A 57,671-nucleotide genomic window follows, 5' to 3' on the forward strand; every position below is an offset into this window, starting at 1 on the left:
GAATTTGAATTAAAAATTGAAAATCCGATTAATAATTTAAATCGGATTGAAATCAGTGGTATTTTTGGTGCTGGTAACTATGATTTAATTTTAATAACTGATAAACAAGAAATAAATTTAAAAAATATTAATTTATTTGATAAATATAATGAAAATATTTCTTATATTAACTTAGAGATATAAATTATTTATTAAAATATTCATTAGGATACTTACCATTTCATACTATATCTGTACTGTAGTATCAATTTTGAAAAGATATATCAAATTTTCTTCTTAATGGTTCATCTGCAAAATATAACTCAAATTTATAATCTTTTTTTAAAGTATCATTAGGATTAGTTGTCCAAATAGTTTGAACACCCATTATAGGTTCTTTATATGAATTTAAATAATATTTAAGTCCACTAAGATTATGGGTAAGCACCCCCCATGATTAATCCTATTGTTCCGGTTGTAGCACCAGTTAGTGCTAATGCTAATGTTATTTTACTTAAATTTGTTTTTATTCATGTTTTCATATTAAATTACTCCTTTTTTTCTTGATTTTACTTATAAATTGTACTATTTTTGATTATTTTTACAAGTATGCTTTTAAATGCAAAATAACGCCTAAATTAAAGGCGTTTATTTTGTGAGACCTATAACTATTAATTATATTGAACTTGTTTATTATATTTTAAATATGAAAGTATTTTTTTAAATAATTTTGATTTTAGTCAAAATTACACTTATATATGTTTATAATATTAAAGTAAATTATTTTTTTAAATATATTTACAATAAATTTAGATTTTTTTTAAAATAGTTAGGAGAAGTAAATGTGAATTTTAATTACAAATGAACTTATAAAGAACAATATCCTAAAATTGATAATTTAATTTTAGAACATATAACAAAGAAATGAGAAAAATGAGATTGAAGAATAAAAAATACAAGAGATAAAAAGAAATATAAAATTGTTGATTATGAATATCGAACAAGAAAAACAATGTATGGATTAGTAACTTATAAAAGAAGAATTTATGAATATTTTGATGAAAAATTACAAAAATTAGTTCGTGTTTGTTTAGTTGATGAAAAAATGGAACTTCCAAAATATAAAAGAATTGGTGAAGATATCGAAGATACTATTATCGAAAATTTTGCTGATGGAAAAAGATATCATGATATTTGTGCGATTTGTAAAAAAGCAGGTATTAGTGTTAGTAGTATTCATAGAGTTTTTAAAAATTTTGAAATAGTTGAAGCAAATCCAGTAAAAGTAAAATTAGAAAAAAATAAACCTATTTTTGTTGCAATTGATGATGGTCATCGAAAATTTTGAAATTTTAAACGTAAAGGTATAAAACATTCTATGAGATTAATAGTAACATATACAGATAATATTAATCACAAAGTACAAAATAAAAGAGTAAAAGCAATTATTAGACCAACAAAAACAAAAATTGGAGTTAAAAAGACTGCTGAATTTGTTAAAGAGCATTGTCAAAAATTTTATGAAAATATTGAACAAGCAAGAATTATTATTTGTGGTGATAGTGCAGGATGAATTAAAGAAGTGGCAGATTATTTAGGTGCACAGTTTGTTTTAGATAAATTTCATTTAATTAGAACATTATATCTTGGAATAATGGCTGGAAATAAAGAAAAATATTTAAATGAATATAATCACTGTAAAAATTTAATTAATAATGGTCAATATGAACAATTAATTGATTATTTGGACATATTCCGTAATTAAATTTAATTAATTGTCAATAAAATTGTTTTAAAACTATTTAGTGTTATTGAATATAGAAATAAATATTTTTTGAAAAAATAGTTTAAAAAATGAGTTTACATTTTAAACAAAAAATTGTTAATAATATTTTTATATTAACTCGATAAAAATTTAAATTTTAAAAAAATATTTTTAATATTTTTTTTATTTTAATGGTTTTATTTTATTAAAAATTTCACAAAGTAAGTTAAATCTTAAGTACATAAGTCTAAATTTAGATTTTCTACATTTATTTACTAAAATTTTGAATCTTTTCAATCAAGCAAAGACATGTTCAACTTTAATTCTAATTTTAGATACAATCTTATTGTATTTTCTTTCTTGTTTAGTTAATTTTTTATTTTTAGTTCTTTTAATTGGTATTATTGTATTTTTATAAATATTTTGTATACCTTGATATCCTAAATCACCAATAATTATTGTTTTTTCTGAAAATTCAAGATTTGAATTTTTTAATATTTGAAAATCATGCACTTTACCATTATCAGCAAAAATATCAACAATTTTTTTATTAAAAAAATCATATACAATTTGAAATTTTATAGAATACATTCAACTTTTACCAAAAAAATATTCTAACTGTAGTTTTTTTTAGTTGGTCTTTCAATTTCAATCTCAGTTGAATCAATTAAATAAAATTGAAATTCATTTGAATTTTCTTGTTTTTTATCAATTTTTAATTTATATCTTTCTTTTAAAAATTGGTAATCTTTGTGGTTACTAAGTTTATTTTCTACTCAAGTAATATTTCGAAAACAACTTGATGGGCTCATTTTAGATTTAATACTCATTTGAAAAAAAGTATAATATTCTTTTCAGTATAATAAAGTCATCATTAATCTTTCTTCTACTGAAAGTTTATTTTTTCGACCTTTATTTTTTTCTAATTTTTCTATTTCAATTAATTTTTCTAACATTTCATTAAAATGAAAACGTTTTATACCAAAATATCTGTAAAATTCTTCATTTTTTAATTTTTTTAAATTTTCAAAAATCATTTTTATCAACACTTTTCTAAATTTATTGTTAATAACAAAATTATAAAATAAATTTTAAAATTATTAATTGACTTTTAAAAAATTTAATTACGGAATATGTCTTTTATATAAAGAATTGGATAATCATAAAAAATTAAAGAAACAATATTTTAAAAATAATAAACAAGGTATTGAAAATCAAGGTGCAAAGTGGAATATAGGTTGTTTTACTGAAACTAATATTTGACATGTTTTAAAAGAAATGCTTGGTAATAGAACATATAATATTTTAATTTATATTAAAATGGTTATTTTTAAATGTAATAAGATAAATTTAGAAACATAATTTTAATGAATGTAATAATTATTGATTATTTCACAATTTGCAATAGCATCTCAAAAATTATTATTTTTTAATTTTGTTTTGAAACCAATAATAAAAAAAGTTAATGATATAGTTATAAAAAATAATATTGGAAGTAAAAATAAAAGCAAAAAAATTCCACTTCGTAATTCAGTTCATTCATAATAATTTTCTTTAATATGATGAGTTCCAAGATTATAAAAATATTTTGCAGAATGCTCTATGATAAAACTTAATCGAAAGTGTTTTAACATATCAAATCCATCAATACAATTTAAATTTTTGTTTAAATAAAAAAAATTAAAATGACTAAAATCTATTAATATTAATCCTATAATTAAAGTTAAAATAGTTAAAATAAATAATGATACAGTTAATAACTGTAATTTTTTAAGTGTTTTAATTTTCATTTTTAAATTCTCCTTAACTTTATTCCATAAGTTTAGCACTTACTAAACTTAATTATAAGTATTTTAGTTGAAATATCTTTTAAAAAATAGTAAGATGAATGTACAATTTCATAAAAATCCTAATTATTTCTTGTCTAACATAATAATAAGACTATATGAATTAATTTATTCCAGATTTTTGACAATCTCCCAGATATTACATATATCAATTATGTTATACTATTTTTATAAGTTATTTTGTGGAGAATGTTAAGAGGTGATGTTCTTATGATTAAAAATGGCATCAAAATATCAAAATCTCAATCTCGTGGTGATGAAGTTGGATTACTTTTTTTCTTATTAGTAATCTTCTTTTTCCTAATAGTTAGTTTAACTAGATTTTCAATAATTGGTAAAGTACTTGATGATTTTCTTTTTTCTTTTTTATTTGGGTGAATAAAATATGCTGTTTATTTCTTTCTTTTTTTAATGATTATTCCTTTAGCTTTTGGTTATCGCATGCAATTTAAATTGAAGTATATTTTTGTTTATTTTTTATTTTTAGTGATTATTTGTTGGACAACGCAAACTTTAACTTTAATAATTTTAGGAAAGAGTAATTTATGAACTAGTTATTATAATTTAAACCTATTAAATATTAGTGAAATATACGTTAAAACATGATGAAATACAAATGGTATAAATAATTATCTAGGTTTTTTTGCTTCACCAATTTCTTTTAAAGATTTTAGTGTTGAAACCTTTTTTCCAGCATATGCTACTGGTGGCATTATTAGTAATGTTTTAATAGGTATTTTTAATTATGGTTTTTTTGTTACTAATTTAATTGCAAACTTTATTAGTATTTTTTCTTTAACTTGTTTATTTATTTTTAATAAACCTTTTATTTTCTTTAGCAAAATGAAACAAATTATTAAACAAATTATTATTAATAATAAAAATAAAAAGCAAAAAAATAAAATAAATGCTAATTTAAAACAAAAACATATTGAGTTAAAACAAGAAAAATTATTAATTGATAAACAAGTTAAAAAATCTTTTAGAAAAGAAAATAGTTTTAATAAGGAATCAAAGAAGGAACCGCCTATATCACCAGTAAAAAAAGCAGAAATAAAACAAAATGAAATAAAACAAAATGATAATAGTGACATTATCAATAAACCTTCTTCGCCTATTGTTTATTTTAATGAAAATAGTTATTTAACTCCTTTTGGTAAAATTGACCCTGAAAAACAAAAAGATGTAATGAGTAATAGCAAAGGTACTCTGGTAGTTAAAAAAAGTTTAGAAGATAGTATTTTAAATCGTGAAATTCTTAATGATAACGAAACTATTATTAATAACGAATCATAAGTAATTAATAATGAATAAAATTAAGAATTTACTTTAGGATAAAACATTATATTAATGTTAAAATCAAAGTATCTTTTAATTTGTTAATAAATTTAGGTGAACTAATGGCAGAAAAATCTTTACTACAAATGAAAATTAAACTTTTACCTAATATTGCTGGATGTTATTTATTTAAAGATATACATAATAATTTAATTTATGTTGGTAAAGCTAATTCATTAAAAAAACGAGTAACTTCATATTTAAATAAAGCCAGTAATTTTAAAACAATGTTATTAGTTAATGATATTCATGATGTTGAATACATTACGACATCTAATGAAAAAGAGGCTTTAATTTTAGAACAAACATTGATTAAAAAACATCATCCTAAATATAATATTTTGTTAGCAGATGATAAAAAATATCCTTATATTCAAATTACTACTAATAATCGTGATCCACAATATCGTTATGTACGTAGTGCTACTAAAAAAGAGGGACATTATTATGGACCATTTCCCGATGGTACTGGTGCGCGTGAAATTTTAAAGTTATTGGAACGAATTTTTCCATTACGAAAATGTGCTGGTAATCTTGGTAAACCTTGTTTATATTATCATTTACAGCAATGTTCTGGTGCTTGTTTTAAATCAGTACCTATTACTTATTATGAAGATATGATTAGTAAAATTGATCAATTTTTCAAAGGGAATGTTACTGCTGTTAAAAAAATATTAATTAATAATATGAATATTAGTGTTGAAAACTTACAATTTGAAAATGCTAATCGTATTAAAATTTTGTTATCAAAAATAGATTTATTTTTATCACAACAAGTTGTTGAGTTTCAAGATTATGGAAATCGCGATTTTATTAATTTTTTAATTGAAGATGAAATGGTTGTTTTAATTACTTTATTTTATCGTAATGGTAAATTGCAAGCTAAAGATGAACAAATAGTTCAAAATAATTACTTAGAAATTCAAGATTTAATTCGTAATTATTGTCAACAACTATATAGTAAAAATACATTGCCAAATGAAATATATTTACCATCAAATATTGATTTAAAACAATTAAAATTATTATTTCCACAAATAAAATTTATTAATCCAATTAAAGGAACAAAAGAACATATTTTAACATTGGCAAAAACCAATGCCATTTACGCATGAAATAATTATTTACAAACTAATCAATTTAATGCACCGTTAAATATGATGAAAGTATTATCACAATGATTAAAAATTCCTAATTTAAATCATTTAGAGGTTTTTGATGTTTCTAATCTTCAACAAAGTGCTAGTGTTGGCGGTATGATTGTTTATAAGAATGGTAATCCTAGTTTTAATGATTATCGTAAATTTTTATTAGATCCAAAAATTATTGACGATTATCATCGTTTTTGTGAAATGATTTATCGTAGATATCATCACTTAGTTATTAATAAATTGCCACTTCCTGATTTAATTATTGTTGATGGTGGAAAACCACAAATTAGTGCTACATTAGAACAACTAACATTATTAAACTTAACAATTCCTATTATTGGATTAGTTAAAAATAAAAAACATCAAACTGATAAAATTATAAATGAAAAAATGCAAATTATTAATATTCCTAAAACTGATGCTTGTTTTTTATTTTTGAGTAAATTACAAGATCAAGTTCATAATTATGCAATTAAATATCATAAAACAAAACGAAGTCAATCAATGATAAGTAGTGTTTTATCATCAGTACCAGGAATTGGTTTACAATTACAAAATAAAATATTACAGCAATTTCCAACTTGACAATTATTGCAAAATGCTACAAAAACAGAACTTTCATCATTAGTTAAATCAAAAGTAATTTTAGAAAAACTATGAAAAGAATTACATAGTTTTGAATAATATATTATTAAGAAATAAATAATAACGTAAATAAGATATTTATCTAAGTTACTAATGTAAAAATATCAAAAATTAGATAAAAAATATCTTAATGTTTTAAGATATTGAAAATTTTAAGGTATTGCTTTCGTTTGTGAAAGAATTTTGCATTTGTAAATCGATATTACTAATATGTTCTCAACTTTCAATACTATTTTTATCTTTTGGCATATAATAGTTAATAATTTTTTTCTATTTTCACTGGCATTTTTATTAATTTCTTTTTTTTCAATTGGATTTCAATTTGGAGATGAAGGAATTAATTGTTTTATAAATACTTTATTTTTATAAGTTAATTGATGTTCTTTTTTAATAGTCAAAGTATTTTTTGATTGTAATAACATACAAGCATGATTTCATGCCGAATTTCCTGAATTATCTTTATAATCAATATCAACTGGTCATTCATTTATTAAATAAGTTACTAATTTTTGTCAATCATTTAATACTGCTATATGTAATAATGAAGAATTTTCTTTTCCAAACTTGATAATATTAATAAAATCTTTTTTTTAGAGAATAGACATATTCCGTAATTAAATTTTTTAAAAGTCAATTGATAATTTTAAAATTTATTTTATAATTTTGTTATTAACAATAAATTTAGAAAAGTGTTGATAAAAATGATTTTTGAAAATTTAAAAAAATTAAAAAATGAAGAATTTTACAGATATTTTGGTATAAAACGTTTTCATTTTAATGAAATGTTAGAAAAATTAATTGAAATAGAAAAATTAGAAAAAAATAAAGGTCGAAAAAATAAACTTTCAGTAGAAGAAAGATTAATGATGACTTTATTATACTGAAAAGAATATTATACGTTTTTTCAAATGAGTATTAAATCTAAAATGAGCCCATCAAGTTGTTTTCGAAATATTACTTGAGTAGAAAATAAACTTAGTAACCACAAAGATTACCAATTTTTAAAAGAAAGATATAAATTAAAAATTGATAAAAAACAAGAAAATTCAAATGAATTTCAATTTTATTTAATTGATTCAACTGAGATTGAAATTGAAAGACCAACTAAAAAAAACTACAGTTAGAATATTTTTCTGGTAAAAGTTGAATGTATTCTATAAAATTTCAAATTGTATATGATTTTTTTAATAAAAAAATTGTTGATATTTTTGCTGATAATGGTAAAGTGCATGATTTTCAAATATTAAAAAATTCAAATCTTGAATTTTCAGAAAAAACAATAATTATTGGTGATTTAGGATATCAAGGTATACAAAATATTTATAAAAATACAATAATACCAATTAAAAGAACTAAAAATAAAAAATTAACTAAACAAGAAAGAAAATACAATAAGATTGTATCTAAAATTAGAATTAAAGTTGAACATGTCTTTGCTTGATTGAAAAGATTCAAAATTTTAGTAAATAAATGTAGAAAATCTAAATTTAGACTTATGTACTTAAGATTTAACTTACTTTGTGAAATTTTTAATAAAATAAAACCATTAAAATAAAAAAAATATTAAAAATATTTTTTTAAAATTTAAATTTTTATCGAGTTAATATAAAAATATTATTAACAATTTTTTGTTTAAAATGTAAACTCATTTTTTAAACTATTTTTTCAAAAAATATTTATTTCTATATTCAATAACACTAAATAGTTTTAAAACAATTTTATTGACAATTAATTAAATTTAATTACGGAATATGTCCTATTTGTCATATTGATATTTTCGTTTTGTTCATTATTATCTCCACCACTTTTAAATATGTAGTTTTTAGTAACCAATGTTCTTACTGCTTCTTCTAATGTTGATTGAACATTACCATAAGTTTGATTAAAAATAAATTTAGGTGAATTTAAAATGGTATCTAAAACAATTTGTTCATAAATAACATCTAATCCTTTAATTTTATCCATTACTTTATCACAATCTGCTAACTCATTTGCTTTATTTCGCATAATTGATATTGGTATATAATTAATATTTAGTGTTTGTTCTTGTAATAGATTAGGATTATTAATAAATGATTTAAAATCTAATGGAAATTGTTTTTTTATTATCACTAATACTATAAATTGCACGATTAATAGTTACTTGTTCATTATTTAATGTATAAATTTCAAATAATCTTACCATTTGTGCATTTTGTTCATAACTATCATAAAAAATAGTACATTGAATTAATTTACCAGTAATATCATAAACTCTTTGTTGTATATCTACTACTTGAAAATATAAATTATCATTTGCAATATAAATTAAATAACCACTAATTCCTAATTTACTTAATTTAAAAATAGAATTTCAATTTTTTCTATAAAATTCTTGTTGAATTAAATATTGTTTAATAGTTTCATTATTTATTTCCAATGGAGCATTATATAAATTAGCATTATTTTCTGCTACAAAATCAGTAAAATAAGTTTCATGATTAAAATCATTAAAACCAAAATAATTTAAAATTGAAGCATGAGTACTTTTATTTTTATTAGTTAAAATTTTACTTTTTCATTTTGATTATCACTAATATTACTTTTATCTTTTCTAAAAAATCTACCTAACATAATATTCACCACCTTTCTAAAATATTTGATTAATTTTTAATATTATTTTTACAATAATAAATATAATTAAACCCGCTATTGCTGATGATAAAATTACTCCAATTAAACCTAAAATAATCTTTATAATTTTAAAAAACATAATATTATTCCTGTAATTCTTCTAATTTTTTAAAAATATAATCTCTACCCATACCCCACATTATTCTATTGTTATAAATATTAATTTCAGTTTGTTGGTTATTGTTATTATTCGCTATTCATAAACTACTTTTTACAACGCTTGTATCTAATTGATAATAAAAATTAATTATTTGTCAACTATAATTTTTATTATTTTCTTTACTTGTATAATCACCATAACTTATATATATTCTATAATGTGTTTTATCTTTAAATATATATTTTATAAAATTTTGATTATTATTTTTTTTATCTGTTATAACTTCTCCTACTTCTTTTCATTGTGAAATATTTGGAGTTGGTGTTGGAGTATTTGGTAATTCAATATTAATCTCATTATTTTTTAATTCATTTATTTTTAAAGTATGACTTGTAATTTTTATAGGTTGAATAATATCTACTTTAACTGTATTTTGTAATTCTTCTAATGAAAAAATATTTGCATATTTTTCATTTCCACCTTCTAAAATTAATTGTCATTTATTAATATCTAATAATTGTAAATATAAAATACCTTCTTCATTATTAATTAAACCTTTTGTAAGAAATATTTTACTTCCATGTATTCCACCTAAATAATTACCTGTTTTAAATTCTACTGTTATTCTTGTATTTACTTGATGAAATGGTGGAGATTCCCATGTAATAATTACTCTATAAAGAGTATTAAAAGCAAGATTAAAATCACCATATTTACGATTATTTATACTTTTACCTATTACTTTTCAATTTTCTTTAACTTGTTTTTTATTTATTTCATTAACAGCACTAGCGACAGTTTTATTATTAGTTTCTAAATTAGGAATTTCTTGACTTAGAGCATTTATTTGAAATGCAATCGGAAATTGTGCTTTTGTATCTTCTAATTTTTTATCTACTTCTTCTTTTTTATAATAATCAGATAAATCTACTTTACCACCAGTAGCACTAATTTTATTATTTTCATCAATAGTTATATTAGTACCAGCAATTAATTTGTTTTGTTTTTTATCTAATAAATTATTAGTTTCTATTTTTGTATAATAATCACGTTCAGTACTATCTTCTGCTATAAATTCAGTTGGTGCACCTTTTCCTATATATTGATATATTTCTTCTACTAATCCACTAAAAAATATTTTCCTTTTTGGTTGGGGTATTCTTGACCACTAATAATAAATTTTTTAGTTTCGGTATTATAAACAAGTCCCGCTATATATAATACAGATTCATTTGTTGAAATATATTCCATGAAAGAAATTGAATCAAAAGAGGGAAAATTTATATCATTTGTTTTTAAATAAAACTTAACTTGTTTATTAAAATTTGTATATTTATCACTTGGTTGTTTTTTCAAACTAATCGAATATTTAACTTTAACACTATATCAAGTTAATAATGAAATATTTTCATTATTAATTTTTTTTCATAAAGGACTAGTTTCAATATTAAATCAATTATTTTTAATATCAAGGATATCATCTCTATTTTTAAATATATAATTTGAAATTTGATTTATAGTATTTTCATTTGTAGTAATTCGTTTTTGTTGTTTAGCAGAAAAATCACAAGTTGGTGCATGCGTATAATCACCAATTTGTGGATTATTTTGTAATGCTTCGGGGGGTAATGTACCAATTTCATCAGGTCAATCTAAAATCATTGTTTCAGTTTCTTTATCATAATCAGTTGCAACATAACCTTTATTAATAAATTTACTAACAGGACCTCTATATATTTCATTTTCATTATCATCAACTAAATCATCATATAATTTAATTTGTTTTGATAATGTAAATTCTTTTTGTTGTTCAATTAATTCATCAACTTGATTTCTAGTATAAAATGCTTTTAAGTCAATTTTTTCAACATCTATTTCATCATCATTATAACTTGAAAATATTTGTTTTAATTCTGTTAATCTTGCTCATATTTTCATTCAACTAGGTGCTAAATCTCAAACATTAATTGTAGGAGTACTATTTGCACTAAATTGAGTACCATTATTAAATTGAATAGTAGCATCAACATTAAATTCAATTGGTGTACGATTAAATACTCAATGTTCAACCATAACATAAACCATATCTCTTAATGTTTCTTTAATTAATTCATCTTTAAAACTATCAAAAGGAAATTTAGATAAAATAAAATCAAGATAAGCATTAATATCATTTTGCGCGCGAATATCAAAAGTTTTAAATCAATCATTAACATTAGGTCATGTTTGTATATACTGCTGTGGTGTTTCTGTAATTGTTCCAGTTAATGGATATCAGTTATTATAATTTTCAAGACGGTGGTTGGCCCTTAATTACTGGACCATTTTTGATATAAAATTCTAAATTTTAATTTGTAAAATTGGTGGTTTTAGAAATTTAGAATGTATTCTTTCATAATTATAAAACATAACATATTGATTTACATCATTTATAGCTTCATTGATGGATAAATATTGATTTGATCCTTTAGGTAGTCATTCTTGAGATAAATGAGAAAATCAGTTTTCAGATAATACATTACCACCAATATCATAAGGTTGTTTTTTGCTTAAAATTATTTGTTTATCCTCTGCTCATTTTGTGATATCCTGACAATAAAATTCGTTGGCGTTATCTGAATGTAAAATAACATTTTTTACTTGATTTCAAGAAAATTGTTTGTTGATTTTTTCAAGAGCAGGAAGAATTAAATCCTGATATGATTTATTAGGAGCAATATTATAACTAACAACATTATTTGAATAAAAATCAATAATTACAAAAAGATATAATCATCCTTCTTTAGTATTTATTTGTTTAGTGTCCATTGATCAAATTTGATTTGAAGAGGTTGTACTTTTATAATCTTTGTTTACTTTATCCATTGTAGGTATTCACTTATTTGGATTTTTTTTGTTTTTAGGATAGTTATTTTTAGTTTGTTTTAATCCTTGAATATTGTGTTCTTTCATAATTTTTCGCATTTGTTTTATTGATAATTCTATATTTAAAATGATATTTTTTTCTTGTTTTAATCACTCTTTAAAAGCTGAAAAAATTCTTAAATATCCATAAATTCTGCCTTTTCTTGTAGAATGAAATTCGATTAAAAGTTGGCATATTTTTTGATATTTATGATTGCATTTAATAATATGATTTTCTTCTTTTTTAATAGGTTTTTGTTTATTTTTTAAAAAGTAATATGTTGATCTGTTTAATTGAAGATATTGACATAGGTTTCTAATTGAATATTGATTTTTACAATCATCAATAATTTTAATTTTTTCTTTGATATTTAATTTGTTAATTACTAATGCTATTTGTTTAATTTTATCCATTAATAAAAATCCTTTCAGGTTAAAATTAGTGTTAATTATATAACACAATTGTTTTTAGAATACATTCAGGTTTTTTAAATTAATGGTCTAGTAAAAAGGGCTAAGTGGCAAGTGGCAAGTGGCGTTTGAACTTAAAAAGAAATTTTCTACAATAACTAATATTTTTTTATCAATAAATTTTTCTTTAATTAATTGCATTTTTTCTTTATACATATTTTTAGTTCATAAAACAGTTAATGTATTAAATGTTTCATTAAAAACAATATTATTAGTTTCACTTGAATATATAACCATTCCATTATTACCAATTCCAGCAGGGTCAATCCCAATAATTAAGTCATATTGCATTATTAATCAAATATTCCTTGTTCAATTTTAATTATTATATTTTTTAAACATATTTTTTCTCATATATAAAATTCTATTTGTTTAAAATGTTTAACATTAGATATTTCATTTGTAAGTCACGTTATTCGTTCATCTAAATCTTCTCTTAATTTTTCTTTATATTCATTAATAACTTCTTTTTTAAAATCTTCTCTTAATTTTTCTATATTATTTAAATGTTCTTCTGTTATTTCTTGATTACGTTTTTTATTATATTCATTAATAATTTCTTGGTCTTTATAAGAAAATAGTTTTTGTTTATTCATATTTATGTTCTAGCTACTATTTTTAACAACTGTGTTGTAGTTCACTTTTTTAGTTCCCTAACACGTGTTGATAATAGCGTTAAAGAGGTTTATTAAAAATTTTAAAATTTTACAATTACAAAAAAAGACAAGATTATTTCTTGTCTTTTTCCTTGATAATAATTTTAATTTAACTTACAAAATGTATCTTTTATTTTTTTTAAAATACGTCGAATATAAATTTAAATTTAAGGGTTAAAGAGAGTAATTTTGTCTAATTTTCATTATTTTTCAAATAATTCATTTTTGGAAATAAGTTACTAATATGATAATAAATTATTTCGTAAATTTGACAACCACCCGAAAAATTAAAAGAAGATCGAGTTAAAGAATTAAGAGAACGCGCCAGAGCAGCTGAAGAAGATGAAAGACAAAAAAGAGAACGTGCAGAAGCAGAAAATGCAGCAAAAATAAAAGGTAAAGGACATTATAATCCATGAAATTTTTAAATTTTAAATTTTTCTATTAATTTATATAATGTAGTTTACAAAGTTATTAGATTTTTAATTAATAAAATAAAAAATTTCTTCAACCAAAACTAATATACCAGTTGAAGAAATTTTTTTATTACTTTCAAATTCTCCAGCAATAATTTTCATGTTTTTTTACTAAATGCACTATAAATTATTTTAAATTGATTTTCAATAGTTTTTAGTAATTTTCTAAACTAGTTCTAATTTACTAAACATTATATAAATTTTAAAATTAGTTTAAATATGAAAAATTATATAAGTTAAGGTTAATGATAATATCATTAACCTTAAATTTCATTAACAACTGTTAAAATCATAGGTAACTTACCAGTTTCTTTTTTAATATAATCTTGTAAGTCATTTTTCATTTTAGTCTTAACTTCACTAAGACTAAAAGCATTATTAGTTTTATATTTTTCAATAACATTAATAATAATGTTTTGCAATTTTTTCAACATTTCTTCATTATTAGTTAAATAAACAACACCACGCATTTGTGCATCAATTAAAGAAACAATTTCTTTAGTTTTACGATTTATTGTCACTCCTGTAATTAAAATACCATCACGTTGTAATTGTTTTCTTTCACTAATAACAATGGAACCAATATCACCAACACCAATACCATCTACATATACATCACCAGTTTTTATTAAGTTATTTGTTGTTTTATTAGTAGCATTTTTATCATTAAAACGAGAAGGACGTGCAACATACTGTTTAACAAAATTATCAATTAATTTACCATTTTCAAAAGTAATAACTTCACCATTATCATGAATTAAAGCATTGTTATGTAATACACCAGCATCAATGGCTGCTGCTTGTGCTGCTACAAAATCTTTATATAAACCTTTAACTGGTAAAAAATATTTTGGTTCAATAATATTAACCATTAACTTAATATCTTCATAAGAAGCATTTAAACTTCAAGCTTGTTTTTCTGATATATTAATAACTTTAACATCAGTACGTGCTAAGTCATCTAATAAGGCTGCATGAGCCAATTCATTTCCTGGAATTGGTGGAGTTGCTAAAATTATTGTATCTTGGGATTCAAGTTTTAAATAATCATCATTACCAATAGCAATTTTATTCATTCTAGTAAATAAACGCTCACCACTACCAGTAACAATAATTACTGTATCTTTAGTACCAATTGTTTGTGCTAAATTAATAATTTGTGATTTATCAATATTGAAAGCATTTAAATCATTAACTTTTAATAAAATATCATATAAAGTTGCACCATAAACTGCAATTTTACTTTTAGAGTCAGTTTCTTTAATAGCATTAAGAATTTCACTAACACGATATAAATCTTGATCATAACATGCAAGAATAACCCTTCCTGGTGCTTCTTTTAATACTGGCTCAATAATAGTTTGAATTTTATGCTTAGGAGCTGTAAAAGCTTTTCTATTGGCGCATGTTGCTTCACTAATTAATAATAAAACATCATTTTTAGAAACACTAGCTAAATGTTGAATATCAGTAGTAAAATCACTACGATGTTCACCATCAAAAATATAATCACCCGTATAAACAATTGTTTCATTTAATTTAATATTTTCACCATTATTTACAGTTAGAACAAAACCTAAACTACCTGGAATTGAAGTAGTTGTTTTAAATGTTTTAACAACAACATTACCAAATGATACTTTTTGTTCAGGCTCAATAGTTTTAATTATAATTTCATTTTGATTAATAAAACGAAAACGTTCTAATTTCTGCTTAATCATAAAATCAGTTAGTTTACTAGTAAAGATTGGAACTTTATACTCGGGTTTTATTTTATTAAAATCTTTTAAAATATAAGGTAGTGCTCCAAAAGCATCATCAGATGGTTTTGAAATAAATATACCTTGAATACGATGTTTATTTTCTTTTAAATATGTATAATCTGGAATAATAATATCAATTCCTAAAATTTCTCTTTCTGGGAGTCTAATGCCGGCATCAAATACAAATATCTTATCATTTACTTCAACAACATATAAGTTTTTACCACGTTCATCTAATCCACCCAGAGCAAATACTTTTATCTTTGCCATGTTTTCACCAGTTTTCTACTTTCTTTATTTTTATTTTATAAAATTTAATATCTTAGAAGAACATAAAAATTAAAACTTTAACTTAAATTCCCAAGATGCTGCTATATTATATTATTAGTATTTTAACACTAATTTAATAATAAAACTGTAATTAATTTTCATTAAAAATAGTTTCAAATTATTTATCAATAATTTCTAAGCTAAGCTTACTATTATCTTCAACTTTAATTACTCGAACTTTAATTATATCATTGATTTTAACGACATTATTTAAATTATCAATACGTTTATTAAATTTTTTTGAAAATTCTGAAATATGAATTAAACCATCAATCTTATCTTGTAAATTAACAAAAACACCAAAATTAACAATTTTTACAACTTTACTATCAAATTCAGAACCGATTTTAATTTGAACAGGATTAACAATACTTTCAATAATTTGTCAAGCTTTATCAATGGCTGATTGTTCATTATGATAAATCATCAATCGTCCATCATCTTCAATATCAATTTTAACATTATCACAGTCGGTAATAATTTTATTAATAACTTTCCCACCAACACCAATAATATCACGAATTTTATCAATTGGAATTAACTTTTGAATAATTTTTGGAGCATTAGGTGCCAATGTAGTTCTAGGTTTTTTAATTACTTCATTCATGTTTGCTAATACTTGTAATCTCGCAATTCTGGCTTTTTCTAAAGCTTGTGTAATAATATTAAAATCAATACCAGTAATTTTAATATCCATTTGTAAAGCACAAATACCATTAGCTGTTCCTGCCACTTTAAAATCCATATCACCTAAGTGATCTTCTAATCCTTGAATGTCAGTTAAAATTGTAAAATCTTTTTCTTCTTTAATTAAACCCATGGCAATACCAGCAATTGCAGCTCTAATTGGTACACCACCAGCCATTAATGCCATTGATGAAGCACAAATTGCTGCTTGTGAAGTTGAACCATTTGATGCTAATACTTCTGATACTAATCTAATTGTATAAGGAAAATCTTTTTCAAGAGGAATAATTTGTAATAATGCTTTTTCACCAAGGGCGCCATGACCAATCTCACGTCGTGAAGGAACACCCATTCTTCCGGTTTCACCAACAGAAAATGGAGGAAAATTATAATGATGAATAAAACGTTTATACTCTTCTTTACCTAATCCATCAATAATTTGATGTTCCGCAAGTGCACCCAAAGTTAAAACTGATAAAACTTGTGTTTCACCACGAGTAAACATTGCACTACCATGAACAATAGGTAAAACATCAATCATACTTGTTAATTTTCTAATATCATCTGCTTTTCGTCCATCAACTCGTACATTATTTTTTAAAATCATAGTACGCATTGCTTTTTGTAATAATTGATCAATACTTTTGCGTAAATTATGAATAGTTGTTTCTTCACCAACATTTAAAACTTCTTGATTAAATTTATTTTTAAAACTTTGAAATGTTTCTTCAACTAAATTTTTAATCAAGTTGCTTCGACTTTTTTTATCAACAGTAGTACTAATTTTACTAATTTGTGATTGACAATTTGTTTCTACAAATTGTTCAATATTAACAGGAATTAATGCTAACTGTGGTTTAAATTTATTTGGTTTTAATTTTTCAATGATACTTTCTTGAAAAATTATTAATTTAATAATATGTTCATGTGCAAATTTTAATGCTTTAATCATATCTTTTTCTAAAATATCATGACATCCAGCTTCAACCATATTGATGGCATCTTTTGTTCCACCAACAATCAATTCCATTTTTGAATTTAATAATTGCTCTTGTGTTGGATTAAGGACAAGTTCATCATTTATTTTACCAACAACAACAGTAGCACTAGGACCCTGAAATGGCAAACTACTTAATCCTAAAGCAAGTGAAGTACCAAAAGCTGCATTTACTCTAACATCACAAGCATCATCTAACGCAAAAACATTATTTACAACTTGCACTTCATTAACAAAACCTTTTGGAAATAATGGACGGATTGAACGATCAATTAATCTAGCACATAGTGTTGCATATTCACTAGGTCGACCTTCACGCTTTAAAAAACCACCTGGAATCTTACCAACTGAATATAACTTTTCTTGAAAAACTATTTGTAATGGAAAAAAATCTTGATTATTAATAACTTCATTATATGATACAGTTGTTAATACAACTGTATTTCCATAAGTAATTTTTACTGATTTTTCTGCTAAATTAGCCATTGTACCTAATTCAACAATTAATTCATATTTTCCTTCTTTAAAAAGGAATTTTTCTTTTAACATTATTTACTCCTTAGCTTCCATTTTTTATCGCAACTATGAGCATTATAGCATAATAAAATGTTAAAATAAGTTATAGAACAATTTTATTTTAGGAGGTCATAACTTATGTTTAAACATAAAATACAAAATGAAATTTCAATTTCAAATAAAGACTTTGATAAAATTAAAAATAAAGCTTTAATTATTGATGTTCGTGATGTTGCTGAATATCAAATTTTAAAAAAAATAACAAATGATAATGGTGAACTTAATATTGTTAATATTCCTTACTATGATTTGATTAAAAATCCTAGTAAATATATTGAAAACAAAAATCAAGTGATTATAACTATTTGTAATGCAGGAAATCGTTCAACTGCTGCTGCACTAACACTCAGAGAATTGGGCTATACTAACACTTATGTTTTAATTAATGGTATTTATGGATATTACAAAAAATAACTTATTTCTCATTATTTAATTTAATAAGATCATTAATAGCAATACTTAAATTATTACAATAAGTTCCTAAGACTAAACTAACACTATCGTCTTGGTCTAAAATACCACGATTTTTAATTTTTTTAAGATTATTAAAATTAATTTTTGAATGATCAATAATCTCTACCTTAATTTTATTTGCTGTTGCTGTTGTCTCTTTAATATTATCAATTCCCCCTAAATCAACAATAAAATTTTGTAATTTAAATGGGAATTTTTGTGGTTTATTAATAGGTTTTGAACTACTTTCTTGTTGATTGCGTAATTTTTTAGCTGTACTAACATTTCATATTCAAATCCCAATACTAGCCACAGCAAATAACAATGCAATAACTAATAATACTATTTGTCAAATTGGCATGATTACCTTCCTTAATTAATATATTTTTAAATATTTTCTTAATCTTCTTGAATAAAAGCTTTTTTTACTTTAGCAAGTAAAGAATAATGATTAAGTCGATATTCTAAAACTTGTAACGTTAATTCTGATAATTTAATTGTTACCTTATCATTTAGTTTATCATTAAAATCAAAAGTATCAACAATTAATTTTCCAAAATCGCTCAATTTACTATCTTTTTGAATATTTTTCAAAGTAATTTCATGATTTTCATCCAAAATTAGTGGTGAATTTAAACTGCGATAACTATTATTAGCTACTGGAGCAATTTCATGAAATTGCATTAAGTTATGATTTGAAATTAAAACAGCACCACCAAGTGATTTCATTAAACCCGTCGAACCAGTTCTTGTTGCAATAACTAAACCAGAACCACGAAAGTTTTCAAATAATTGATTATTAATTAACACTTGACATGAAAGAGTTGTTGTTAAATTAACAAATTTAACTTCATTAATAGCATATAAAATCTTATTATTAATATTTACTTCTAATAATGAAAATTTATTTACTATTAAATTATTATCATTTTTATCAATTCACATTAATACTTTGTCAACTTCTGTGTTTAAAAAATTTTCATAAAAACCAAGATTACCACATTTAAAACTAACAAACTTAACAGTATTGAGCATATTATTATAATCATGAACAGCTTTTAAAAATGTTCCATCACCGCCAATAATAAAAACAATATCTGGAAAAGAAGTATCTTCAAGTGCTTTAAGGGCCAATAACTTGGCCCTTAATTCCTTAGCTAATGATTGAGAATTCTCATATTTATTAGCAATAATTGTAAATTTATAATTTTTCATCATGTATTCCAATCATATTTCAATTAAAATATTTCACAAGAATCTTCAAATTCGTTTTCAATAGAACCACGTAAAAATAATTCAATCTCGTCTTCATTATAACCAATTTGAATACGTTGTTTATTTTCTTGAACAATAATTGGACGTTTTAAAACAGTTGGTGAAGTTTTAATTAAATCAAAAACTTGTAACATTGTTAACTTTTCAATATTAATAGCATGTGTTTTAATAAACTTTGCTCTTGTTGAAATAATATCACCAACACCATTTGGTACAAATCTTAATAATAATTTAATTTCAGTATCGGTCAATGGATTATGGATAATATTACGTTTAATATATGGAATTTTATGTTTATCAAAAAATTGAATAACTTTTTTTGAAGACAAACAACTTGGCGAAACATATATTTTAATCATGACAATACCCCTCTTTGCTTTTAGACTACATTTGATTTAAATACTCTTTTTTAAAATTAATATTTTTTTATCTTTAAAAAATAAAAGTTAATAAACTCTACATTACTATAATAATATATATTTCCACACTATCTTTGAACAAACTTAGAAAATAAGTACATGAAAGACCTTTTCCGCTATATCCTTCACCCACATATTATATCATATTATTTTTTGAAAAATAGATACTTTTATTCCTTAAATTTTTTTATAAAAAAATTTAACATATATTTTACTATCAAATTTTATTAATAATTTGAATTATAATATAATGAAATTATAAAATTAAATTTTCTTTATTTTAAAGTAAATAATTAAAAATAAATAATTTTTATGCGTAAAAAAACAAGGAGTTAACTAAACATGCCTATTCAAAATAATAACAGTAAATATTTTAAAGAATTCATAATTGGAACTATAATTAGTTCCACCGGAATATTATTAACTGGTCTTAGTTTATCAACTATTTTATTTTTTTATGATAATACAAGAAATGGAAAATCAATAAAAGATAAATTAAATATTATTTTAAATCCAAATAATTTAGTAGTATGCATAATGGGTTCTGTACCTTTAATTCATAGTTTAAACATAACACAAGTTGGTAATAAAAAAATAACAAATGCCACTAAAGGATTAGTAGAAAATATGCTAGTATCATTTTCAAAATCTAAAATAGAACTCCTTTATTAGCAAATAATGATGTAACGAACATCAATAACTTTGAATCACAAAACCCAGTCAATAATATAAATAATAAAGTAACAATTAATACTTTATAAATATTTATCTTTTAAAGACAAATAAAAAAAACTTAGTATTTTTACTAAGTCTTTTTATTTTATGAATAAAATTTAATTTAAATACCTTAATAAATTAAACTGATCTTATCATTTTAATTGATTCTGTTGTTATATCAATACCAGAATCGTTAGTGTGTCATTATTTAGTGATAATTTCCTATTAGTTATCGAGTAAAAATTTCCCAAAAAGTGAAGTTAAATATACTTGGTGATAAATATGGAAAGAAGCATGACTATGAAAGAAAAATATAAGTATAAAATTATAAATGACATTACTATTAAAAAATTATCTAAACATCAAGCCAAAAATAAACTTAACCTAACTATTAGAAGAATTAATCAATTAATTCAAATTTTTAATAAAAGACATATTCCGTAATTAAATTTTTTAAAAGTCAATTAATAATTTTAAAATTTATTTTATAATTTTGTTATTAACAATAAATTTAGAAAAGTGTTGATAAAAATGATTTTTGAAAATTTAAAAAAATTAAAAAATGAAGAATTTTACAGATATTTTGGTATAAAACGTTTTCATTTTAATGAAATGTTAGAAAAATTAATTGAAATAGAAAAATTAGAAAAAAATAAAGGTCGAAAAAATAAACTTTCAGTAGAAGAAAGATTAATGATGACTTTATTATACTGAAAAGAATATTATACTTTTTTTCAAATGAGTATTAAATCTAAAATGAGCCCATCAAGTTGTTTTCAAAATATTACTTGAGTAGAAAATAAACTTAGTAACCACAAAGATTACCAATTTTTAAAAGAAAGATATAAATTAAAAATTGATAAAAAACAAGAAAATTCAAATGAATTTCAATTTTATTTAATTGATTCAACTGAGATTGAAATTGAAAGACCAACTAAAAAAAACTACAGTTAGAATATTTTTCTGGTAAAAGTTGAATGTATTCTATAAAATTTCAAATTGTATATGATTTTTTTAATAAAAAAATTGTTGATATTTTTGCTGATAATGGTAAAGTGCATGATTTTCAAATATTAAAAAATTCAAATCTTGAATTTTCAGAAAAAACAATAATTATTGGTGATTTAGGATATCAAGGTATACAAAATATTTATAAAAATACAATAATACCAATTAAAAGAACTAAAAATAAAAAATTAACTAAACAAGAAAGAAAATACAATAAGATTGTATCTAAAATTAGAATTAAAGTTGAACATGTCTTTGCTTGATTGAAAAGATTCAAAATTTTAGTAAATAAATGTAGAAAATCTAAATTTAGACTTATGTACTTAAGATTTAACTTACTTTGTGAAATTTTTAATAAAATAAAACCATTAAAATAAAAAAAATATTAAAAATATTTTTTTAAAATTTAAATTTTTATCGAGTTAATATAAAAATATTATTAACAATTTTTTGTTTAAAATGTAAACTCATTTTTTAAACTATTTTTTCAAAAAATATTTATTTCTATATTCAATAACACTAAATAGTTTTAAAACAATTTTATTGACAATTAATTAAATTTAATTACGGAATATGTCCATAATATTTACTCCAAATTTTTATTATTTAATAAAATTTAATAAATAAATCTTAACATTTTTACTAATATTTGAAAATATTTTAAAAAAATGTCTAATCTTTGATAAGCAGAATATATAGGAGATTGATATCAATATAAGAACAAATTAGTATTGAAAAGCAATTTAGTTCCCATTGATTTTAAAAAATAGAAACTTTAAAATGAATGTTATATCTTTCAATGATAATAGAACAAAAACAATTACTACTATATAAATAATTATATTTAATCAACTTAAAACTTGAAAATTACCATTAAGATAATGAAAGATATTTCTACAATATAATCTACGATAATAAAACTCTATCATTTAATAAATTTCTATTGTTTTCAAATTAATAATATTGTATAATGAACAATGAATTAGAATTATAGCAAGACAGCTACCAGCTGTCTTTATTATTTCTAGTGTAATATATTTTATTTTTTTATTTAAGTATATTTTCATTTTGAAATAAATCTATTTCAAATACTATTAAATAATAAACAACAATGTTTATAAAAAACAAGGAGGAGAAAAAGTGGACAAAGAAATTAGTCAAATCATTTTAAATGCCATAAATGAAATTGCTGAAGAAAAACAAATAGCAAAAGAAGATATCATTGAAGCTTTAAAAGAAGGACTAAAAAAAGCATATGAATATCAAAGTCATCGTGATGATAGTACAAATATCAGAATTGAAATTGATCAAAATAAAGGTACTATTAAAATTTTAAAGGATTTAATTGTTGTTCCAAAAGTTGAAGATCCTGAATTAGAAATTGCACTTTCAACTATTAAAACAAAGAATCCTGGCTTAACAATTGGTGATACATATACGCAAATAATTCCTAGTGATCAATTCTCTCGTTTATCAATTTTTAAAGCTATTCAAGTAGTGAAACAATCAATTCGTGAAGCAGAAAAAACATCAATTTATGATGAATTTATTGATAAAAAAGATCACATATTAATTGGTACTATTGAAAGCGTTGAAGAAACTTATATGTTAATTAAAATTGGTAGAGCCTATGCTTTCTTACCAAAACAAAATCAAATCCCTAGTGAGATCTTACCAAAAAATAAACCAATCGCTAATAATACTTATATCAAATTTTATGTTGAAGATATTATTAAAAATAAAAACTATGGTCAAATTTTAGCATCAAGAACTCACGTTAATTTTTTACGTTGTTTACTAGAATTAGAAGTTCCTGAAATAGCACAAGGTGTAATCGAAGTTAAAGATATTGCTCGTATTCCTGGAATTAGAGCTAAGGTTGCAATTGTTAGTCATGATCCAAGCATTGATGGTATTGGTGCATGTATTGGTCCAAAAGGCGAAAGAACAAAATTAATTACGCAAGAATTAAGTGGCGAAAAAATTGACATTATTGCCTGAAATCCTAATATAAAAGAATATATAATTAACGCTTTAACACCAGCTAAAGTTATTTCAATTGATATTAATGAAGAAGAAAAACAAGCAAATATTATTGTTCCTACTGAACAATTATCATTAGCTATTGGTAAAAATGGTATGGCTGCTAAATTAGTTGCCGGTGTAACTCACTGAAATATTAATATTACTTCATTAGAACAAGCAAATGAAAATAATATTAAATTTACTTGAAATGGTAATATTAAAGAAAGTGAATATGAAAAGTTTATATCTGAATTATTAAAAAAAACACAATGAAAAAATAAAAATCAATAAACAATAAAGTAGGTCGTTATGAATAAAATACCTTTAATTAAACGTAAAAAAATACCAATGCGTAAATGTATAGTTACAAATACTATTTTACCTAAACGTGAATTAATTAGAATTGTTATTAATAAAGAAGGACAATTATTCATTGATAAAACTGGCAAACAAAATGGTCGAGGTGCCTATATCCAACCTAAACTTGAATTAATACCTTTGCTTATTAAAAACAAGGCATTAGAACGAGCATTAAAAACAAAAATTCCAAATGAATTTTATGAACAATTAATTAATGAAATTAAAAAAAATTGAGATTAATTTTCCCAAGCGAAAGGCGGGATGCAAATGGCAAAAAAACGAATATCTCAACAAACACAAAATATTAATCAACAACTAAAACAAAAAACATCTCAAATTAATGAAAAAGGAGTATTTTTATATAACGAACCTTTAACTATTTCAGAATTTGCTAAAGCATTGCATCATCCAGTAACTGACATTATTAAATACTTCATGAAACAAGGCAAACTATTTAATCAAAATCAAATATTAACTCAAGAATTAATGCTTGAACTTTGTTTGGAATGAAATATTGATTTTGAAAAAGCTAAAGTGGTAACATATGAAAACTTATTAGAAAATATTAATCTCGAAGATGATAAAAAAAATTTAGTAACTCGACCACCTGTTGTTACAATTATGGGCCATGTTGATCATGGAAAAACAACACTATTAGATACTATCCGTAATTCTAAAGTTACTAATCAAGAACACGGTGGTATTACTCAACATATTGGTGCTTATCAAATTAAAACTAATAATAAATTAATTACTTTTATTGATACCCCAGGTCATGAAGCATTTACTGAAATGCGTTCACGTGGTTCTAAAATTACTGATATTGTTGTTCTAGTAGTTGCTGGTGATGATGGTGTGATGCCGCAAACTCGTGAAGCAATTGACCATGCAAAAGTAGCTGGTGTTTCAATTATTGTTTTTGTTAATAAAATGGATAAACCAAATGTTAATACTGATCGCATTATGAATGAACTAGCTAATTGTGATTTAACTAGTGAAGAATGAGGTGGCGATACTATTTTTGTTTATGGTAGTGCTTTAAAAAATCAAGGAATTGATGAATTATTAGAAGCCATATTAGTAATTGCTGAATTAAAAGAACTAAATGCTAATCCAAATCGATTTGCTAATGGAACTGTTATCGAATCTCATCATGATAAAAATGTTGGTTCAATTTGTACTTTATTAATACAAGGTGGAACACTAAAAGTTACTGATATTGTAGTTGCTGGTAGTGTTAAAGGAAAAATTAAACGCCTTATTAATGATACTGGTAAAATAATTACTAAAGCTGGACCTTCAATGCCTGTTCAAGTTTTAGGATTTGAAACAGCCCCTACTCCTGGTGAATCTTTTATTGTTTTTAATGATGATAAATTAGCAAGAAAAGTAGCACTAGTACGACAAACAGAAGAAACAAATAAAATTAGAAATAATCGACAAATTAGTTTAGGTAATTTAACACAAGATGTTGCTACAGGTGAATTAAAACAAATTAATGTTATTTTACGAGCAGATACTCAAGGTTCAGTGCAAGCAATCGTTCAAGCAGTAAATAAAATTAATGTTAATGATATTACTGTTAAGTTTATTAGAGCAACTATTGGTGGTATTAGTGAATCAGATATTAAACTTGCTCAAACTTCAGGAAGTATTATTTATGGTTTCAATGTTCGTCCCAATCATGTTATTCGTGAAGCTGCTAACAATGCCGGTGTTGAAATTAGATTACATAATATCATTTATAAAATAACTGAAGAATTAGAATTGGCTGCTAAAGGTTTATTAGAACCAACTTATGAAGATAAAATTCTTGGTCAAGCACGAGTTATTAAAACTTTTCATTTTTCAAAAGTAGGAACAATTGCTGGTTGTGTTGTCATTAATGGTTTCATTCAACGTAATAGCAAAGTTCATATCATTCGTGATGATGTTGTTATTTATAACGGTGAAATCAGTGGTTTAAAACATGAAAAAAATGATTTAAAAATTGCTAAAAAAGAAACTCAATGCGGTATTACTATTAAAAATTTTAATGACTTAAAAGAAAATGATATTATTGAATCATATTTAGTAGAAGAAGTGGAGACAAAATAGGATGTCTATCATTAAATTTGAACAACAAGAAAGTTTCTTAAAAAAAGAAATTACTAATATATTAAAAAAAGAATCAAAAAATATTCTTTTCAAAGATATCACTATTACTAATGTAAAAATAACAAAAGATAACAGTTATGCTACCATTTATTGAACAGTTTACTTAGAAAATTTAGATATTAAAACCATTAGTAATGCTTTAGAAAAAGCGAAAGGTTTTTGTCGAAGCGCACTTGCCAAAACAAGTAATAAATATAAAGTTCCAGAATTACGCTTTAAATATGATAATACCAACACTAGAGTTAAAAACATTGAAGAAATATTAAAAAATATCAAAAATAATATTTCTTCAAATGAATAAAAAAAATTAAAATTTTTTTATAGTAATTATTAAATAATTACTATAAAACACTATTTAAAAAAATAAAATTATTAGTATAATAAAAAAGGAATCATCAATAAAATAAGGGAATTATTCAGTAGCTACTAAGTAAGAAAGGAAAGCTACTATTAATGGCACAAAAAATTTATTCAACACCAAATAGTGATGATTTTTATGTTATTCCTGAATTTTTAGAACATCAACAATGTTGAATGGTATGACCAGAAAGAACGGTGGTTGGCCCTTAATTACTGGACCATTTTTGATATAAAATTCTAAATTTTAATTTGTAAAATTGGTGGTTTTAGAAATTTAGAATGTATTCTTTCATAATTATAAAACATAACATATTGATTTACATCATTTATAGCTTCATTGATGGATAAATATTGATTTGATCCTTTAGGTAGTCATTCTTGAGATAAATGAGAAAATCAGTTTTCAGATAATACATTACCACCAATATCATAAGGTTGTTTTTTGCTTAAAATTATTTGTTTATCCTCTGCTCATTTTGTGATATCCTGACAATAAAATTCGTTGGCGTTATCTGAATGTAAAATAACATTTTTTACTTGATTTCAAGAAAATTGTTTGTTGATTTTTTCAAGAGCAGGAAGAATTAAATCCTGATATGATTTATTAGGAGCAATATTATAACTAACAACATTATTTGAATAAAAATCAATAATTACAAAAAGATATAATCATCCTTCTTTAGTATTTATTTGTTTAGTGTCCATTGATCAAATTTGATTTGAAGAGGTTGTACTTTTATAATCTTTGTTTACTTTATCCATTGTAGGTATTCACTTATTTGGATTTTTTTTGTTTTTAGGATAGTTATTTTTAGTTTGTTTTAATCCTTGAATATTGTGTTCTTTCATAATTTTTCGCATTTGTTTTATTGATAATTCTATATTTAAAATGATATTTTTTTCTTGTTTTAATCACTCTTTAAAAGCTGAAAAAATTCTTAAATATCCATAAATTCTGCCTTTTCTTGTAGAATGAAATTCGATTAAAAGTTGGCATATTTTTTGATATTTATGATTGCATTTAATAATATGATTTTCTTCTTTTTTAATAGGTTTTTGTTTATTTTTTAAAAAGTAATATGTTGATCTGTTTAATTGAAGATATTGACATAGGTTTCTAATTGAATATTGATTTTTACAATCATCAATAATTTTAATTTTTTCTTTGATATTTAATTTGTTAATTACTAATGCTATTTGTTTAATTTTATCCATTAATAAAAATCCTTTCAGGTTAAAATTAGTGTTAATTATATAACACAATTGTTTTTAGAATACATTCAGGTTTTTTAAATTAATGGTCTAGTAAAAAGGGCTAAGTGGCAAGTGGCAAATAAAGAAACAAAGAATATTAGAGGCTTAAAAATTTAATTTTAATGCTTGAGATGGAGAAATAGTAGGTATTTATTCACCTTGAAATGATGATGATATGGTAGCATACAAAATATTTGAACTACAAAAAATTGATTACTATTTTCTACCAATCATTTTAGAATCTAGCATGATTATGTTAGATGGTGAAGGTACTTGTTTTGCTAGTTATGAAGGTATTTTATGCCAAGAACGTAATCCTAATTTATCACAAGAACAAATAGAAATATATTTAAAAGACTATCTAAATGTTGTAAATATTATTTGAATACCTTATAGGAAGATTAGATAATATCATGTGTATAGTTGATAGTAATACTATTTTATTAAGTTGAACAGAAAATACTATTGATGATCGTTATCTTGCTGTTAAAAATTGTTGAGATGTATTATCAAAATCAATAAATGTTCATGGCAAAAAATATAAAATTATAAAAATTCCTTTACCAAAAAATGACGTTCGTAATAGTGATGATATTAAAATGATTGATTTTAACATTTATCATAATCGTATCCTAGCAAATCAAAAACTTGTCACTAGTTATCTTAACTTATATATAAGTAACAAAGTTGTTATTATTCCTACTTTCAATGATGAAGAAAGTGAAACTAAACTTCTAGATATTTTATCAAAAACAAATGTATTTAATAATAAACAAATTGTTTTATTTGATGCTCGAGAACTTATTCTTGGTAAAAGTGGTATTCATAGTTTAATTTGTCATCAACCAGCTTTAATATCTACTACATAATTTTATAAAGTTTTATCATATTTTTTATCTTTAAATTAAAAAAATTAACTAGTTAAAACTTAATTATTTTAACTAGTTATTTCTATTTAAAAAATATAAAATTTATTAAATTTAATTTAAATTTTTAAAGATACTAAAACTAGAAAATAACTTTCAATCCTAATATAAATTATGAAAAAATGGTTGTTACCATTTTTTCATAATTTATATTAAACTTGTTCATAAATAAAACTCTAGTAAATATTATAAATTCTTTTTAGTTTCATTTTTCTTTCTATACTGTTCTTCTCGCATCTTCATCTCGTTTTCTATTTTTTTACATTCTTCTCTTCATTTCTTTGCTTCTTCTCCATGTTTTTTTTCTTCTTCTATTCTTTTGTTATCCATAATAATACTCCTTTCAAGTATAAAATTTTAAATTATTTTTTTCTAACTCTTAAAAAATATCTAAGAAAAGTATATATTTTTTTAAAAAAATAAAATATATAATCATAAAAAATCACTCTTATAAAAAGAGTGATTAATATTAATTTAAACTAAACTATATCACAGTATATCGTGAATCTGAAAAATGCTCACTTACTGATGGTTGTGTTTCATTGATTTCATTTATATTAAATGAATTAAATTTTTTAAATAAACCATTTAAATTTGTTTTTTTGCTTCAGTTATTGCTTGTTGTTCTAATAAATCTTTTATATCATTTTTAGGATTATTAATAACAACTCCATCTTCAACATTATCATTATTTATAGAACCATATCCATTATCATTTTCATTATTTATACAACATGATTTTGTTTTAGTTCAAATTCATTTTGCTCCATTTAGAATTGGTTGTAATAGTGGTTTTTTATAATTATCTAACTGTAAATTTAAACCATCTGTTATTGACATTGCTGTAGCTGTTCCCAACATTCCTAAAGTAAAAAATTTATTAGGGAATATCAAACAACCATCTGTAAACCCATTTTCAGCAACAAGTGATGCTAAAGTTTTAAGTGCATTACTACTAAATGTAATTATACCAAAACTAACAAGTGCAATAAAACCTTTTAAAGGGTAACATAATTCATTAATAAAATTAACTATTTTACTAAAATATTTAAACAACAATTAAACTTATCAGATAATTGAAACTCATTATTTAATGTACTTAATGATCATTTAAAACCATTATTAATAGTTGTCATAGCATAAAGTCTAGCAATAGTAGATAAGATATTAAATTTATCAATTAATTTTAAACCATAATTTGGTCAAGTAAAACTATCAAGAGTATACATTAGACATATTCCGTAATTAAATTTTTTAAAAGTCAATTAATAATTTTAAAATTTATTTTATAATTTTGTTATTAACAATAAATTTAGAAAAGTGTTGATAAAAATGATTTTTGAAAATTTAAAAAAATTAAAAAATGAAGAATTTTACAGATATTTTGGTATAAAACGTTTTCATTTTAATGAAATGTTAGAAAAATTAATTGAAATAGAAAAATTAGAAAAAAATAAAGGTCGAAAAAATAAACTTTCAGTAGAAAAAAGATTAATGATGACTTTATTATACTGAAAAGAATATTATACTTTTTTTTCAAATGAGTATTAAATCTAAAATGAGCCCATCAAGTTGTTTTCAAAATATTACTTGAGTAGAAAATAAACTTAGTAACCACAAAGATTACCAATTTTTAAAAGAAAGATATAAATTAAAAATTGATAAAAAACAAGAAAATTCAAATGAATTTCAATTTTATTTAATTGATTCAACTGAGATTGAAATTGAAAAACCAACTAAAAAAAACTACAGTTAGAATATTTTTCTGGTAAAAGTTGAATGTATTCTATAAAATTTCAAATTGTATATGATTTTTTTAATAAAAAAATTGTTGATATTTTTGCTGATAATGGTAAAGTGCATGATTTTCAAATATTAAAAAATTCAAATCTTGAATTTTCAGAAAAAACAATAATTATTGGTGATTTAGGATATCAAGGTATACAAAATATTTATAAAAATACAATAATACCAATTAAAAGAACTAAAAATAAAAAATTAACTAAACAAGAAAGAAAATACAATAAGATTGTATCTAAAATTAGAATTAAAGTTGAACATGTCTTTGCTTGATTGAAAAGATTCAAAATTTTAGTAAATAAATGTAGAAAATCTAAATTTAGACTTATGTACTTAAGATTTAACTTACTTTGTGAAATTTTTAATAAAATAAAACCATTAAAATAAAAAAAATATTAAAAATATTTTTTAAAAATTTAAATTTTTATCGAGTTAATATAAAAATATTATTAACAATTTTTTGTTTAAAATGTAAACTCATTTTTTAAACTATTTTTTCAAAAAATATTTATTTCTATATTCAATAACACTAAATAGTTTTAAAACAATTTTATTGACAATTAATTAAATTTAATTACGGAATATGTCCATTGCAGCAGCAGTAACAACTACATGATTACTAAATGTTGATCAAAGATGAATTAATGATGTAATAAAGTATGAATTATTAACAGGTGAATTAGCAACACTTATAGTTTGACAACAAGGACTAATAACCTTACGCGATCATTTAAAAATTTCACCAGTAAGAAGACTAAAAATAATATCAGCACTTGCCATCATAAGATTATGTTGTGTTTTTTCATTAGTAACGTCAAGAATATTAGTTATTCAATCATTAGATGGATGAAGTTTATTATCTGTAATATTAACTGAAAATACTCTTTGTGTAGTTCGTGCAAACACAACAATAGGAATAATTCCTAATGCAGCGATAATAAAATATCAATTAATAGGTGTTTTTTGTTTTATTTCTGTAAAAGTACTTAAATCTAATGATTTTAAATCACTAAGGTATGCATTTTCATTTTCATATATTTTAAATTTTTGTTCAAATTGATTATTTTCATCTAAATTTGATAATTCTAAAATCACTCTACCGTTTTTCAAACGAATAGTTTTCTGTCATTTTAAATCATTAGAAATATCAATAACATTTTCATGAATCATTATACCAGAATATACTACACCAGGTTCAAATCTCGTACGATATTTTCAACGTTCATTAATATCCAATCTTTTTTGTGTTATTCCACCATAACGACTATTAGTATCATCTATTCACTCTTCTTCATCGCTTGTTGAAAATTGATCTTGACTTTCTGTTCTTGTGTAATTAATATTGTCTTTATTTCTAACTTCTAAATTTTCTTGATGATATCCATTAACATGTTCTTGACTTGTTGAAGGCTGATCTTGATTTTTGATTGCATTGTAATTATTGTTATTTTTATTTAATAAAGGTGTTTGTTCTGAATTCTTTTTTGTTTTCATTTTTCCCCCTTTTAATTATAAAAGTCCTGCTTTACTTTTAATAAGTAAAATAGGACTACTTAAACATACATTTCAATTGAATGACATTCTCTTTTAATACTTATAAATAAAAATTATAATTAATAAACTAGATTGTTACTAAATTATTTTTATTTTTTTACAATAAAAGAGTGTAAATAAAAATTAGAAATTTTAAAAAAATTTAATAGTAACTAATACTAACTATGATATATAATTTTTATGATTTAACTTTACCATATTTAAGTTAAAAAAAATAGAAAAATAATAATATCAGTATGGTTATTAAAATGGTTCAATATATATTTTATTAAAGAAGATTTTGTTGTGAATTTGAACAACTGTTTAAAAAGGGATTATTTAATTCTTCATCATTTGCTGATTGTTTATCAAATTTTTTTCATCAGTTACTTTTTGATCTTGTAATAATGGCATAGTTTCCGTTGAAATTAATGGTGAATGTGGTGTTTCATTATTTTTTATCTCTAACAACAAATTTTTAATTTCAATATTTTTAGCATTTATTATTTCTTTAATTTCTTTATTTTTATTAATACATCCAAAACTAAAAACTTTAATAACAAAATTTAAAATTGGATTTATCTTTTTTTCTCTAACTTGACAATATCACTTTTTAATTTTGTTATTTTTTCTTGTTTTAATGATAATTTATCTTCTAAATGTCTTTCTTCTTGTTTTATTTTATATTCTTCTTCAGTTATGAATATAATAAATGAAGATCCTAAACATGAGTTTATTTCATTTATTTTTTCTAATATTTGTTTTTGTTTATTAGGTGGATGAGTATCAAATTCCGCTTTTGATAAGCAAATTTGTTTTATATCACGTGCAAATAAGATTCTAGAATAAATATGAGCCTCTATATAATTTCCTTCACTTTTACCATAATTACGATGAGGAACAAAATTTTTTCCATTAGCTTTATTAATTAAACTTTCTAAACAATTATATCCAAATAAATCATTTTGACAATATCTTATAAATCTTGGGAAGTGTAAAAAAGTAGATATTTTATCTTTTAATTTCCCACCACTGAACGTAGGTGGTGAATACGTATCATAAGGACTATATGTACAATTATGTTTTACATAATCTTTTAGTATAATAAAAGATTTTCCATACATAGGAGCTCCACCCATAGGATTTTCCAAAAAATCTAATGCTGCATAGCAAGGTCTACTTGTTCACTGAAAATTAGCACTTCTTTTTGTTTGATCGCCAGTAGGGGTTGAAAAACGTCCAAATTTTTCATACTTACTATTTTATCAAATAATTGATTTAGATAAAATGCAACTTCCTCTATACTTGCTCGACCTACATTATAGTTAGAAATTTCATTTAGTTTTTCCTTATAAGCAAAACAGTTTAAAACCTCTGGTCATTTATTATTAATATCGTATATTTTTGAAAAATCAAAATTAATTGTTAACCTTGATGATTGTAATATTTTAGTAATCTTTTCTAATAAATCTTTTGCATTTTCTTGACTCATCTTGCATTTTTTAGATAATATTTTTAAAGCAGATTCATAATCTTCTTGTTGAGAGGATTCGCATAGTTCATAAATTTGATGTAAAATTTCACTTCTAAACAATTGACCATAAATCTCTTTTTTTAATCTTTCTTCATCTTTTGAATTATTTGATGAAGTTGAAGGCAAACCACCATTAATATGTGATAAATCAGATTGTTTGTTATATGCCATAATATTTATCTCCTCTATACTTAAGATGGACATTTGATATCTATTTTATTGGTTTAAGCAATAGAGTATTTCTAATACACCTATTGTATTTTTTATGTTTTTTATTTATTAAATACAATAAAAACTCATTTATTTTTAAATTAAAATAATGAGTTAAAAAACCAATATTTAGTTTACACTTAGTTATTTTATTAAATTTTAGAAAAAATACAAGTTATTAATTAAAAAATGTATTTTTTCTAAAATTATTATCACTACTATTTTTCTATATTTCATCAATAAGAAATTATAAAAGATTATGCAATTACTATAATAATGTTATATATGATTGTAAAACATTATTGATGTTGAACATATATTATTGTATATCATATAATATTTATATAAATTAATACATATAAGCATTAAGTTTAATATATAATTTTATTAATTTCTTTTTCTGTAATAAACTTATCAATCTTCCCTTGCGCTAAGATTGGGCTACCGCCACCCTTACCATTATATGTTTTTAATATTTTTTGTAAAATATTATTACTTTGATACTGTTTATTATTATGCAATTCTTTACTTGAAGCAACTAATACTAAATATTCTTGATTATTAATTTTATTAATAAAAATAATAATAATATTTTGATATTGATTACGATAATGTTCAATTATTTCTCTTAATGTTTTAATATCTAAATTTTCAAAATTTGCAATTAATAGTTTATAATTATTTTCATTTTTTGGAACTAAAGTTAAATATTTTTTCACTATCTTCTGACGATTTAATTCTTCAAAATTAATTTGTCATTTTTTAAATAAACTATGTAATTCTAGTAATAACATTTTTCCTTTTCTTCAATCAGCAGCTACCACTTTTAAATTATTAATAGCATCATATATTTTTTCAATTTCTTCTTCTTGCATACGGTTATCTTTATTTTTTTGATATTGAATAAATAAACTATTGCTTTGTTCTTTAATCATCATTATTTGTTGTGTTAAGTATTCATTAATAGTTTTTAATGATGTTAAAGCATGAATTCGATAAGAACCAGATCCTTTTGACTCAACATTAGTTATTAATAATTGTTCTACTTCTTGTGAATTATAACAATGAGTACCCCCACAAAGTTCAATTGAAAAATCACCAAACTTAATTACTCGAACTTTTTCTTCATATTTTTCACCAAAAAAAGCTAAAGCTCCAATTTTGATTGCTTCTTCATATGTACAATAAATAATTTCACAAGGATATTTACCTTTAATTCATTTACTTACTTGTTGTTCTATGCTTATAATTTGTTCTAAAGTTAACATTTCATAATGACTAAAATCTAATCGTAAATATTGATAATTATTAAAACTTCCAGATTGCATAACATGTAAACCTAATAATTTTCTTAAAGCAGCATGTAATAAATGAGTTCCTGAATGATTTTTTCTTGTATAAAAACGATGTGAACTATTAATTTGTGCTTCAACAATTTCTGTTTGTGTTAATTCACCTTTTACTTCCACTTGATGAATATGCTGTTTTTGTGGTCCTTGTTGTACATCAATAACAGAGGCCGTTCCATTTTCTCCTTTGATAATACCATCATCAGATGCTTGCCCCCCCTTTTCTGCATAAAAAGGTGTTTCATTTAAAATTAAATAACCTTTTTCATTTTTTAAAAATTTTACCTCATGCTCTGATTTAAACATAAAAACAATATTTGTATTTATTTGTTCTTTATCATAACCAACAAAGGTTGAAGGAACTTTTAAATTAGTTAGTAATGAAGATTGAATTGTTAATGCTTGATGATTAATTCTTACTTTTCTTGTATTATCTTTAGTGTTATCCAATAACTTTTGAAAACCTTTTAAATCAACAGTCGCATTTTCTTCATTTGCAATCTCTAATGTTAATTCAATAGGATAACCATAGGTATCAAATAATTTAAAAGCCGCAGTTGCATCTACTTTTTTATTATCTTTAATAACTTGTAATAATAATTGTTTTCCTGTTATCAATGTTGTTCAAAATTTTAATTCTTCGATTTTAATAATATTAGTTACTAAATCGACTTTTTTATGTAATTCTTGATAATGTTGACCCATAACTTTGATAATAATTGAAACTAACTTAAACAAAAATGGTTCATTAATATTAAGTTTTTGTCCATATACAACAGCTCTTCTAATCAATCTTCGTAATACATAACCACGATCTTTATTACTAGGAAAAACACCATCACTAATTGCAAAAACTAAGCAACGAATATGATCAGCAATAATTTTAAATGCAGTATTAATAGTTTTTTGCTTAATCTCTTGTGTAAAATAATTATTAATATCATAACGAAAATTTGTCAATTTTTCACATTCATGAATAATATTTTGAAATAAATCAGTATCAAAGTTAGTTGGCACATCTTGTAAAATTGCTACTAGTCTTTCTAATCCTGCACCAGTATCAATATTTTTTCTTGGTAAATCAGTATAATTATTTTTGCCATCATTATTAAATTGTGAAAAAACAATATTTCAAATTTCAATATAACGATCATTTTCAATATCATCTTTTAATAATTTAATACCAATATTTTTAGGATCATATTTAATACCACGATCATAATAAATTTCAGTATTAGGACCACAAGGACCTTGACCCATATCTCAAAAGTTAGTAGATCTTGTACCTTTAATAATACGCTCTTTTGGTAATTTAATAATATTTAATCATAAATTATATGTTTCTTCATCTTCATTAAAAACTGTTACATATAATAAATTAGCATCTAAATTTAATCACTTTTTACTAGTTAAAAATTCTCATCCTCAAACAATAGCTTCTTTTTTAAAATAATCACCAATTGAAAAATTACCTAACATTTCAAAAAAAGTTTGATGTCTTGCTGTAATACCAATATTTTCAATATCATTAGTTCTAATTGCTTTTTGTGAATTTGCTAATCTTTTAGCAATTGGGGTTTGTCGTCCATCAAAATATGGTTTTAATGTAGCAACTCCAGAATTAATCCACAATAGTGAAGGATCATCATTTGGAACAAGTGATGCACTTTCTAAAATGTGATGATCATAACTTTTAAAAAAATTTAATCAAGTTGTTCTAACTTTATCTGTTGTTCATTTTATTGACATAATAATTTCTCCTCAAAATAATAAAAATTCCTATCAAAATAGGAACGTTTTTTAACGCGGTACCATCCTAATTCATTTACAAAGTAAATGCACTTAATTAATGATTAAAATTGTTAAATTAGGAGCTTCTAATTAATAATGGTTAAGTGCTTACACTATTCACTCTCGCTGAAAACTAATTATTATTAATTATACTTATCTAATTTAGATTAATATAAATATTAATTTTAATATTAACCATAAATATTAGTTATTACAAGCAAAAAGATAAAATTATGAAATATTTTTATAAATTAAAAAGAAAAAAAATATTAATTATTAACTTTATAGAATAAAAATTACAAGAAAGATTTTTTCTATTTAATCAAAAATATAATTTAACTGGTATTTTTTTTATTGTATATTCATTTTTTCAGATATAAACTTTAGTTAAGATTTGCTTAGAGTAATTTTAAAAAAACAAGTATATAGGGACTACGTCCCTCGCCACTACGTGGCTCACCCAAATTATAGTCCCAGTAGGTTCACTGGGACTATAATCATTTTTATTTATCTTTATTTTTAGGTTTATCTTTTTTCTTTAAAATATTATCCAATTTATCCAAACCAGCAGACTTAATATCACTATAAGTCATATCAATACTACTTGCTTCTTTAAGGTATTTCTTAGGTGACAATTCACTTTTAAGTTCATGCACATAATGTAAAGCACGTGAATTATACCTTTTTAACCAGTGTCTAGGAAAAAATAAAGTCATAGCCATTGCTTCACCACTATAACTTGGAGGCATAATACCTCTTTTAATCATTTTCTTTGTTCTGCGACGTGAAAATACTACTTTATTATAATCCTCAATATTAGTATATAAATTAATATTAAATACAACAAAAAATAATAAAACACGCATTCTTTTAACTTGAACTATATATTCTACTTTTTCTCTTGCTTGTACTGGTATTCTATTAGGGTGTTGTTCAATCAAATACATTGTACCATTAAACATGTGACCTATTAACTTACAAAATTGTCCTAAACTTTCTTGTTGATTTTTAAACTGTACTCCTAAATCATTAGAATTTATTTTTAATGCTAATTCATCTAAAATTATTAAATCTTGTTCCTCAAAAGCATAATTACTTGCTAACTGATTAAAAGTAAAAACATCGTTATAATTAACCAAATAAGAATAACCAGTCTTTAACTTAATAGGGAAAGGACTAACTACTCGTTTCTTATGAGTTTGTGCTAAACAACAAGCAAGGGCAGATTTGCCAGTTCTTGGAGGTGCTGAAATAATATAACTACCAACTCGTTTTAAAATTTTAACATTACGAATAGTTATAAGAATGGGATAAATAATTATAATCAAACCTATAACTAACAACACATAACCATATCAAGGCATAATAAACTCCTAACCTATAATTAAACTAATTGCTCTAACAAATAATCATAAAGGTATAATATTTTCTATTCCACTAACAATATCAACATTTAAAGCAGTACTAATCGTATCTGAAAAAATATGTCGTAATAAACTATCTGTTGTAAAAAGAAATTGTCTTAATGGTTCAACTGGTAAAACTTTACCAACAACACCATAAAGTACTCATCTAAAAGCATTACGTAAATGTCCAAAGACATCATATCAACTTGGTCTTTCATATTTGGGATTAGGTGGTTGGCCCTTAATTACTGGACCATTTTTGATATAAAATTCTAAATTTTAATTTGTAAAATTGGTGGTTTTAGAAATTTAAAATGTATTCTTTCATAATTATAAAACATAACATATTGATTTACATCATTTATAGCTTCATTGATGGATAAATATTGATTTGATCCTTTAGGTAGTCATTCTTGAGATAAATGAGAAAATCAGTTTTCAGATAATACATTACCACCAATATCATAAGGTTGTTTTTTGCTTAAAATTATTTGTTTATCCTCTGCTCATTTTGTGATATCCTGACAATAAAATTCGTTGGCGTTATCTGAATGTAAAATAACATTTTTTACTTGATTTCAAGAAAATTGTTTGTTGATTTTTTCAAGAGCAGGAAGAATTAAATCCTGATATGATTTATTAGGAGCAATATTATAACTAACAACATTATTTGAATAAAAATCAATAATTACAAAAAGATATAATCATCCTTCTTTAGTATTTATTTGTTTAGTGTCCATTGATCAAATTTGATTTGAAGAGGTTGTACTTTTATAATCTTTGTTTACTTTATCCATTGTAGGTATTCACTTATTTGGATTTTTTTTGTTTTTAGGATAGTTATTTTTAGTTTGTTTTAATCCTTGAATATTGTGTTCTTTCATAATTTTTCGCATTTGTTTTATTGATAATTCTATATTTAAAATGATATTTTTTTCTTGTTTTAATCACTCTTTAAAAGCTGAAAAAATTCTTAAATATCCATAAATTCTGCCTTTTCTTGTAGAATGAAATTCGATTAAAAGTTGGCATATTTTTTGATATTTATGATTGCATTTAATAATATGATTTTCTTCTTTTTTAATAGGTTTTTGTTTATTTTTTAAAAAGTAATATGTTGATCTGTTTAATTGAAGATATTGACATAGGTTTCTAATTGAATATTGATTTTTACAATCATCAATAATTTTAATTTTTTCTTTGATATTTAATTTGTTAATTACTAATGCTATTTGTTTAATTTTATCCATTAATAAAAATCCTTTCAGGTTAAAATTAGTGTTAATTATATAACACAATTGTTTTTAGAATACATTCAGGTTTTTTAAATTAATGGTCTAGTAAAAAGGGCTAAGTGGCTTAAAAGGACTATTTGGTGGCACTGGCGTTATATTTTCACTTGAAAAATATTAACTTGACCAAAATTTAACTGTGGTGACATATAAGAATATGAATCACCGTGAACGTCAAAAAATACTGTTAAATGTTTTAAACTTGGTACACGAATAGGCAAAGTAACAAAATTATATAAATCTTGTTGATAAATATCATTATCCACTTTACCTTTAAAAACATACTTTGTATTACCAACATAATCTAAAAAACTAAAAGTAAAATTAGCAGTAAAAGTTTTAAAACGTTCATATTCAAAATAAAACATAAATCCTTGAATATAAAAACTCAAAGGTTTATCAATTTCAAAATTTAACTGTGTTTGAAAATTTATAACTCTCCTATCGTTATTAACAAAATTCAAATGATTAGTATTCTTTTCTGAAACATAATTATGATTAAACATAATACGTGAAAATTCATCCAATTGTTTTCTATTAAAAGTATAAACGCCAGACCCCATATTTATCTGTTGTTTTGGAACACCAACTGTATCACTATAATAAGAACATATATAAGTACCCTGATTACCAATATATTCACCACTAACTAATTTTAATTATCAAAATGGTTATCAATTTGATGATAATATTAAAACTAACTTTATTAATAACGAAAATAAATTAATGTATCAATTTAATAGTGTTGATAATATTAAAAGCAAAATTTCATGGTATTGTTGCTCAATCATCAAAATTATGATACTTAACATGTTTAACCATTTCTTTTGTAATATCATAATTAACAACATTATGGTCATTTGAAGCAATTAAACTAGTTGGTGCTTGAACAGAAGTATTTACAACAAAAAACAATTTAGCAAATTTAAATCACATAATTATTTACCAAACAAACATCTTAAAACTCATCATAAACCATAAAATATAATAAATCCAATAAAAAACTGCGTTCCATAAACGGTGGTTGCCACTTAGCCCTTTTTACTAGACCATTAATTTAAAAAACCTGAATGTATTCTAAAAACAATTGTGTTATATAATTAACACTAATTTTAACCTGAAAGGATTTTTATTAATGGATAAAATTAAACAAATAGCATTAGTAATTAACAAATTAAATATCAAAGAAAAAATTAAAATTATTGATGATTGTAAAAATCAATATTCAATTAGAAACCTATGTCAATATCTTCAATTAAACAGATCAACATATTACTTTTTAAAAAATAAACAAAAACCTATTAAAAAAGAAGAAAATCATATTATTAAATGCAATCATAAATATCAAAAAATATGCCAACTTTTAATCGAATTTCATTCTACAAGAAAAGGCAGAATTTATGGATATTTAAGAATTTTTTCAGCTTTTAAAGAGTGATTAAAACAAGAAAAAAATATCATTTTAAATATAGAATTATCAATAAAACAAATGCGAAAAATTATGAAAGAACACAATATTCAAGGATTAAAACAAACTAAAAATAACTATCCTAAAAACAAAAAAAATCCAAATAAGTGAATACCTACAATGGATAAAGTAAACAAAGATTATAAAAGTACAACCTCTTCAAATCAAATTTGATCAATGGACACTAAACAAATAAATACTAAAGAAGGATGATTATATCTTTTTGTAATTATTGATTTTTATTCAAATAATGTTGTTAGTTATAATATTGCTCCTAATAAATCATATCAGGATTTAATTCTTCCTGCTCTTGAAAAAATCAACAAACAATTTTCTTGAAATCAAGTAAAAAATGTTATTTTACATTCAGATAACGCCAACGAATTTTATTGTCAGGATATCACAAAATGAGCAGAGGATAAACAAATAATTTTAAGCAAAAAACAACCTTATGATATTGGTGGTAATGTATTATCTGAAAACTGATTTTCTCATTTATCTCAAGAATGACTACCTAAAGGATCAAATCAATATTTATCCATCAATGAAGCTATAAATGATGTAAATCAATATGTTATGTTTTATAATTATGAAAGAATACATTCTAAATTTCTAAAACCACCAATTTTACAAATTAAAATTTAGAATTTTATATCAAAAATGGTCCAGTAATTAAGGGCCAACCACCTTTTAAAAATTGGTAATCTTTGTGGTTACTAAGTTTATTTTCTACTCAAGTAATATTTCGAAAACAACTTGATGGGTTCATTTTAGATTTAATACTCATTTGAAAAAAAGTATAATATTCTTTTCAGTATAATAAAGTCATCATTAATCTTTCTTCTACTGAAAGTTTATTTTTTCGACCTTTATTTTTTTCTAATTTTTCTATTTCAATTAATTTTTCTAACATTTCATTAAAATGAAAACGTTTTATACCAAAATATCTGTAAAATTCTTCATTTTTTAATTTTTTTAAATTTTCAAAAATCATTTTTATCAACACTTTTCTAAATTTATTGTTAATAACAAAATTATAAAATAAATTTTAAAATTATTAATTGACTTTTAAAAAATTTAATTACGGAATATGTCTTTAGTTTTTTTTCTAACATTGCATTTTCTCTTATTAAAATACTAATGTTTTCTTTAAAAAAATCAATTTCTTGTTCCTTGGCTCTTAGCATATCTAAAGTTGTAAACTTACTAACATTTTTTCATTACGTTCATTCTGAACTTTTTTATATTCGTTATTTTCAAAATCTAATTCTTTAATTCTCTCTTCATTTTTTTCTAAAATTAGTTTCAATTCTTTAATTTTAGTCTTATTTTTATCTATTTTTTGCTTTATTTTTTCATATTTTTCGTTCATATCTTGCAAAGTTTTTTCCTTACTTTGTAACTCTTTTTTTAATTGTTTAGTTTCATTTCTTAATACTTCATTTTCTGTTCGTAAATTTTTTTCTTTATCAATCATTTTTGCAAGTTCTTGAATATGATTTTTTATCTTATCTCTTTCTGTTGATAATTGCACAACTTTTTTAAAGTTAATTTCAAAATTATTCATTAATTTTTTAGTAATTTTTCTCTTGTAAAAACCAAATGTTAAAATGTTTAATCATTTTCTACTTTTTCTTGCATTTTCTAATGATTTACGTTCAATTACTAAAGCATCAATGTCTTTTTCTAATTTTGATAAGTTATCAATACAACTTTTAAATTCATTATTGAATGAATTTCTAACAAAAATTGAATATTCTAATTTTTCAAGTTCCTCTAATTTACTTGTAAATTGCTTATATAATTGTCTATTAGCACTATTTATATTTTCAAAACTAAATAATGATAATAATAAAGAAATTATAAATACTATTTCTTTATGATCCTTCTTTTCGGCAATTTCTAAAGGAGTATCACCATTTTTATTTTTAATATCTATACTAGTACTAATACCACTTGCTTTAATGAGCAGTTTTACCATTTCAATATCTTGTTTTATAACTGCCAAATGTAAAGGGGTATTACCATCTATATCTTCAATATCTAATTTTGCACCAAGTGAAATCAGCTTTTTAACACTTCTTATTTGCCCTTTTCAAACAGCGATATGTAATAATGTTTCTTTATTTTGATTTTGCATATCTAAGGGAACACCTTTATTAATTAAATAATCAAAATCCCTATCATATCTAATAATATCATTATCAGTATTACTTTGTGAGTTTTTTTCATTTTTTAAAAATTCATTTTTAAGTGCAATTTTATATTCCTCCTAACAAAAAAACTCATTTACCTTAAAATTAAAGTAATGAGTTAAATTAAAGTAATGAGTTAAATTAAAACTTATATTAAATAAATATTTTCGTTAATACTAACATATTTTAAAACTTTTGCAATATATAATTTATTATTTTACTAACAAATTATACATTTCAATAATTTCATTAACTTGTATTCAATCTTGAAAAGTGGCTCCTGCATAATGATCATGTCCACCACCACCAAATTGTTGAGCAACAGTATTAACTTTTATATAATTACTACGAAAAATACCAATAATTGGCCCATTAATTTCAGTTTGTGAAAACATCATTCAAATTTTACTATCATTAATATTTGCTAATAAATCAACATGTTCATTAGCAGTAAAAGCAGATACTACTAGTGGTTTTAATAGTTCTGCTTTTAAACAACAAGATATTACTTTATTATTTGAAATATAATTTTTAAATATTAATGATTTTAACTTTAAAGTATCTACTGTTTGTTCATAATATTTATTATAAATACTAGTTAAATTAATATTATAACTACTTAAAAATGATAAAACTTGGAAAGTAGTACTATTTACAACTGGATAATGAAAACGATTAGTATCACTAACAATACCAATATAAAGAATTTCTGCAATTGTTTCATCAATTTTTAATTCTAAAATTTTAATTAAAAAAGCAATCATTTCTGATGTTGAACTTGCTTTTTCATCTATTCATTCTAACGAACCATACTTATCACTATTAGGATGATGATCAATTTTAATAATGGAGTGTGCTTGCTCTTTAAATTCACTATTAATTCTAGAAAATGTTGCAGTATCAGTCACAATTACTAAACTATCTGTAATCATATTTACTGTTTCTTGATGTAGATATTGATTTCATCATGAAAAACGTTTTGATTTTTCATTAACACAATAAACTTCTTTCTTGGGAAACATTTTTTTTATTAACAAATATAAAGCAATTGAACTAGCATAAGCATCACCATCAGGATTAATATGTGCTAAACACACTATTTTTTTATGCTCTTTAATTTTTGTTCAAATTTGATCTATAATTTTCATTTTTTCAAGCCTTTAATATTTATAATAAATTTTCTAAAGCTTTTACTAGTTTATTAAAATCATTTTGACTTCACACTTTACATCCAGCAGCACTATTATGTCCACCACCACCAAATTGTTGAGCAACAGTATTAACTTTAATCATATTATCACTTGTTCTTAATTCACATCTAATATGTTGATCTGGATATTCAATACCAACAACCCAAATTGGATGATTAATAACATTATTAAATATATTTACATGAAAAGCCGCTTTATCAGCACTAATATTTAATTTATTTAAATATTTATTACTAATAACCAAATTAATAATACCTTGCGGTGATATTTGATAATTACTATAACAATATTTTAAAAGTTCAACTTCATTACTATTTTTATAATCAAGTTTTTCATAAATAGTAGTAATATTTTGTTTATAACTTTCTAGTAATTTGCTAGTAATAAGAAAAGTACGACTACTTATTTGTCTTAACATAAATCTTGTAGTATCAGTAATTATTCCAGTTAATAAACACTTAGCAATTAATTCATTACAAATTAAATTATTAGCAAACATAAAATCAGCAATCATTTCACAAGCAGCAGGATAAGTAGTATCTACTCACTGATAATCACCATATTCGTCATTATTGGGATGATGATCAATTTTAATTATTGTTTTGGCCAAATTATAACGTTGATCATCAATTCTTTCTGTATTGGCTGTATCAGTCACTATTACTAATGCATCTTTATACAGATCATCATTAATAACATCCATAGTACCTAAAAATGTTAAGTATTCCACCATTGTTCCAACAGCATAAACATTTTTCTTTGGAAAATTTAAGTTTATTAATTGCTTTAATGCTAATTGCGAACCAATAGCATCACCATCTGGTAAAATATGACGATGTAAAATAATGATATCATTTGCTTTAATAGCAGCAATAATTGACTTTCATACTTCCATATTTAATTCCCCACTTTTATTATTCATGACGTAATTTTACACTTTTTCATAAATTTTTAACAATATTAATATCATTATTTAAATCAACTTTTAAAATCTTTTGATCATTTTTATTTTTTTTAAGTAAAAATCCATATTCTTTTTTTAAATTATCAATTCTTAATTTATTATTATATTGTTCATTTGTATTTAAAGTATTATTTATTTTTTTAAGTTGCATAATTTCATTATTAAGTTTTATTTTTAATAATTTGTAATCTTTTTTTAGTTTTTTAGAAGCAATTTTATATTCTTTTTTTAATGTTTTTATTTTTAAAACGTTATTCTTTGCAGATTTTTTTAAATATTTTTTACGACTTTCAATTAAATTTCTAACTGCTGCAACATATTGTAAATTATGTTCTTTCATTGTTATTATTGAATTATCAGTAGTTAAATTAAAATAGTGACAATAGTTATTTGCATAGGTTTCACTCCATGAAATTCTACTTTTAGATTTAAATTTATAACATTGTTTTATTCATTTTTTAAAACTTGTTCTAAATATAATAACATTTGTATATTTAAATAATGCTTTTAATTCTTCAAATGACATACTAACTGTGTTTTTGTCTAAAACTCGACCATTAATAACATACCAAGGTGATTGATATCTTTTAATAAGTTTATTAAATTTATAAATAAAACGTGGATCCAAACCATTTTTAATTTTATTTCTCAACATATTAATAATCAATTCTAAAATTACAGTTGTAAATATCATACCAAATAATAGTGCACCAAATTCATGATAATAAGAACTTGTTCAATATCCACTTAAAACAAAACCAAAGTTACCAGCACCAACAACTCCTAAAATTGCTGCCTCAGTAATATTAATACTAAAACGATAAATTCCTCATGAAACAATATTTGCTGAAACTTGTGGTAATATTCCATAACGGAAACGTTGTAAATAATTTGCACCAGATGCTGTTAATGTTTCTAATATTGTAGTGTCAATATCATTAAATGACTCTCGAATATATTTAGAAAGCATTCCCGTTGTTGCAATAGCTAAGGCAAGAGCACCTGTAAAGGGACCAAGCCCCACTAGAGAAATCAAAATAATAGCATAAATATATGAAGGAATTGGACGAATGATTGTAGCAATTATTCAGAAAAAATTAGCAATGTATTTATTTGTAACTTTATTTGAACTTAACATTCCTAAAATAAAAGCACAAATAAATCCTAAAAAGGTACCAACAATAGCAATAATTATAGTTTCAAAAATCAAATATACAACAGAAAAAGGAATAGAATTACCATTTCAACCAGTAGTTGTAAATAAAGAACTTCAAGAAATATTGAACATATCTTTAATATGTTGTCATGTATCGCTAATTTGAGCATTATTTGCTAAAACAAAATCAATTTGTGAAAAACTGTAAATAAAAAATCCTAAAATAATTATTACAAAAATAATTCTTTTAATATAAGATAATGGTTTTCTTTTATAAACCTCATTCACTGTTAAATTATTTTTAAATTGTTGATGATATTCATTAGCAAGATTTTGTTTTTCCTTTAAAGTTGTCAATTTAGTATTAGTAACCATAACTTGATAATGAATTTTGCTTACTTTATCTAATCTAATTTTTTGTAATAATTGTTGATCAAAAATATATGTATCTTGATTATTTAATTTTGCATTTTTAAAAGCTAATTTATCATTTTTAATATTATTTTTTAACTCTTTAATTTTTGTTTTTAATATTACTTTTTTTTGTGTTTTTAACTTTTTCAATTGTTTAATAATATCATTTCTTTCAGAAATATTATTAGTATTTTGTAATTTTAATTTTAATTCTCGATTTTGTTGTTTTCAATCAGATAAAATAATTTGTGTTTTTCAATAAAAAAAATTAGGTAATTTATTTAATAAAATAGTTTTTTTAGTAAATTTCTGTAATTGTTTTTTATCAAGAATTTTATCATTATCATTCATAATTCATTTTTTAGTAATAAAGGATGCTAATTCAATTATAACAATTGTTATAATTAATAAAAATAATAATCATCCAACTTGTGGTCATTGTTTACTATCAATTTTATTTTTAATCATAGAACCAATACCAACTTTTGCTACTAATCCAATAATAGCGCTATAACGAATATTAACTTCTAATGCATATCATCATGTTGAAACAATGTGTTTCATTACTTGTGGAAAAGCGGCCGCTTGAAAACAAGTAAATTTATTAGCACCAGTTGCTGATAATACTTCATAGGGTCCCATATCAATTTGTTCAATACGATCATAAATCATTTTTGCTGTCATACCAAAAGTAAAAATAATAATTGCAACTGTTACTGTTAACATATTGGGTCCAAAGATACCTACAAATAACAATGAAAAAACAAACGCAGGAATTGTTCTAAAAATTGCTAAAATAGTTTTTAATATACCATTAATTATCTTATTATGAAAAATATTTTTTGAAGCAAAAATAGCTACTGGTAAAGCAATTGTTGTTCCAATAATAGTACCAGCAAAGGTCATAATAAAAGTTTGTCAAATACTTGCAAATGATAAGTACATAAAACTATGAGGTTCAATATCAGGAAAAGGAACAGAATTAAATTCACTAAAATTTCAATTTATAAGTTGTTTAATTCTATCTCCTAAAGTACTAAAACCACTAAAAAACTCATTTCAATCTGGATTAATAAAGTTAAAACCAATAATGCCACTTAGCCCTTTTTACTAGACCATTAATTTAAAAAACCTGAATGTATTCTAAAAACAATTGTGTTATATAATTAACACTAATTTTAACCTGAAAGGATTTTTATTAATGGATAAAATTAAACAAATAGCATTAGTAATTAACAAATTAAATATCAAAGAAAAAATTAAAATTATTGATGATTGTAAAAATCAATATTCAATTAGAAACCTATGTCAATATCTTCAATTAAACAGATCAACATATTACTTTTTAAAAAATAAACAAAAACCTATTAAAAAAGAAGAAAATCATATTATTAAATGCAATCATAAATATCAAAAAATATGCCAACTTTTAATCGAATTTCATTCTACAAGAAAAGGCAGAATTTATGGATATTTAAGAATTTTTTCAGCTTTTAAAGAGTGATTAAAACAAGAAAAAAATATCATTTTAAATATAGAATTATCAATAAAACAAATGCGAAAAATTATGAAAGAACACAATATTCAAGGATTAAAACAAACTAAAAATAACTATCCTAAAAACAAAAAAAATCCAAATAAGTGAATACCTACAATGGATAAAGTAAACAAAGATTATAAAAGTACAACCTCTTCAAATCAAATTTGATCAATGGACACTAAACAAATAAATACTAAAGAAGGATGATTATATCTTTTTGTAATTATTGATTTTTATTCAAATAATGTTGTTAGTTATAATATTGCTCCTAATAAATCATATCAGGATTTAATTCTTCCTGCTCTTGAAAAAATCAACAAACAATTTTCTTGAAATCAAGTAAAAAATGTTATTTTACATTCAGATAACGCCAACGAATTTTATTGTCAGGATATCACAAAATGAGCAGAGGATAAACAAATAATTTTAAGCAAAAAACAACCTTATGATATTGGTGGTAATGTATTATCTGAAAACTGATTTTCTCATTTATCTCAAGAATGACTACCTAAAGGATCAAATCAATATTTATCCATCAATGAAGCTATAAATGATGTAAATCAATATGTTATGTTTTATAATTATGAAAGAATACATTCTAAATTTCTAAAACCACCAATTTTACAAATTAAAATTTAGAATTTTATATCAAAAATGGTCCAGTAATTAAGGGCCAACCACCAATTACTAATGTAATAACAACTATTAAAAATGACCAAAAGAAAATCTTTTTTGGAGGACTAGAATGATGATTATTAATAACAAATGGTTTTTTTGAAGTAAGCCCACTTAATTTTCTAATCATTTTTAATATCTACTTTCTCATATTTATTCCCATAAATATTTTTTAAAATTGTTGGTGTAACATCTTTTGAAGAACCATCATATACAATTTGACCATCTTTAATGCCAATAATTCTAGTTGCATACTTTAACGCCAACTCTACATGGTGAATATTAATAATAACTGTTAAATTATTATTAATGTTAATTTTTTTAAAATCCAACATAACTTGATTTGCTAAAATTGGATCAAGAGCTGAAACAGGTTCATCTGCAATAATTAAATCAGGTTGTTGTGTCAAAGTTCTAGCTAACGCTACACGTTGTTGTTGACCACCAGAAAGATTACCACAACGAACATATGCCTTATCTAAAATATCTAATTGTTCTAAAGCACTTAAGGCAATCATTTTATCTTTTTTAGAAAAAAAACCAAAGAATCGATAAAAAAATGGTAATTTTGCAACTCTAGCATTTAAAGTATTTTTTAATACACTTTGTGTACCAATATTATTATAACTTTGAAAAATCAAACCAATTCTCATTCTTAATCTTCTTAATTTACGACCTATTAATTTATTTACAACAAATTTTTTAGTTTCTTTATTATTATCTAATAATTCAATCGTAATTTTTCCTGAAGAAATAGTATTCATTTTATTTATTGTTCTTAATAATGTGGTTTTACCAGCACCAGAAAGACCAATAACACCTACAAATTCACCAGGGTAAATTTGTAAATTAACATCCTTTAAAGCATGAACACCATTAGGTCAAACTTTATTGACATTTTCAAATTTAATCATTTATTTATAAACTCCTTATTTTTATATATGTAATAAAAAGAAATAAAGTACTAATCTACTTTATTTCAAAATTTATCATTTATTGACTAGCTTTTATCAAATCAATAGCATCTTTTATTTCGTTAGTTGCTTGATTATACTTATCATTTTGCTCAGTTTCTCAAGTTACTGCTTGCTCTGGAGTTGCATCTTTACTTGGAGTAATATAGTCAGTATGTGAATAAACATCAAAAATTTCAGCATTTTTTGGATCATTAATTAACTCTTTAAATGCTTCACGAATTGCAGCAAGTAATTTTTGATCTTTAATTGCTTTTTTAGAATAACTAATTCCATCATTAGGAACACCACTTGTTAAACCAATCATTGTTGTATTTTCATAATCTTTTTTTACTTGTTCTGCATCAGCGCGAATATCAGTATAACCAAAAGTAATATCAGAAGCACCATTAGCAACATTTTGTGCTGCTGCAGTAAAAGATTCAACGCGAGATTGATTTTTTAAAATATCAGCAATTTCTGTTTTTTCAACACCATTATCTAACATTCATTGTACAGGATAAATAACACCTGCTCCTGATGTATTAGATGTTAATAATTGAATTTTGTCTTTTCCTTCGGCTTTAGCATCTTTTATTAACTGTTGAATTTTTGTTTTATAAGTAGTTGCATCATCAAATAAATGGTCAATATCAACTTTACTTTTTTCTCTAACTAAAAAATTGTTATTAACAATAATTTCAGCACGGTAAAATGAGGTTGATTTATGCTCATCAGTTTGATGATAAAGTTCTTTATAAGCATCCTCATGACTTTTTATACCCTTAGCAGCAATCTCATTATAATTTTTAACAATTGACATTTGTTCATTAGTGTCAATAATTCTTTTCTCACTTGTTTTATTATTAGTTTCTGGTCTCATTGCATTTCTTTGTGCAATTACTAATGGCGCTGCATCAGCATAGTTTCCAGGATTAATTGCTCTACCACGATAATCAATGTAAGTACCCATTGGTAAAAATGCTAATGCTGTTTTGCCATCCTGTAAAGCTTGTCCAGCTGCTTGATAATCAGTTGTTGTTGTAATCTTAACACTTCGATTAAATTCTGGGTCTAATTCTTTAATTTTATTTTTCAATAAACCTTCTAATGGTTTTACAATATTCATTACTTTAATTGCATCTTTTGAAGGTACAAAAGCAATTTTTAATGAATCATCTGGTGAACACGCGATTAATGGCAAAGCAGCACTACTTGTTAAAGCAAATGTTGCAATGGTAGAAATCAGTTTTTTCATGAAAAATAATTTCCTCCTTGAAATTAAAATAAAATACTACTTTTTTTCACAAAATAGAATTACACGAACATTATAGCATAGAACTTTTAAATAATTTTAAAAACTTTTTTCCTTATCTTATAACTAAAAAGAAAAAATACTATTTTTGAAAAATTATAATATTATTGTAATACTTTTTAAATAATGATAAGAGGCATTAATTTACTATTTATTGTATCTTGTTGACAGCTATCACTTACATTTATCTTCTTAACATTTAATCATTCTTGAGTATCTAAAGCATCATAAAATTCTTCCTCTTCATCAATCTGTTGTTCTATAAGAGTATTTTCAACATAATATCTTCTTCTTGAACTTTCAGCAATAATAGTTTCTGCTTCAGCAATACGCTGATTTGCTTTTAACATCTCTTTTCTATTTTTTGCTTGTAACTCATTTAATTGTTCTAATAATGGTCGAGTTTCATTATTATTTTTTTCATTTATTAAATGGTTTAAACATCCTAGACTAATAATTTTAAAAATATGATTTTTAAAATTTATTTTTTTATTCTTTTAATATAAAAAAATTCTGTTTTTTCTTCTTCGTTGATGGTTTCTGTTGAATTTTTTAAAAGTTTTATTTCAATTGTAGAATCTTTATTATCTTTTCTATTTTGTTCTAAACATTGCTTAGTTTTTCTAAATACTAATTGACATTCTCTATCCATAATTATTCTCCTTTTTAAAAAATAAAACTCATTTACTTTGTATAAAAGTAGTGAGTTAAAAACTTATCTAAGTTTAAATTAATTATAATTAATAATTTAATTACTATTAAAATAGTGCTAAAATCATACTTATCTTTACAATTAATGTAAAAAAATTATTAATAATTACATTAAATCTTGTAATTTTGTTATATTAAATTAAAAAATAAGAAGTATTTGAAATAATACTTCTTATTTTTAACTAAATACTTATTTTATATATTTGAGAAATTAGGATTAGTTCTGTTTGTTGATCGTTGCTAAAATATTAAACGTTAATATTCTTCGTAAATTAAATATATTTTCACATATTTATTAATTAAAATTTATACTAATATCAAATTTTAATTATTAACTCATTGTATTAGTCAGTGTTACATTATTTAAAGAAATATCATAACCAGGGCCAACACTATAGTGAATACAAATAGCCGCTATACAATCAAGTCTACAATAAATATAATTATCATCATGTCATAAATATAATGCTGTGTTTGTTCAACCGTCATCAGAAAAAACACCTGCTTGTGCATAAATTTTATAATAATCAGAAGAATTAAATGAATTTACTACATCATCAATACTATTTAATGAAACAGCTTTATCTTTAATATCACCTATATTAGCATTTAAATTATTATTTGTATCTCAGTTGCCTGTAATACCATTTTTAGCTTTTAAATAAGAATTTGAATCAAATGATAATTTAGAATATACTGATTTAAATTGTTCTCAACTATTAGTATACTGTTTTCAGTTTATTAATTTTATTGGATCACTTCAACACGCATCATAACCTCATCAATCATCACCAAAATTATTACTATCATGTCAATTAACATTACTTTCAATATTATCATTATTTCAATTATTATAATATACTTCAACTAACTTATCATTATTAAAAATATAATCTAATGAATAATTTTTATATAAATTACTTGTACCATCACACATTGGAGTTTGATTAATAAAATTATAAAAAACATTATTAGTGATAATTAAATTAATAATATTATTTACTATTCCATATGTTTTTTTTAAACTACTATGTTCCATAAAATAACTTGCTAATGAATCAGCAATTTTTTCATCAATTCCTCCTGTTTGTCGCACTGCTTTAGCAATATAATATAATCCCAATGTTTCACTTAAATTATCACTATGTTCAACTTTGTGACCACCGGCTTGTTGTGAAATATCAATATGATTTTCAATTCCACCTTCTTGAAAAAAAATTCACTTATTACTATTAAAACCAGTAAAATAATTTGTTGAATAAAAATTATCATTATTATTGATTGTTACTTGACAATTAGTTATCATTTCTTGTTTAGTATTATTAACATCAACTTTATCTTTTTCTGGTATTATAATATCTTTTTTATAAACTAATTCACCTTTATCATCAACAGTAAATAATGTTCGTGCTAATGTCTTACCATCACTTAATAAATAATCAGCATGACTAGTATCATAACTATAATACTTATGATCTATTGTTGATTGATTAGTAATTCAATCATCATCACTTAAGTAACCATATTGATTATTAAATAATGAAGTTGAAATATTATTTATTGATGATTTGTTTGTTAATCTACTGCTAATAACAGTATTATCATTAATACTATTAATAATAGTATTACTTGTTAAAGTTAATGTTGTTAATGTACTTAAAGTTATTAATAATTGTTTCATTTTATATTCTCTTTTCTTTATTAACTCATTAATTGGTAATTAAAATTAAAATCAGGGAATGTTAAAGTAGCGCGTTCACTAACAGTTTCACCTTTAAATCTGTCTGATAAATCAAAAATATAAAGTGTATTATCTTTGGTTGGTTGTATTTCATCATTAGTAAATATTAATTTTACATTATTTAAAGCTCAATCTGAACTTACTGAAACATCAGTTTCTAAAAAAATACTTTTTGTTTTAGTAATTAAATCTCAAAAATTAGTTACCTTATCGCTAGTAATATCTTTACTAATATCAGCTGTCATACTACCTTTATTTTTACCATCTAATATATAATTAATAATAAAGTTTCCACCAAAACTATCAGCAATTGGATAATAAGAATTATTAACAATTGTATTTAATAAACTATCTTTATTAGAAATTCATTTATCTAATAATTTGTTTTGTTCATAAAAATGTTGACCTTCCTGTAAAACGTTTGTATCTTTACCATCTTTTAACCAAATACCATCTAAATCAAAAGGTGTTCTTGAAAAATTACCAGCAATACTTTTTTTATTATGACCATGAATAGTAACGTTAATATTCTCTAAACTATTTTTTAATTTATAAGTAGAACCGTTATCTTTAATGCTAATTGTAAAATCTTTACCTAATTTATTATTAAAAATATTATCACCCACCGCTAAAGTAGTTGTTACATCATAATCTGTTTCATCAATAATAAGTTCAGTATCATGAGTTTTAAAATAATTTTGAACAATAACTTTAATAGTAGTACTAATATTAGTATTAATTAAATCTAAAGTAGTTTGTGTTAATTTAGTGTCAACATTTTTATTATAAATAGTATTATCAACATCAACATTTAATCATTTAGATTTATCATTTTGATGATAGTAAGCATTTTCAATAATATTTTTTAAATCTGTTTCATTACTTAAATCAACGCACTTATTAATTACACTAACTTGTCCTTGATAAGTACCTGCAAAATTTAATTGATTAGCATTTTTTCAAGAACTAGTTATTTTGTAATCAATATTTACTGCGTTAGTAAAATCTTGATTTTCTTTATTATCTTTAATAAAAATATTGTAATATTTATCATTAATGTCTTCTGAATTAATTTTTAATTGTTGACTTAATTTTTGTTTAAATTCTGTTTGAATTTTACTAACTAAATTAGCTTTTATATCAGTAATTGGAGTTGCTTCTGGTGTTTTTACTGATATTACTTGTTGTGGAATTATTAATGACAAAGTTGAAAGATCAAAAGCTTTATCATAATAACTGTAATAAATTTGAATGATATTGTTAAACTCATCAAAAATGTAATTAATTGTATACTTACTATTATCATTAGTTAAAAACGGAACATTAGTCATATAATCATAAGCATTATCATTTGTAATCAATAAATGAATAATCTTGTCAATTAAAACATCACTTAAACTACCGTTTAGACTACTTTGAGTAATAAAATAGTGTGCTAAAATATCAGCATCTTGTTCTTTAAAAGAACCATCTGATTCTCTTACTGCCTTAGCAATATAATATAGCCCTAAACCTTCACTTAAACTATTATTATTTTCAACATTATTAGCATTTTCTTGTTGTGAAATATCAATATGAGTTTCCACTTCACTTTGTTGAACATATTTTCAATTAATACCGTCACCAGCAAAATAATTAATAGCATATTGGCTACCACTATAACTGTTAGTTGGATTATTAATAGTAGCAACTTTACGATGAAATATCATTTCTTGTTTAGTATTATTAACGTCAACTTTATCTTTGTCTGGTATCATAGCATCTTTTTTGTAAATTAATTCACCTTTATTATCAATAATAAATAATGTTCGTGCTAATGTATTACCATCACTTAATAAATAATCAGCATGATTAGTATCATAACTATAATATTTATTGTCTATTATTGATTGATTAGTAATTCAATCATTATTATTTAAATAACCATATTGATTATTAAATAATGATTTATTTTGATTTATTGGAATGACAGGTAGTATTTTCTTTTTACTAGAAATATTGTTTTTTTGAACTACTATCATCATACTATTAAACATTGTATTACTTGCTATTGTTAATGTTGTTACTGTACTTAGAGTTAATAAAAACTGTTTCATTTACAAGACATATTCCGTAATTATTTTTTTGAAAAATCAAGTAATAATTTTAAAATTTATTTTATAATTTTGTTATTAACAATAAATTTAGAAAAGTGTTGATAAAAATGATTTTTGAAAATTTAAAAAAATTAAAAAATGAAGAATTTTACAGATATTTTGGTATAAAACGTTTTCATTTTAATGAAATGTTAGAAAAATTAATTGAAATAGAAAAATTAGAAAAAAATAAAGGTCGAAAAAATAAACTTTCAGTAGAAGAAAGATTAATGATGACTTTATTATACTGAAAAGAATATTATACTTTTTTTCAAATGAGTATTAAATCTAAAATGAGCCCATCAAGTTGTTTTCGAAATATTACTTGAGTAGAAAATAAACTTAGTAACCACAAAGATTACCAATTTTTAAAAGAAAGATATAAATTAAAAATTGATAAAAAACAAGAAAATTCAAATGAATTTCAATTTTATTTAATTGATTCAACTGAGATTGAAATTGAAAGACCAACTAAAAAAAACTACAGTTAGAATATTTTTCTGGTAAAAGTTGAATGTATTCTATAAAATTTCAAATTGTATATGATTTTTTTAATAAAAAAATTGTTGATATTTTTGCTGATAATGGTAAAGTGCATGATTTTCAAATATTAAAAAATTCAAATCTTGAATTTTCAGAAAAAACAATAATTATTGGTGATTTAGGATATCAAGGTATACAAAATATTTATAAAAATACAATAATACCAATTAAAAGAACTAAAAATAAAAAATTAACTAAACAAGAAAGAAAATACAATAAGATTGTATCTAAAATTAGAATTAAAGTTGAACATGTCTTTGCTTGATTGAAAAGATTCAAAATTTTAGTAAATAAATGTAGAAAATCTAAATTTAGACTTATGTACTTAAGATTTAACTTACTTTGTGAAATTTTTAATAAAATAAAACCATTAAAATAAAAAAAATATTAAAAATATTTTTTTAAAATTTAAATTTTTATCGA

The 57,671-nt window shown here is 22.7% G+C and carries 67 protein-coding genes and 1 pseudogene (1 of these 68 running past the window's edge); 25 read left to right on the top strand and 43 right to left on the bottom strand.

Annotation, left to right across the window (positions count from 1 at the left end):
* A protein-coding gene (locus tag AAHM89_RS09235) for a hypothetical protein (protein WP_342266143.1) crosses the window boundary here: on the top strand, positions 1 to 183 show its final stretch. It extends 1,842 nt beyond the left edge of the window; the window shows 183 of its 2,025 coding nt (coding positions 1,843-2,025); its start codon lies off the left edge, out of view; the stop codon is at positions 181 to 183.
* A gap of 1 nt (position 184) precedes the next feature.
* Here AAHM89_RS09235 and AAHM89_RS09240 read toward each other — a convergent pair whose 3' ends face one another.
* Positions 185 to 427: a hypothetical protein gene (locus AAHM89_RS09240; protein WP_342266144.1), complete on the bottom strand. Its 243-nt coding sequence runs from the start codon at positions 425 to 427 to the stop codon at positions 185 to 187.
* A 396-nt stretch (positions 428 to 823) separates the two neighbouring features.
* Between AAHM89_RS09240 and AAHM89_RS09245 the strand changes: the two genes are divergently transcribed.
* Positions 824 to 1,744 carry an Mbov_0401 family ICE element transposase-like protein gene (locus AAHM89_RS09245; protein ID WP_342266145.1) on the top strand — a complete coding sequence of 307 codons (921 nt, stop codon included), beginning with the start codon at positions 824 to 826 and terminating at the stop codon, positions 1,742 to 1,744.
* Between the two features lie 183 nt (positions 1,745 to 1,927).
* Here AAHM89_RS09245 and AAHM89_RS09250 read toward each other — a convergent pair whose 3' ends face one another.
* Together AAHM89_RS09250 and AAHM89_RS09255 are read right to left on the bottom strand one after the other, a co-directional pair.
* Complete coding sequence (locus AAHM89_RS09250; RefSeq protein ID WP_339045908.1) at positions 1,928 to 2,335, bottom strand: transposase family protein; 408 nt, start codon at positions 2,333 to 2,335, stop codon at positions 1,928 to 1,930.
* A 23-nt stretch (positions 2,336 to 2,358) separates the two neighbouring features.
* Positions 2,359 to 2,781 (bottom strand): transposase family protein, encoded by a 423-nt coding sequence (locus tag AAHM89_RS09255; protein WP_339045912.1) that lies wholly within the window; start codon positions 2,779 to 2,781, stop codon positions 2,359 to 2,361.
* A 115-nt stretch (positions 2,782 to 2,896) separates the two neighbouring features.
* On the opposite strand from AAHM89_RS09255, the gene AAHM89_RS09260 reads away from it, so the two are divergent.
* Positions 2,897 to 3,106, top strand: a complete 210-nt coding sequence (locus AAHM89_RS09260; RefSeq protein ID WP_342266146.1) for a hypothetical protein — start codon at positions 2,897 to 2,899, stop codon at positions 3,104 to 3,106.
* 2 nt (positions 3,107 to 3,108) lie between these two features.
* On the opposite strand, the gene AAHM89_RS09265 is transcribed toward AAHM89_RS09260, so the two are convergent.
* Positions 3,109 to 3,534 carry a hypothetical protein gene (locus AAHM89_RS09265; protein WP_342266147.1) on the bottom strand — a complete coding sequence of 142 codons (426 nt, stop codon included), beginning with the start codon at positions 3,532 to 3,534 and terminating at the stop codon, positions 3,109 to 3,111.
* 267 nt (positions 3,535 to 3,801) lie between these two features.
* On the opposite strand from AAHM89_RS09265, the gene AAHM89_RS09270 reads away from it, so the two are divergent.
* Positions 3,802 to 4,887, top strand: coding sequence for a hypothetical protein (locus AAHM89_RS09270; RefSeq protein WP_342266148.1), 1,086 nt, complete (start codon positions 3,802 to 3,804; stop codon positions 4,885 to 4,887).
* Between the two features lie 104 nt (positions 4,888 to 4,991).
* A complete protein-coding gene (gene uvrC, locus AAHM89_RS09275) occupies positions 4,992 to 6,764 on the top strand; it encodes an excinuclease ABC subunit UvrC (RefSeq protein ID WP_342266149.1) in 1,773 nt (590 codons plus the stop codon).
* Between the two features lie 113 nt (positions 6,765 to 6,877).
* Here uvrC and AAHM89_RS09280 read toward each other — a convergent pair whose 3' ends face one another.
* Positions 6,878 to 7,147, bottom strand: a complete 270-nt coding sequence (locus tag AAHM89_RS09280; protein ID WP_342266150.1) for a hypothetical protein — start codon at positions 7,145 to 7,147, stop codon at positions 6,878 to 6,880.
* Between the two features lie 279 nt (positions 7,148 to 7,426).
* Here AAHM89_RS09280 and AAHM89_RS09285 point away from each other — a divergent pair, with 279 nt between their 5' ends.
* Together AAHM89_RS09285 and AAHM89_RS09290 are read left to right on the top strand one after the other, a co-directional pair.
* A complete protein-coding gene (locus tag AAHM89_RS09285; protein WP_339045912.1) occupies positions 7,427 to 7,849 on the top strand; it encodes a transposase family protein in 423 nt (140 codons plus the stop codon).
* Between the two features lie 23 nt (positions 7,850 to 7,872).
* Positions 7,873 to 8,280 carry a transposase family protein gene (locus AAHM89_RS09290; RefSeq protein WP_339045908.1) on the top strand — a complete coding sequence of 136 codons (408 nt, stop codon included), beginning with the start codon at positions 7,873 to 7,875 and terminating at the stop codon, positions 8,278 to 8,280.
* A 173-nt stretch (positions 8,281 to 8,453) separates the two neighbouring features.
* Here the strand turns inward: AAHM89_RS09290 and AAHM89_RS09295 are convergent, their stop codons facing one another.
* From AAHM89_RS09295 to AAHM89_RS09335, 9 genes are all read right to left on the bottom strand, one after another.
* Positions 8,454 to 8,837, bottom strand: coding sequence for a hypothetical protein (locus tag AAHM89_RS09295; RefSeq protein WP_342266151.1), 384 nt, complete (start codon positions 8,835 to 8,837; stop codon positions 8,454 to 8,456).
* Positions 8,803 to 9,144, bottom strand: a complete 342-nt coding sequence (locus AAHM89_RS09300) for a hypothetical protein (RefSeq protein ID WP_342266152.1) — start codon at positions 9,142 to 9,144, stop codon at positions 8,803 to 8,805. Before AAHM89_RS09300 ends, AAHM89_RS09295 begins: the two co-directional genes overlap by 35 nt.
* A 210-nt stretch (positions 9,145 to 9,354) precedes the next feature.
* On the bottom strand, positions 9,355 to 9,477 hold the full coding sequence (locus AAHM89_RS09305; protein ID WP_342266153.1) for a hypothetical protein: 123 nt from the start codon (positions 9,475 to 9,477) through the stop codon (positions 9,355 to 9,357).
* Between the two features lie 1,140 nt (positions 9,478 to 10,617).
* The gene (locus tag AAHM89_RS09310) at positions 10,618 to 11,571 is read right to left on the bottom strand and encodes a hypothetical protein (RefSeq protein WP_342266154.1); all 954 of its coding nucleotides are present in this window, start codon (positions 11,569 to 11,571) and stop codon (positions 10,618 to 10,620) included.
* A 267-nt stretch (positions 11,572 to 11,838) separates the two neighbouring features.
* Positions 11,839 to 12,816, bottom strand: coding sequence for an IS3 family transposase (locus AAHM89_RS09315; protein ID WP_342265776.1), 978 nt, complete (start codon positions 12,814 to 12,816; stop codon positions 11,839 to 11,841).
* A gap of 87 nt (positions 12,817 to 12,903) precedes the next feature.
* A complete protein-coding gene (locus AAHM89_RS09320) occupies positions 12,904 to 13,164 on the bottom strand; it encodes a hypothetical protein (RefSeq protein ID WP_342266155.1) in 261 nt (86 codons plus the stop codon).
* Positions 13,165 to 13,166: 2 nt separating this feature from the next.
* Positions 13,167 to 13,469: a hypothetical protein gene (locus AAHM89_RS09325; RefSeq protein ID WP_342266156.1), complete on the bottom strand. Its 303-nt coding sequence runs from the start codon at positions 13,467 to 13,469 to the stop codon at positions 13,167 to 13,169.
* Positions 13,470 to 14,268: 799 nt separating this feature from the next.
* A complete protein-coding gene (locus AAHM89_RS09330; RefSeq protein WP_342266157.1) occupies positions 14,269 to 16,038 on the bottom strand; it encodes a ribonuclease J in 1,770 nt (589 codons plus the stop codon).
* A gap of 178 nt (positions 16,039 to 16,216) precedes the next feature.
* Positions 16,217 to 18,331 carry a polyribonucleotide nucleotidyltransferase gene (locus AAHM89_RS09335; protein WP_338959181.1) on the bottom strand — a complete coding sequence of 705 codons (2,115 nt, stop codon included), beginning with the start codon at positions 18,329 to 18,331 and terminating at the stop codon, positions 16,217 to 16,219.
* 105 nt (positions 18,332 to 18,436) lie between these two features.
* Here AAHM89_RS09335 and AAHM89_RS09340 point away from each other — a divergent pair, with 105 nt between their 5' ends.
* The gene (locus AAHM89_RS09340; protein ID WP_252320544.1) at positions 18,437 to 18,772 is read left to right on the top strand and encodes a rhodanese-like domain-containing protein; all 336 of its coding nucleotides are present in this window, start codon (positions 18,437 to 18,439) and stop codon (positions 18,770 to 18,772) included.
* A 1-nt stretch (position 18,773) separates the two neighbouring features.
* On the opposite strand, the gene AAHM89_RS09345 is transcribed toward AAHM89_RS09340, so the two are convergent.
* From AAHM89_RS09345 to AAHM89_RS09355, 3 genes are read right to left on the bottom strand one after another with little or no spacing between them, the layout of a single operon-like run.
* A complete protein-coding gene (locus AAHM89_RS09345) occupies positions 18,774 to 19,172 on the bottom strand; it encodes a hypothetical protein (RefSeq protein WP_338959176.1) in 399 nt (132 codons plus the stop codon).
* Positions 19,173 to 19,210: 38 nt separating this feature from the next.
* Positions 19,211 to 20,029 (bottom strand): NAD(+)/NADH kinase, encoded by an 819-nt coding sequence (locus tag AAHM89_RS09350; RefSeq protein WP_342266158.1) that lies wholly within the window; start codon positions 20,027 to 20,029, stop codon positions 19,211 to 19,213.
* Positions 20,030 to 20,049: 20 nt separating this feature from the next.
* A complete protein-coding gene (locus AAHM89_RS09355; protein WP_174481244.1) occupies positions 20,050 to 20,445 on the bottom strand; it encodes a Spx/MgsR family RNA polymerase-binding regulatory protein in 396 nt (131 codons plus the stop codon).
* Between the two features lie 402 nt (positions 20,446 to 20,847).
* On the opposite strand from AAHM89_RS09355, the gene AAHM89_RS09360 reads away from it, so the two are divergent.
* From AAHM89_RS09360 to rbfA, 8 genes and pseudogenes are all read left to right on the top strand, one after another.
* Positions 20,848 to 21,177, top strand: coding sequence for a hypothetical protein (locus tag AAHM89_RS09360; protein WP_342266159.1), 330 nt, complete (start codon positions 20,848 to 20,850; stop codon positions 21,175 to 21,177).
* A 327-nt stretch (positions 21,178 to 21,504) separates the two neighbouring features.
* Positions 21,505 to 21,651: pseudogene (locus tag AAHM89_RS09365) on the top strand (ISNCY family transposase); the annotation flags it as partial.
* 102 nt (positions 21,652 to 21,753) lie between these two features.
* The gene (locus AAHM89_RS09370; RefSeq protein ID WP_342266125.1) at positions 21,754 to 22,176 is read left to right on the top strand and encodes a transposase family protein; all 423 of its coding nucleotides are present in this window, start codon (positions 21,754 to 21,756) and stop codon (positions 22,174 to 22,176) included.
* 23 nt (positions 22,177 to 22,199) lie between these two features.
* On the top strand, positions 22,200 to 22,607 hold the full coding sequence (locus AAHM89_RS09375; protein ID WP_339045908.1) for a transposase family protein: 408 nt from the start codon (positions 22,200 to 22,202) through the stop codon (positions 22,605 to 22,607).
* A gap of 763 nt (positions 22,608 to 23,370) precedes the next feature.
* Positions 23,371 to 24,546 (top strand): transcription termination factor NusA, encoded by a 1,176-nt coding sequence (gene nusA / locus AAHM89_RS09380; protein ID WP_338957112.1) that lies wholly within the window; start codon positions 23,371 to 23,373, stop codon positions 24,544 to 24,546.
* 18 nt (positions 24,547 to 24,564) lie between these two features.
* Positions 24,565 to 24,855, top strand: a complete 291-nt coding sequence (gene rnpM / locus AAHM89_RS09385; protein ID WP_342266161.1) for an RNase P modulator RnpM — start codon at positions 24,565 to 24,567, stop codon at positions 24,853 to 24,855.
* 27 nt (positions 24,856 to 24,882) lie between these two features.
* Entirely contained in the window at positions 24,883 to 26,712 is a 1,830-nt protein-coding gene (gene infB, locus AAHM89_RS09390; RefSeq protein WP_233214952.1) for a translation initiation factor IF-2, read from the top strand.
* Between the two features lies 1 nt (position 26,713).
* A complete protein-coding gene (rbfA, locus tag AAHM89_RS09395; RefSeq protein WP_342266162.1) occupies positions 26,714 to 27,073 on the top strand; it encodes a 30S ribosome-binding factor RbfA in 360 nt (119 codons plus the stop codon).
* Between the two features lie 296 nt (positions 27,074 to 27,369).
* On the opposite strand, the gene AAHM89_RS09400 is transcribed toward rbfA, so the two are convergent.
* A complete protein-coding gene (locus AAHM89_RS09400; RefSeq protein ID WP_342265776.1) occupies positions 27,370 to 28,347 on the bottom strand; it encodes an IS3 family transposase in 978 nt (325 codons plus the stop codon).
* A gap of 214 nt (positions 28,348 to 28,561) precedes the next feature.
* On the opposite strand from AAHM89_RS09400, the gene AAHM89_RS09405 reads away from it, so the two are divergent.
* Together AAHM89_RS09405 and AAHM89_RS09410 are read left to right on the top strand one after the other, a co-directional pair.
* Positions 28,562 to 28,795 carry an agmatine deiminase family protein gene (locus AAHM89_RS09405; RefSeq protein ID WP_342266163.1) on the top strand — a complete coding sequence of 78 codons (234 nt, stop codon included), beginning with the start codon at positions 28,562 to 28,564 and terminating at the stop codon, positions 28,793 to 28,795.
* Positions 28,796 to 28,799: 4 nt separating this feature from the next.
* Positions 28,800 to 29,255, top strand: a complete 456-nt coding sequence (locus tag AAHM89_RS09410) for an agmatine deiminase family protein (protein WP_342266164.1) — start codon at positions 28,800 to 28,802, stop codon at positions 29,253 to 29,255.
* A gap of 243 nt (positions 29,256 to 29,498) precedes the next feature.
* On the opposite strand, the gene AAHM89_RS09415 is transcribed toward AAHM89_RS09410, so the two are convergent.
* From AAHM89_RS09415 to AAHM89_RS09425, 3 genes are all read right to left on the bottom strand, one after another.
* Positions 29,499 to 29,642: a hypothetical protein gene (locus AAHM89_RS09415; protein ID WP_342266165.1), complete on the bottom strand. Its 144-nt coding sequence runs from the start codon at positions 29,640 to 29,642 to the stop codon at positions 29,499 to 29,501.
* Between the two features lie 258 nt (positions 29,643 to 29,900).
* A complete protein-coding gene (locus AAHM89_RS09420) occupies positions 29,901 to 30,368 on the bottom strand; it encodes a hypothetical protein (RefSeq protein ID WP_342266166.1) in 468 nt (155 codons plus the stop codon).
* On the bottom strand, positions 30,344 to 30,541 hold the full coding sequence (locus tag AAHM89_RS09425; RefSeq protein ID WP_342266167.1) for a hypothetical protein: 198 nt from the start codon (positions 30,539 to 30,541) through the stop codon (positions 30,344 to 30,346). The genes AAHM89_RS09420 and AAHM89_RS09425 overlap by 25 nt, the downstream gene beginning before the upstream one ends.
* Positions 30,542 to 30,644: 103 nt before the next feature.
* Between AAHM89_RS09425 and AAHM89_RS09430 the strand changes: the two genes are divergently transcribed.
* The 3 genes from AAHM89_RS09430 to AAHM89_RS09440 are packed head-to-tail and all read left to right on the top strand — an operon-like array spanning position 30,645 to position 31,499.
* On the top strand, positions 30,645 to 30,863 hold the full coding sequence (locus tag AAHM89_RS09430; RefSeq protein WP_342266168.1) for a hypothetical protein: 219 nt from the start codon (positions 30,645 to 30,647) through the stop codon (positions 30,861 to 30,863).
* On the top strand, positions 30,853 to 31,068 hold the full coding sequence (locus AAHM89_RS09435) for a hypothetical protein (RefSeq protein WP_342266169.1): 216 nt from the start codon (positions 30,853 to 30,855) through the stop codon (positions 31,066 to 31,068). The genes AAHM89_RS09430 and AAHM89_RS09435 overlap by 11 nt, the downstream gene beginning before the upstream one ends.
* A 23-nt stretch (positions 31,069 to 31,091) precedes the next feature.
* Positions 31,092 to 31,499, top strand: a complete 408-nt coding sequence (locus AAHM89_RS09440) for a transposase family protein (protein ID WP_339045908.1) — start codon at positions 31,092 to 31,094, stop codon at positions 31,497 to 31,499.
* 183 nt (positions 31,500 to 31,682) lie between these two features.
* Here AAHM89_RS09440 and AAHM89_RS09445 read toward each other — a convergent pair whose 3' ends face one another.
* The 9 genes from AAHM89_RS09445 to AAHM89_RS09485 all read right to left on the bottom strand — a co-directional run bounded on the left by AAHM89_RS09445 (position 31,683) and on the right by AAHM89_RS09485 (position 41,163).
* Positions 31,683 to 32,606, bottom strand: coding sequence for a hypothetical protein (locus tag AAHM89_RS09445; protein ID WP_342266170.1), 924 nt, complete (start codon positions 32,604 to 32,606; stop codon positions 31,683 to 31,685).
* 378 nt (positions 32,607 to 32,984) lie between these two features.
* Positions 32,985 to 33,116 carry a hypothetical protein gene (locus AAHM89_RS09450; protein WP_342266171.1) on the bottom strand — a complete coding sequence of 44 codons (132 nt, stop codon included), beginning with the start codon at positions 33,114 to 33,116 and terminating at the stop codon, positions 32,985 to 32,987.
* A 107-nt stretch (positions 33,117 to 33,223) separates the two neighbouring features.
* Complete coding sequence (locus AAHM89_RS09455) at positions 33,224 to 33,769, bottom strand: hypothetical protein (RefSeq protein ID WP_342266172.1); 546 nt, start codon at positions 33,767 to 33,769, stop codon at positions 33,224 to 33,226.
* Between the two features lie 32 nt (positions 33,770 to 33,801).
* A complete protein-coding gene (locus tag AAHM89_RS09460) occupies positions 33,802 to 34,350 on the bottom strand; it encodes a hypothetical protein (protein ID WP_342266173.1) in 549 nt (182 codons plus the stop codon).
* A gap of 410 nt (positions 34,351 to 34,760) precedes the next feature.
* Positions 34,761 to 37,487 (bottom strand): alanine--tRNA ligase, encoded by a 2,727-nt coding sequence (alaS, locus tag AAHM89_RS09465; RefSeq protein ID WP_342266174.1) that lies wholly within the window; start codon positions 37,485 to 37,487, stop codon positions 34,761 to 34,763.
* 545 nt (positions 37,488 to 38,032) lie between these two features.
* Positions 38,033 to 38,893 carry a hypothetical protein gene (locus AAHM89_RS09470; protein ID WP_342266175.1) on the bottom strand — a complete coding sequence of 287 codons (861 nt, stop codon included), beginning with the start codon at positions 38,891 to 38,893 and terminating at the stop codon, positions 38,033 to 38,035.
* Between the two features lie 314 nt (positions 38,894 to 39,207).
* Entirely contained in the window at positions 39,208 to 40,185 is a 978-nt protein-coding gene (locus tag AAHM89_RS09475) for an IS3 family transposase (protein WP_342266176.1), read from the bottom strand.
* A 137-nt stretch (positions 40,186 to 40,322) separates the two neighbouring features.
* On the bottom strand, positions 40,323 to 40,790 hold the full coding sequence (locus tag AAHM89_RS09480) for a hypothetical protein (protein WP_342266177.1): 468 nt from the start codon (positions 40,788 to 40,790) through the stop codon (positions 40,323 to 40,325).
* Between the two features lie 160 nt (positions 40,791 to 40,950).
* Positions 40,951 to 41,163 (bottom strand): hypothetical protein, encoded by a 213-nt coding sequence (locus tag AAHM89_RS09485; RefSeq protein ID WP_342266178.1) that lies wholly within the window; start codon positions 41,161 to 41,163, stop codon positions 40,951 to 40,953.
* 199 nt (positions 41,164 to 41,362) lie between these two features.
* Here AAHM89_RS09485 and AAHM89_RS09490 point away from each other — a divergent pair, with 199 nt between their 5' ends.
* Positions 41,363 to 42,340: an IS3 family transposase gene (locus tag AAHM89_RS09490; RefSeq protein WP_342265776.1), complete on the top strand. Its 978-nt coding sequence runs from the start codon at positions 41,363 to 41,365 to the stop codon at positions 42,338 to 42,340.
* 4 nt (positions 42,341 to 42,344) lie between these two features.
* On the opposite strand, the gene AAHM89_RS09495 is transcribed toward AAHM89_RS09490, so the two are convergent.
* From AAHM89_RS09495 to AAHM89_RS09520, 6 genes are all read right to left on the bottom strand, one after another.
* Positions 42,345 to 42,689 (bottom strand): transposase family protein, encoded by a 345-nt coding sequence (locus tag AAHM89_RS09495; protein WP_342266179.1) that lies wholly within the window; start codon positions 42,687 to 42,689, stop codon positions 42,345 to 42,347.
* Between the two features lie 40 nt (positions 42,690 to 42,729).
* Positions 42,730 to 42,882, bottom strand: a complete 153-nt coding sequence (locus AAHM89_RS09500; RefSeq protein ID WP_342266180.1) for a hypothetical protein — start codon at positions 42,880 to 42,882, stop codon at positions 42,730 to 42,732.
* A 2-nt stretch (positions 42,883 to 42,884) separates the two neighbouring features.
* Positions 42,885 to 43,835 (bottom strand): ankyrin repeat domain-containing protein, encoded by a 951-nt coding sequence (locus AAHM89_RS09505; protein WP_342266181.1) that lies wholly within the window; start codon positions 43,833 to 43,835, stop codon positions 42,885 to 42,887.
* A 267-nt stretch (positions 43,836 to 44,102) separates the two neighbouring features.
* Positions 44,103 to 45,038, bottom strand: a complete 936-nt coding sequence (locus AAHM89_RS09510; RefSeq protein WP_342266182.1) for a bifunctional oligoribonuclease/PAP phosphatase NrnA — start codon at positions 45,036 to 45,038, stop codon at positions 44,103 to 44,105.
* Between the two features lie 19 nt (positions 45,039 to 45,057).
* Positions 45,058 to 45,996 (bottom strand): bifunctional oligoribonuclease/PAP phosphatase NrnA, encoded by a 939-nt coding sequence (locus AAHM89_RS09515; RefSeq protein ID WP_342266183.1) that lies wholly within the window; start codon positions 45,994 to 45,996, stop codon positions 45,058 to 45,060.
* A gap of 19 nt (positions 45,997 to 46,015) precedes the next feature.
* The gene (locus AAHM89_RS09520) at positions 46,016 to 48,580 is read right to left on the bottom strand and encodes a PhnE/PtxC family ABC transporter permease (RefSeq protein ID WP_342266184.1); all 2,565 of its coding nucleotides are present in this window, start codon (positions 48,578 to 48,580) and stop codon (positions 46,016 to 46,018) included.
* Positions 48,581 to 48,836: 256 nt separating this feature from the next.
* Here AAHM89_RS09520 and AAHM89_RS09525 point away from each other — a divergent pair, with 256 nt between their 5' ends.
* Positions 48,837 to 49,814 (top strand): IS3 family transposase, encoded by a 978-nt coding sequence (locus AAHM89_RS09525; RefSeq protein ID WP_342265776.1) that lies wholly within the window; start codon positions 48,837 to 48,839, stop codon positions 49,812 to 49,814.
* A 4-nt stretch (positions 49,815 to 49,818) separates the two neighbouring features.
* Here the strand turns inward: AAHM89_RS09525 and AAHM89_RS09530 are convergent, their stop codons facing one another.
* The 7 genes from AAHM89_RS09530 to AAHM89_RS09560 form a co-directional block, all read right to left on the bottom strand.
* Positions 49,819 to 49,980: a hypothetical protein gene (locus AAHM89_RS09530; RefSeq protein WP_342266185.1), complete on the bottom strand. Its 162-nt coding sequence runs from the start codon at positions 49,978 to 49,980 to the stop codon at positions 49,819 to 49,821.
* Positions 49,973 to 50,764, bottom strand: a complete 792-nt coding sequence (gene phnC, locus AAHM89_RS09535; RefSeq protein ID WP_338987292.1) for a phosphonate ABC transporter ATP-binding protein — start codon at positions 50,762 to 50,764, stop codon at positions 49,973 to 49,975. Before phnC ends, AAHM89_RS09530 begins: the two co-directional genes overlap by 8 nt.
* Positions 50,765 to 50,843: 79 nt before the next feature.
* Positions 50,844 to 52,061, bottom strand: a complete 1,218-nt coding sequence (locus AAHM89_RS09540; RefSeq protein WP_342266186.1) for a PhnD/SsuA/transferrin family substrate-binding protein — start codon at positions 52,059 to 52,061, stop codon at positions 50,844 to 50,846.
* Between the two features lie 176 nt (positions 52,062 to 52,237).
* Positions 52,238 to 52,468 carry a hypothetical protein gene (locus AAHM89_RS09545; RefSeq protein WP_342266187.1) on the bottom strand — a complete coding sequence of 77 codons (231 nt, stop codon included), beginning with the start codon at positions 52,466 to 52,468 and terminating at the stop codon, positions 52,238 to 52,240.
* A 131-nt stretch (positions 52,469 to 52,599) separates the two neighbouring features.
* Positions 52,600 to 52,770: a hypothetical protein gene (locus AAHM89_RS09550; RefSeq protein WP_342266188.1), complete on the bottom strand. Its 171-nt coding sequence runs from the start codon at positions 52,768 to 52,770 to the stop codon at positions 52,600 to 52,602.
* Positions 52,771 to 53,160: 390 nt separating this feature from the next.
* On the bottom strand, positions 53,161 to 54,510 hold the full coding sequence (locus tag AAHM89_RS09555; RefSeq protein ID WP_342266189.1) for a hypothetical protein: 1,350 nt from the start codon (positions 54,508 to 54,510) through the stop codon (positions 53,161 to 53,163).
* A gap of 20 nt (positions 54,511 to 54,530) precedes the next feature.
* Entirely contained in the window at positions 54,531 to 56,666 is a 2,136-nt protein-coding gene (locus AAHM89_RS09560) for a hypothetical protein (RefSeq protein ID WP_342266190.1), read from the bottom strand.
* 107 nt (positions 56,667 to 56,773) lie between these two features.
* On the opposite strand from AAHM89_RS09560, the gene AAHM89_RS09565 reads away from it, so the two are divergent.
* The gene (locus tag AAHM89_RS09565) at positions 56,774 to 57,196 is read left to right on the top strand and encodes a transposase family protein (RefSeq protein WP_339045912.1); all 423 of its coding nucleotides are present in this window, start codon (positions 56,774 to 56,776) and stop codon (positions 57,194 to 57,196) included.
* A gap of 23 nt (positions 57,197 to 57,219) precedes the next feature.
* On the top strand, positions 57,220 to 57,627 hold the full coding sequence (locus AAHM89_RS09570; protein WP_339045908.1) for a transposase family protein: 408 nt from the start codon (positions 57,220 to 57,222) through the stop codon (positions 57,625 to 57,627).
* Positions 57,628 to 57,671: the final 44 nt, after the last annotated feature.

The sequence above is a fragment of the Spiroplasma endosymbiont of Villa modesta genome, from assembly GCF_964030925.1.
Classification (GTDB): domain Bacteria; phylum Bacillota_I; class Bacilli_A; order Mycoplasmatales; family VBWQ01; genus Spiroplasma_E.